This is a genomic window from Brevibacterium sp. S22, from assembly GCF_004745485.1.
Classification (GTDB): Bacteria; Actinomycetota; Actinomycetes; order Actinomycetales; family Brevibacteriaceae; genus Brevibacterium.
Window position 1 is genome coordinate 1 of sequence record NZ_RHFG01000011.1, and the last position, 57671, is coordinate 57671.

Annotated in this window: 40 protein-coding genes (1 of these 40 running past the window's edge); 21 read left to right on the forward strand and 19 right to left on the reverse strand. The window is 61.7% G+C overall.

Annotated features, from left to right (window positions below):
• Nucleotides 1-653 precede the first annotated feature (653 nt).
• The 8 genes from EB835_RS10675 to EB835_RS10710 all read left to right on the forward strand — a co-directional run bounded on the left by EB835_RS10675 (nt 654) and on the right by EB835_RS10710 (nt 10876).
• A complete protein-coding gene (locus EB835_RS10675; protein ID WP_135809456.1) occupies nt 654-2642 on the forward strand; it encodes an oxidoreductase in 1989 nt (662 codons plus the stop codon).
• Nucleotides 2642-3280 carry a TetR/AcrR family transcriptional regulator gene (locus EB835_RS10680; RefSeq protein WP_135809457.1) on the forward strand — a complete coding sequence of 213 codons (639 nt, stop codon included), beginning with the start codon at nt 2642-2644 and terminating at the stop codon, nt 3278-3280. The genes EB835_RS10675 and EB835_RS10680 overlap by 1 nt, the downstream gene beginning before the upstream one ends.
• A 261-nt stretch (nt 3281-3541) precedes the next feature.
• A complete protein-coding gene (locus tag EB835_RS10685) occupies nt 3542-5326 on the forward strand; it encodes a sodium:solute symporter family protein (RefSeq protein ID WP_168216705.1) in 1785 nt (594 codons plus the stop codon).
• 165 nt (nt 5327-5491) lie between these two features.
• Nucleotides 5492-6748 (forward strand): YceI family protein, encoded by a 1257-nt coding sequence (locus EB835_RS20845; RefSeq protein ID WP_135809459.1) that lies wholly within the window; start codon nt 5492-5494, stop codon nt 6746-6748.
• A 263-nt stretch (nt 6749-7011) separates the two neighbouring features.
• Nucleotides 7012-7947: an ABC transporter ATP-binding protein gene (locus EB835_RS10695; protein ID WP_205749920.1), complete on the forward strand. Its 936-nt coding sequence runs from the start codon at nt 7012-7014 to the stop codon at nt 7945-7947.
• Nucleotides 7944-8834: an ABC transporter permease gene (locus tag EB835_RS10700; RefSeq protein ID WP_135809460.1), complete on the forward strand. Its 891-nt coding sequence runs from the start codon at nt 7944-7946 to the stop codon at nt 8832-8834. Before EB835_RS10695 ends, EB835_RS10700 begins: the two co-directional genes overlap by 4 nt.
• A gap of 6 nt (nt 8835-8840) precedes the next feature.
• The gene (locus tag EB835_RS10705) at nt 8841-9062 is read left to right on the forward strand and encodes a helix-turn-helix transcriptional regulator (RefSeq protein ID WP_135809461.1); all 222 of its coding nucleotides are present in this window, start codon (nt 8841-8843) and stop codon (nt 9060-9062) included.
• Nucleotides 9063-9169: 107 nt separating this feature from the next.
• The gene (locus tag EB835_RS10710; protein WP_135809462.1) at nt 9170-10876 is read left to right on the forward strand and encodes a DUF885 domain-containing protein; all 1707 of its coding nucleotides are present in this window, start codon (nt 9170-9172) and stop codon (nt 10874-10876) included.
• Between the two features lie 71 nt (nt 10877-10947).
• Here EB835_RS10710 and EB835_RS10715 read toward each other — a convergent pair whose 3' ends face one another.
• The 6 genes from EB835_RS10715 to EB835_RS10740 form a co-directional block, all read right to left on the reverse strand.
• Nucleotides 10948-12753: an ABC transporter family substrate-binding protein gene (locus EB835_RS10715; RefSeq protein ID WP_135809463.1), complete on the reverse strand. Its 1806-nt coding sequence runs from the start codon at nt 12751-12753 to the stop codon at nt 10948-10950.
• Between the two features lie 72 nt (nt 12754-12825).
• Nucleotides 12826-13491, reverse strand: coding sequence for an ABC transporter permease (locus tag EB835_RS10720; RefSeq protein WP_135809464.1), 666 nt, complete (start codon nt 13489-13491; stop codon nt 12826-12828).
• Nucleotides 13491-14210 (reverse strand): ABC transporter permease, encoded by a 720-nt coding sequence (locus EB835_RS10725; protein ID WP_135809465.1) that lies wholly within the window; start codon nt 14208-14210, stop codon nt 13491-13493. The genes EB835_RS10720 and EB835_RS10725 overlap by 1 nt, the downstream gene beginning before the upstream one ends.
• Nucleotides 14207-15244, reverse strand: a complete 1038-nt coding sequence (locus EB835_RS10730) for an ABC transporter ATP-binding protein (protein WP_135809466.1) — start codon at nt 15242-15244, stop codon at nt 14207-14209. The genes EB835_RS10725 and EB835_RS10730 overlap by 4 nt, the downstream gene beginning before the upstream one ends.
• 1 nt (nt 15245) lies before the next feature.
• Nucleotides 15246-16214, reverse strand: coding sequence for an ABC transporter substrate-binding protein (locus tag EB835_RS10735; RefSeq protein ID WP_135809467.1), 969 nt, complete (start codon nt 16212-16214; stop codon nt 15246-15248).
• 6 nt (nt 16215-16220) lie between these two features.
• Nucleotides 16221-18377 (reverse strand): CocE/NonD family hydrolase, encoded by a 2157-nt coding sequence (locus EB835_RS10740; protein WP_135809468.1) that lies wholly within the window; start codon nt 18375-18377, stop codon nt 16221-16223.
• Between the two features lie 172 nt (nt 18378-18549).
• Here EB835_RS10740 and EB835_RS10745 point away from each other — a divergent pair, with 172 nt between their 5' ends.
• From EB835_RS10745 to EB835_RS10760, 4 genes are all read left to right on the forward strand, one after another.
• Entirely contained in the window at nt 18550-19473 is a 924-nt protein-coding gene (locus EB835_RS10745; protein WP_135809469.1) for an LCP family protein, read from the forward strand.
• Between the two features lie 1084 nt (nt 19474-20557).
• Nucleotides 20558-21346, forward strand: coding sequence for a polysaccharide pyruvyl transferase family protein (locus tag EB835_RS10750; RefSeq protein ID WP_168216706.1), 789 nt, complete (start codon nt 20558-20560; stop codon nt 21344-21346).
• A 436-nt stretch (nt 21347-21782) separates the two neighbouring features.
• On the forward strand, nt 21783-25508 hold the full coding sequence (locus tag EB835_RS10755; protein ID WP_168216707.1) for a CDP-glycerol glycerophosphotransferase family protein: 3726 nt from the start codon (nt 21783-21785) through the stop codon (nt 25506-25508).
• A 96-nt stretch (nt 25509-25604) separates the two neighbouring features.
• A complete protein-coding gene (locus EB835_RS10760; protein ID WP_135809472.1) occupies nt 25605-27236 on the forward strand; it encodes a CDP-glycerol glycerophosphotransferase family protein in 1632 nt (543 codons plus the stop codon).
• Between the two features lie 15 nt (nt 27237-27251).
• Here EB835_RS10760 and EB835_RS10765 read toward each other — a convergent pair whose 3' ends face one another.
• The 9 genes from EB835_RS10765 to EB835_RS10805 form a co-directional block, all read right to left on the reverse strand.
• Nucleotides 27252-28286 (reverse strand): XcbB/CpsF family capsular polysaccharide biosynthesis protein, encoded by a 1035-nt coding sequence (locus EB835_RS10765; protein ID WP_168216708.1) that lies wholly within the window; start codon nt 28284-28286, stop codon nt 27252-27254.
• Between the two features lie 137 nt (nt 28287-28423).
• Nucleotides 28424-31942, reverse strand: a complete 3519-nt coding sequence (locus tag EB835_RS10770; RefSeq protein WP_135809473.1) for a bifunctional glycosyltransferase/CDP-glycerol:glycerophosphate glycerophosphotransferase — start codon at nt 31940-31942, stop codon at nt 28424-28426.
• Nucleotides 31939-32820, reverse strand: coding sequence for a DUF6270 domain-containing protein (locus tag EB835_RS10775; protein ID WP_276605998.1), 882 nt, complete (start codon nt 32818-32820; stop codon nt 31939-31941). The genes EB835_RS10770 and EB835_RS10775 overlap by 4 nt, the downstream gene beginning before the upstream one ends.
• Nucleotides 32817-34124: an ABC transporter ATP-binding protein gene (locus EB835_RS10780; protein ID WP_135809475.1), complete on the reverse strand. Its 1308-nt coding sequence runs from the start codon at nt 34122-34124 to the stop codon at nt 32817-32819. Before EB835_RS10780 ends, EB835_RS10775 begins: the two co-directional genes overlap by 4 nt.
• The gene (locus tag EB835_RS10785; RefSeq protein WP_135809476.1) at nt 34111-34992 is read right to left on the reverse strand and encodes an ABC transporter permease; all 882 of its coding nucleotides are present in this window, start codon (nt 34990-34992) and stop codon (nt 34111-34113) included. Before EB835_RS10785 ends, EB835_RS10780 begins: the two co-directional genes overlap by 14 nt.
• On the reverse strand, nt 34989-36722 hold the full coding sequence (locus EB835_RS10790) for a glycosyltransferase family 4 protein (RefSeq protein WP_135809477.1): 1734 nt from the start codon (nt 36720-36722) through the stop codon (nt 34989-34991). The genes EB835_RS10785 and EB835_RS10790 overlap by 4 nt, the downstream gene beginning before the upstream one ends.
• Nucleotides 36719-38080: a glycosyltransferase family 4 protein gene (locus EB835_RS10795; RefSeq protein WP_135809478.1), complete on the reverse strand. Its 1362-nt coding sequence runs from the start codon at nt 38078-38080 to the stop codon at nt 36719-36721. The genes EB835_RS10790 and EB835_RS10795 overlap by 4 nt, the downstream gene beginning before the upstream one ends.
• Nucleotides 38077-39114 carry an MraY family glycosyltransferase gene (locus EB835_RS10800; RefSeq protein ID WP_135809479.1) on the reverse strand — a complete coding sequence of 346 codons (1038 nt, stop codon included), beginning with the start codon at nt 39112-39114 and terminating at the stop codon, nt 38077-38079. Before EB835_RS10800 ends, EB835_RS10795 begins: the two co-directional genes overlap by 4 nt.
• A complete protein-coding gene (locus EB835_RS10805) occupies nt 39114-40949 on the reverse strand; it encodes a nucleoside-diphosphate sugar epimerase/dehydratase (protein WP_168216709.1) in 1836 nt (611 codons plus the stop codon). Before EB835_RS10805 ends, EB835_RS10800 begins: the two co-directional genes overlap by 1 nt.
• 340 nt (nt 40950-41289) lie before the next feature.
• Between EB835_RS10805 and EB835_RS10810 the strand changes: the two genes are divergently transcribed.
• The 7 genes from EB835_RS10810 to EB835_RS10835 all read left to right on the forward strand — a co-directional run bounded on the left by EB835_RS10810 (nt 41290) and on the right by EB835_RS10835 (nt 52033).
• Nucleotides 41290-43182 carry a glycosyltransferase family protein gene (locus tag EB835_RS10810; RefSeq protein WP_240688681.1) on the forward strand — a complete coding sequence of 631 codons (1893 nt, stop codon included), beginning with the start codon at nt 41290-41292 and terminating at the stop codon, nt 43180-43182.
• A gap of 218 nt (nt 43183-43400) precedes the next feature.
• The gene (locus EB835_RS10815) at nt 43401-43739 is read left to right on the forward strand and encodes a hypothetical protein (RefSeq protein WP_135809481.1); all 339 of its coding nucleotides are present in this window, start codon (nt 43401-43403) and stop codon (nt 43737-43739) included.
• Nucleotides 43736-46369, forward strand: coding sequence for a glycosyltransferase (locus EB835_RS10820; protein ID WP_135809482.1), 2634 nt, complete (start codon nt 43736-43738; stop codon nt 46367-46369). The genes EB835_RS10815 and EB835_RS10820 overlap by 4 nt, the downstream gene beginning before the upstream one ends.
• Nucleotides 46362-47222, forward strand: coding sequence for a hypothetical protein (locus EB835_RS20295; protein ID WP_168216710.1), 861 nt, complete (start codon nt 46362-46364; stop codon nt 47220-47222). The genes EB835_RS10820 and EB835_RS20295 overlap by 8 nt, the downstream gene beginning before the upstream one ends.
• Nucleotides 47215-49815 carry a glycosyltransferase family 4 protein gene (locus EB835_RS10825; RefSeq protein ID WP_168216711.1) on the forward strand — a complete coding sequence of 867 codons (2601 nt, stop codon included), beginning with the start codon at nt 47215-47217 and terminating at the stop codon, nt 49813-49815. Before EB835_RS20295 ends, EB835_RS10825 begins: the two co-directional genes overlap by 8 nt.
• Nucleotides 49812-51221: a polysaccharide pyruvyl transferase family protein gene (locus tag EB835_RS10830; protein WP_135809484.1), complete on the forward strand. Its 1410-nt coding sequence runs from the start codon at nt 49812-49814 to the stop codon at nt 51219-51221. Before EB835_RS10825 ends, EB835_RS10830 begins: the two co-directional genes overlap by 4 nt.
• Nucleotides 51222-51244: 23 nt before the next feature.
• On the forward strand, nt 51245-52033 hold the full coding sequence (locus tag EB835_RS10835; protein ID WP_135809485.1) for a hypothetical protein: 789 nt from the start codon (nt 51245-51247) through the stop codon (nt 52031-52033).
• 6 nt (nt 52034-52039) lie between these two features.
• On the opposite strand, the gene EB835_RS10840 is transcribed toward EB835_RS10835, so the two are convergent.
• Nucleotides 52040-53215, reverse strand: coding sequence for a glycosyltransferase (locus EB835_RS10840; RefSeq protein ID WP_135809486.1), 1176 nt, complete (start codon nt 53213-53215; stop codon nt 52040-52042).
• An 11-nt stretch (nt 53216-53226) separates the two neighbouring features.
• The gene (gene wecB / locus EB835_RS10845) at nt 53227-54390 is read right to left on the reverse strand and encodes a non-hydrolyzing UDP-N-acetylglucosamine 2-epimerase (RefSeq protein WP_135809487.1); all 1164 of its coding nucleotides are present in this window, start codon (nt 54388-54390) and stop codon (nt 53227-53229) included.
• A 302-nt stretch (nt 54391-54692) separates the two neighbouring features.
• Here wecB and wecC point away from each other — a divergent pair, with 302 nt between their 5' ends.
• Complete coding sequence (gene wecC, locus EB835_RS10850; protein ID WP_062239335.1) at nt 54693-55952, forward strand: UDP-N-acetyl-D-mannosamine dehydrogenase; 1260 nt, start codon at nt 54693-54695, stop codon at nt 55950-55952.
• A gap of 98 nt (nt 55953-56050) precedes the next feature.
• On the opposite strand, the gene EB835_RS10855 is transcribed toward wecC, so the two are convergent.
• Both EB835_RS10855 and EB835_RS10860 read right to left on the reverse strand, forming a co-directional pair.
• On the reverse strand, nt 56051-56635 hold the full coding sequence (locus EB835_RS10855; protein ID WP_135809488.1) for a PIN domain-containing protein: 585 nt from the start codon (nt 56633-56635) through the stop codon (nt 56051-56053).
• Between the two features lie 12 nt (nt 56636-56647).
• On the reverse strand, nt 56648-57166 hold the full coding sequence (locus EB835_RS10860) for an excisionase family DNA-binding protein (RefSeq protein WP_135809489.1): 519 nt from the start codon (nt 57164-57166) through the stop codon (nt 56648-56650).
• Nucleotides 57167-57408: 242 nt separating this feature from the next.
• Between EB835_RS10860 and EB835_RS10865 the strand changes: the two genes are divergently transcribed.
• Nucleotides 57409-57671: the 5' portion of an acetoacetate--CoA ligase gene (locus EB835_RS10865; protein ID WP_135809490.1), read on the forward strand. The gene runs 1720 nt beyond the window's last position; 263 of the gene's 1983 nt are visible here — the first part of the coding sequence; the start codon lies at nt 57409-57411; the stop codon falls past the right edge of the window.

Genomic DNA, 57671 nt, shown 5'->3' on the forward strand with positions numbered 1-57671 from the left:
ACATATCACCGACGTCGTCGACAAGCCCGGTTGGGTCGATTGACACCAGTGGAGTACGAAGCAATCATAGAGCCAGCTGCTCTCGCAGCATGACACTCACGCTGTCACCCTTCTTTGCATCAGTCCCTCGGTCGGTACCACGAGCTTTCCGACCGGTACCGGATGGTCAGGCTAATCGTTTTTAAACTTCGTGTCAGCTATTGTCGAGCCCTGGGTTTGGTGGAGAGGTACGCTGAGAAGTTCATCCAAACGGTTTACTCAACGGCTCACGCCGTCACGGGAATTGACGCGATGCCGCGCACTGCTTACATGGTTCGGCGGGAAGAGCAGGAGCGCGGAGCCGTGGTCCATTCGGTGATGTTCGATCGTTGGGGGCGCCCCTAAGAGATACACGCGCTACTAACGACTTCGCCCGAGCGGATGCTCATCGGGAAGAAATTTGATTCATATTTCCGACATCAGGACTACCCAAACTTGAGATAATCAGGCGAGCATACAGACCTGCACTCTCCATTGCGAAGGGCCAGACAACCCCGCCTCAACCAGCCCGCACCCACCCCAGAACACCCATTGCAATCGCGCTCACCCAATATTATTATCGTCGTAATATTAATCTGCCGAGTGATGAGCCGGCTCAATGAGGAGTGGTGTTGATGTCTTCGCTGTTTCCAAACCTATTCAGCCCGATCGACCTGGGCCCGCTGCGGCTGCGCAACCGCATCGTCTCCTCCGGTCACGACACGATGCTCGCCGATGACGGCTTCATCGGATCCGAACTCGTCGCCTATCACGAACGCCGGGCCGCCGGTGGGGCAGGACTGATCGTTCTGCAGGTCTCCGGGGTACATGAAACCGCCCGCTACACCAGTCACGTGCTCATGGCGACAGACCCGGAGTCCGCGAAAGGGTACAAGGCAGTAGCGGACGCGGTACACGGCCACGGGTGCGGAATCGTCGCCCAGCTGTTCCACCCCGGCCGTGAGGTCATGGATGGGGAACAGGGGATGGCGCCCCAGGCGGTGGCGCCCGGCGACCGACCCCAGGAACGCTTCCACGTGGTCCCCCAGACGCTGTCGACACAGGTCATCGAAGAGATCGTCGACGGCTACGGGCATTCCGCTGAACTCATCTGCGAAGCCGGCATCGACGGGGTCGAGGTCGTCGCCAGTCACGGCTACCTGCCGATCCAATTCATCAACCCGTCGGTGAATACGAGAACCGATAAGTACGGAGGTTCCCCGGAGAACCGAATGCGGTTCCTCCTCGAGTCGATCACCAGCGCCCGCCGAGGCGCGGGAGACGGCAAGGTCGTCGGTCTCCGTATCTCGGGTGACGAACTCACCAGCAACGGCATGAACGACACCGAAGTCCTCGAGGTCATCAAGGCCGTCGAAGACCAGGGCATGGTGGACTACATCTCGGTCACCGGCGGGGACTCGTCGACGCTGCAGGGAGCCCAGCACATCGTCCCCTCGATGCAGTACGAACCTGCCTACCTCGGACGACTGTCCGGGCAGGTGAAGAAGTTCACGGACCGCCCTGTGATGGTGGCGGGCCGGATCAATCAGCCGCATGAGGCGGAGAAGGCGATCGCCGAGGGTCAGACAGACCTGTGCATCATGACCCGAGCCATGATCTGCGACCCGGAGATCGCGAGCAAGGCCCAACGCGATGCGGTGGACGAGATCCGTGCCTGCATCGGCTGCAACCAAGCCTGCATCGGCCATTTCCAGCAGGGAGTGGGCATCAGTTGCATCCAGTACCCGGAATCCGGCAGAGAACTGACCTTCCTCCCCCGCCCGACCGTCAGAGAAGCGTCACGCCTGCTCGTCGTCGGCGGTGGACCGGCAGGGTTGAAAGCCGCGGCAGTGGCGGCGGAAGCTGGCGCAGCCGTCACGCTCCTCGAGCGCGAGAAGTCCCTCGGCGGCCAGGTTCTCCTTGCGGAGAAGCTGCCGCATCGGTCGGAGTTCGGCGGCGCCGCGACGAACCTGACCGCAGAGGCGGTGCGGGCCGGCGTCGACATCCGCACCGGAACGGAATTCTCGTCAACGCATCTTGACGAGCTGCGCCCCGACCACGTGGTTTTCGCGACGGGCTCGACAGACCGCGACCCGGACTATGAGATCGTCGACTCTCCCCTGGTCCTGACCGCAAGGCAGTATCTGGTCGACGTACCGGAACTGCCTCAGGGCGGAGTCCTCATCGCCGATTGGAGAGGTGACTGGGCAGGGCTGGGTGTGGCGATCATGCTTGCTCGCAAACGTCCGGTCACACTGGCCACCTCGGCGAACTTCCCCGGAGCCGGCATCCAGCAGTACACGCGGACTGCGCTCATGCCCGAACTCATTCGGTCGAAAGTCAGCTTCATCAATGATGTCCGCCTCGCGGGAGTCGATGAGGACACGGTCTACCTGCAGTCGACGCTGTGTGATGAAGTCATTCAGGTTGAAGACATCGCCACGACGATCGTCAACCACGCGCCGCGTGCGGTGGCCCCGCAGGTCGACCTGGGTGGGACTCCCTCTGTGCGCATCGGCGACTGCAAAGCCCCACGCACTGTCGAAGAGGCCGTCTATGAGGGCCTGACCGCTGCGAATGACTTCATCCTCGGCACTGGCCACCGTGCCCGGGTGAGCGCCTGATGGGGGCACGAACAGGGCGTCCCTCCCTGTCGCAAGAGGAGATCGCCGATCGTAAGGGCATGGTGATCACTGCGACTCTGGAGCTGATCAGCGAACGCGGCACCTCGGGGATCCGCCTCAAGGACGTCGCGCGAGCCGCAGGCATCTCGGTCGGGACCATTCAGTACTATTTCGACTCCCGCGAAGACCTCATCCTCAGCGCCTATCAGCAGCATTCGCAGAACGTCATTGCTTTGGTCAGAGCCTCGTCCCATGAAGGCACAGACCCGTGGACCAGCCTTGCTCAGACCTTCCACGACTTCTTCCACGTCGCCGATTTCTCTACCCGGACGCGACTGTGGATCGAATTCGTGGCAGCGGCAACCAGAGACGAAGAGCTGCGGCACCTGCTCGATGAAGTCTTCCTCGCCTGGAAACAGGTCATCCGACGCATCGTCGAAGCCGGGATCGCCGATGGCAGCTTCGTCCCCCAACTGGATGCCGAGATCGCCATCGATGCCCTGTTGGCACAGCTCGACGGTTTCGAAATCGCCCACGCCACTGGAGCGACCGGCACGAACGTCGAACGCATCGAATCGGTGCTCCAGCACACGGCACGCGTCCTCCTGGGCGCGCCGAAGGAATCACCTGACCACTGACCATTGGTCACTGCCCACACGCACCACCAACTACGCACCACCTCAACCATCGATTGATTGATCCAAGGGAGGAACATCTGATGTGGGGATCCATTGCAGTTTCCGTCGTGTACGCCGTCGTACCGACCTGCTGCGTCCTGATCGGGTTCGGTCTCATCCGTCGAGACTACAAACCCTCTGAACACGCTCCGACGAACAGCCAACCGAGTGACCAGCCGAATGATCTGCTGTCTCGGCCAAGCGAGAAGGGTGGAATCTGACATGTTTGCAGCTGCCATCTTCGGAAGCTTTCTGCTCTACCTCGTCATCGGGGCCGTCGTCGGTCGAAGAGTGAAGGACAAGTCTGACTACTACGTAGCGGGCCGAGCAGCCCCGACCTTCCTCGTCGCCGGCACACTCGTCGCGTCATTCCTGTCCACCGTCTCGTTCATGGGCGAGCTCGGCTTCTCCTACGACGGGTATCCCGTGGTCATGCTGCTGCTGACAGCATTCAACATCTCCGGATATGTCTTGGGAGTCATGCTGTTCGGCCGCTACCTGCGGCGGTCCTCTGCTCTGACCGTGCCGGAGTATTTCGGAAAGCGGTTCAACTCACCGGGCCTCCAGGCATTGGCCGGTGTCATGGTCGTCGTCGGCATCGGACTGTACCTCGTCGCTGTTACTCAAGGCCTGGTTCTTGTCATCGGGCAGCTCATCGACATTCCGCAATGGGTGCTCCTGGTGATCGTGTGGGCCTCGTACACGATCTTCACGTTCTTGTCGGGATCCCAAGGTGTCCTCGTCAACGACACGATCATGTTCGTCGTCTTCACAGTTGCGGCGATCTTGGGCATGGGATGGATCATCGGCGCTTCCGGAGGACCGGTGACCGCGATGCAGAAGATGGCAGCGCTGACAAGCAAACCCGATGGCATCTCATGGCACGGGCTGACCGGAGCGGACAACTATATCGGCACTCCAGCGCAGGCGATCATCTACGCGGTGACCTTCGGCATCGTGTGGTGCACCGTGGTCGCAGTGAGCCCGTGGCAGTCGAGTCGTTTCCTCATGGCGAAGAATGAACATGTGGCCATCCGGTCTGCGCTCTTCGCGACCGCCGCGCTGGCAGTGACCTATCTGTTCCTCACCTTCGGTGGGTTCTCCATCAACCTGTTCAACGACGGAATCACTCCCAGCGAGATCGCTTTCATCTGGGCCGGGCAGAATGTCCTGCCGTCATTGTTGGGCGTCATCGCCATCACCGGAATCGTGGCAGCAGGACTGTCATCAGCGGCGTCCTTCCTGTCTCTCATCGGATTCTCTGCGGCCAATGACGTCATGCCCTATCTGACGGGCAAGCGCGTCAGGGAGCCCGAACTCGCAACGGCCGCGGCCACCTCGACGACCGCAGCCGCTCCAGCGGCCCAGCAGTTCGCCTCAACGGGACCAAGCCCCACCTCAGCCGGTACGTCCACTCCGGGAACAGACGTCACGACCGCGACGGGTGGGCCATCCAACGATTCAACCGACGCGTCGGGAGACGATGACATCCGTGGCCTCCAGGTGGCTCGGTGGACGATGGTCGTGGCCGGCCTCGTCGTGCTCGTGATCACGTGGGTGGCGCCACCGGCGGTCCTGACGATCGGCTATTTCGCAGCGACTCTGTTCGCCGCGTCCTGGGGTCCGATCGCCTTCTGGAGCGTGCGGTCGACGAAGCTGTCTGCGCGTGGTGCCGCCGTGGGTATGATCGCCGGGTTCGTCGTCGTTGCGATCTTCGAGTCGCTTTCAGAGTTTGCTGGGATCGAGCTTCCGGACCTGCTCAACCCTACGATTCTCGGATTCGTGGCGTCCATCGGCGGCACCTTGCTGGGCAATATCGGCACGCGGCCGTCGAGTCTGGGCAATGCGTTCCGGGAGAGACTCATGGTGGTTCCGGAGGAAGACCGAGATCCCGTCAAGTATCGACGGACCCGCACGTGGGTCATCGGAACGGTTGTCATCCTGATCCTCTGCGGACTCGCCATGCTGTTGCTCTATGCAGTCCCATACGCAATGGCAGTCGGCTGACCAGAGGTGATTTCGACCGCTGACCTGCGTCGAGGTGGCACACACCCGACCTTGCGTGTAAGACTACGAAGGCATTTGTTATTTCACCGACCGCTCGAACTCCGAGCGCTCACACGATGACGACGTTCTCCCAATGGAGCGCGACGGAACCGAAGGAGCGACCCCATGACAGAGACGCCAGGGCTCACGGGCCATTGGGACATCGACCCCTCCCACTCTCGACTGGGATTCTCCACACGCCACGCGATGGTCTCGCGTGTGCGCGGAGCGTTCAATGAGGTGTCCGGCTGGGCCGACATCGCCGAAGACCTGGCCGATTCGACCGCGACGGTCATTATCCAGACCGCCAGCGTCGACACCCGCACCGAGGGCCGCGACAACCACCTGCGTTCGGCGGACTTCTTCGACGTCGAGACCTACCCGGAGATCCGCTTCGTCTCCTCGGCCATCGACGAGGTCGACGAAGGCTCCTACATCGTCACCGGTGAGCTGACGATCCGTGACTTGACGAAGACCGTGTCGGTTCCGCTCGAGCTCATCGGCGTCGAGACCGATCCCTTCGGCAACCTGCGTGCCGGTCTCGAGGGTTCGCGCCGCATCGACCGCAAGGACTGGGGCGTGACCTGGAATACGAAGCTCGATTCCGGCGGCGTGCTCGTCAGCGACAAGATCACGCTCGAGTTCGAGCTCTCCCTCATCAAGAACCTCGCCGAGGCGGCCCCCGCCGATTCATCCGAGACCGCCGCCCAGGACGAGGCCACCGGTGCGTCCGAGACCGCCGCCCAGGACGAGGCCACCGGTGCGTCCAAGACCGCCGCCCAGGACGAGGCCACCGGTGCGTCCAAGACCGCCGCCCAGGACGAGGCCACCGGTGCGTCCAAGACCGCCGTTGAGGACGAGAACGCGGCCCAGGACGAGACCGCCACCGAGGCGCCGGAGCCCGTCACCGAGGCAACCCCTGCTCCCGAGACAGAGTCCGCGTCCCCGCAGGCAGCACCGCCGGTGACCGATGCCCCCGAGACCTCCGCTGATGCTCCGGCGCCAGAAGCTCCCGAGGCACCGGAAGCCCCGGAGGCCCCGAAGGCGGAATCCGCCGAGCCGGTTCCCGAGGCTCCGGAGACCCCTGAGCCAGCACCGGAACCGACCCAGCCGGCCCCCGAAGCTCCCGCACCGGAACCAGCCCCCGAAGCTCCGGAGTCGGTGACCCCGACCCCGGCGGCTGACGAGACTGTACCTCCTGCGCTGAAGACTCCGGAGACCGCAGCATCGGTGGCCCCGAAGGCTGAGCCCGCCAACAAGGAGTTCCCTCCCCCGCCGCCGGTCAAGCCCGCTGACGACCCGGATGAAAAAGCGCCGGAGACCAAACAGTCGGGCACTCAGTCATCCGGCAGCGCCTTCGGCAAACTCTTCGGCCTCCGCTGAGTCCAGTGCACTTCTACTGAGTCCAGTGCACTTCCGCTGAGCTCAACAACCCAATACAGCAGTACTCACCCGCGGGTGGGATCGGCACACCAGCCGATCCCACCCGCGGTTCGTTTCTGACCGCACACCTACTGACGAACAGCGGAATCAGGGTCATTTCGGCAATGAGTAGCGAGCGCGCTGCAGCACACCCATTGCCAACGACCACGATGAAATATAGTATCTCTACTACATTTCATCTATGGACTGCTGAGAGGTAGACGATGGAGACTGCACATCCCGGCAGCACCCCGAACTCGACGCCGATCATTTCGGTCTCAGATCTGCGGATGGTCTACGGGAGCAAGACAGTCCTCGACGGCCTCAATCTCGACATCAATGCTGATGAGATCGTCGCCATGCTCGGCCCCAACGGTGCGGGCAAATCGACGACCATCGAGATCCTCGAAGGCTTCCGATCCGCCTCGAGCGGATCCGTGTCCGTCCTCGGCGCCGACCCCATCACCGGTGACTCGGGATGGCGATCACAGATCGGCATCGTCCTGCAGGCCTCGAGCGATCACGGCAAATGGCGGCCGCGCCAACTGCTGTCTCATCTCTCGGATTTCTATCGGCCGTATGTCGACCCATGGCCCGTCGACGAGCTGCTGGGACTGGTCGGTCTGGACGAGCAGGCCGACCAGAAGCTGAAGACACTCTCCGGGGGTCAGCGGCGACGACTCGATGTGGCTATGGCCATCATCGGACGACCCTCTCTTCTCTTCCTCGACGAACCGACCACAGGGTTCGACCCCCGTGCCCGGCGCGACTTCCATGACCTCATCCACCGCCTCAGCGATCTCGAGGGAGTGACGATCATGCTCACGACACATGACCTCGCCGAGGCGGAGGCCCTGTCCTCCCGCATCGTCATCCTCGCCGGTGGTCGGATCATCGCCGATGGATCCGCCCTGGAACTCACACACGCGATCGGTCGCACCGCCGAGATCACGTGGATCCAAGAGGGCCAGCGCCACATGCATGTGACGGAGGATTCGACGAGCTTCGTGCGTGAGCTGCTGGCCAGCGATCAGGACTCACCGATCACAGACCTGGAGATCCGCCGAGCGACTCTCGAAGATGCCTACCTCTCGATTGTCGAGCAGTTCGAATCGGGCAGCGACCTGGATACGCAGACTTTCGAAGGGGCACAGCTATGACATCGAATGACATTCAACGCAGAATCCCACACACGAATCCCGTGCTCAACCTCATCCGTACGGGACTGCGGCGCGGCCTGATCTCGGCCCGGATCCAATTGACGACCCCCAGCGAGATCTTCGGAACCGTGGTGATGCTGGCGATCTTCATCGGGACCCTGTTCTTCATGCGGGGGTCCACCTTCGCCGGTGCCACCGTCGACCTCGGATCGACCGGTTTCCCCGGAATCATCGCCATGGGCACCATCTTCGGCGGGGTGATGGGCATCGTCAGCGTGCTGTCCATGGACAAGACCAACGGCACCCTGCTGCGGTCGAAGTCGGTCCCGGGCGGCACTGCCGGCTATCTCATCGGTGAGATCACGGCGAACGTCATCAACACCCTCGTCACCTCCGTGACGCTGCTCATCGTCGGGCTGTTCCTCTTCGATGGGCTCGACTTCGCGTCGCCGGCGCGTTGGCTGCTCTTCATCACAGTCCTCGTCCTCGGCTTGGTCTCGACTCTGTCGATCGGCGCCGTGTTGGGTGCCCTGATGAGCAACCCGAAGTTCATGGGACTGGTCATGATGCCGGTGCTCGGCCTCATCGCGATCTCCGGCATCTTCTACCCGATCGTGGCGCTGCCGCTGTGGCTGCAGGGCCTCGCGCAGGCATTCCCGCTGTATTGGCTGGGCCTGGGGCTGCGGTCCTCTCTGCTGCCCGACAGCATGGCAGCGATCGAGATCGCCGGTTCCTGGCGGCTCGAATGGGTGTTCATCGTGTTGGGGCTATGGGCCGTCCTCGGTCTCATCTTGGCGCCGAAGCTGCTGTCGCGAATGGCCAGACGCGAGTCGGGATCGGCTGTGGCGGCTCGCCGCAAGGGCGTGGCCGAGCAGTGGGGAGTCTGAGCGGAAGTGTCAGAGACCGTTCACAACCGCATCGCGATGCTCCGGGCCGAACGCAAGGTCTCGCGTCGCGAGCTCGCCGAGGCGCTCGGAGTCCACTATCAGACGATCGGGTACTTGGAGCGGGGCGAGTACAGCCCCAGCCTCTACCTGGCTCTGCGCATCGCCGAATATTTCGAGGTCCCCACCGAGGTGGTCTTCTCCACCCGGGAGTTCCCGCGCATCGGGTAAGGAGCTCACTGCTGTCGTTCTGGGCGACAGCGAGGACGACCGGAACACTTCGTTCCGGTCTGTGGTCGATGAGTCACTGAGCTCATTGCCTCGGATACAGTTCCGTCATGGCTTCCCACACAGAACCGACGTCCCGGAGAAACCCGTCACCGATCGACGCCATCGCCGATGCCTACTTCGACGAGCTGTGCGTTCTCTCCCCGTCGATCTCGTTGTTCCTCGGAACCGAGAACCCTCACGGCTTCGACGACTACTCCCCCGAGGGGCTGAAAGCTGCAAACGAACTGCGTGCTCGCACCCTGGCCCTGTTAGATGACGCAGAAGCCGACGGGCTCACGATGGAAAGCCTCGACGAGACCGATCTCGTCACTATCGACGCAATGCGCGAACGACTGGATACCGCCACGGATCTCTTTGAAGCGGGTTTGCAGCACACCGTTCTCAACGTCATCGAATCGCCGGTTCAGCAGATGCGCGACATATTCGATCTTCTCCCCACTGACACTGAAGATGAATGGGAGACGGTTTCACGTACTATGGCCGCATTGCCGCGGTCGATCGACGGTTACCGGGAGTCACTCCGCTATGCTCGCGACGAACTCGGCCGAGTGCCTGCTCGCCTGCAGATCGAACGAGTCGCCGCCCAGGCCGAAGTGCTCAGTCAGGCGGACAGCCGTTTCACCACGATCGCCGCAGACGCCACCAGCTCCGCCGCCGAAACCCTCGCACGCGAACTGACCGTCCACGCCGAATCCGCGAGAGAGGCATTCGGCGGCTTCGCCCGATTCCTCCGCACCGAACTGACCGAACACGCTCCAGAGAACGAAGCCTGCGGCCGAGAAGACTACGCACTGTTCTCACGCGAGTTCCTCGGCGCTGAGGTCGACCTGGAAGAAACCTACGAATGGGCCCTCGACGAACTCGACTCCATCGATGCGGAGCAGAGACGAGTCGCGAACATCATTCACCCCGGCGTCGAACTCTTCGACGTCATGCGGATGCTCGACAGCGATCCCCAGCGCGCTCTCCATGGCACGAAGGCTCTGCAGGAGTGGATGCAGACGGTCGCCGACGAAGCGATCACCGAACTCGGCAAGACCCATTTCGACATCCCGGAACCGCTGCGGACCATCGAGTGCATGATCGCGCCCTCGGCCACCGGCGCAGTCTACTATTCTCAGCCCAGCGAAGACTTCAGCCGTCCGGGCCGGATGTGGTGGTCGGTGCCCGACGGAGTCACCGAATTTGCAACGTGGCAGGAGAAGACCACGGTCTACCACGAGGGCGTGCCGGGCCATCACCTGCAGATGGGGCAGGCGTCCTATCTCGCCGACTCGCTGAATCAATGGCGCCGCCACGTCTGCTGGGTCTCCGGCCACGGTGAGGGCTGGGCTCTCTACGCCGAAAGGCTCATGGCCGAACTCGGTTTCCTCGACGAACCCGGCGATTATCTGGGTATGCTCGACTCCCAACGGCTACGCACATCACGGGTGATCGTCGACATCGGCTTCCACCTCGGCCTCAAAGCCCCGGACCACCTCGGCGGGGGAACTTGGGACCGTGCCACAGCATGGGAGTTCCTCACCCGGAACGTCGCCATGGACCGGACCTTCCTCGCGTTCGAACTCGACCGTTACCTCGGGTGGCCCGGACAGGCTCCGAGCTACAAGATCGGTCAGCGTCTGTGGGAGGACATCAGAGACGGATCCCGCGCCGTGGCGGGCGCGGGATTCGATCTCAAGGAATTCCACAGTCGTGCGCTGGGCCTCGGGTCCATCGGTCTCGATCCCCTGCGCAGGGCGCTGCTGCGCTGAGTATGGTCCGCCTCCGGGAGGGTGTGCGCCTCACCTGCGGCAGCGCCCCCGCCAGGCGGCCCGATATGAACTCAGTTGGTCTCCCACTCCCAGAAGTTCCAGAACATCGACGGGTCGAGCGTCGTTGTCGACACGTTCGAGACCTTGTCCCTGTGGATTGTCAGCGACGGGTGTTGGAAGAGCGGCATGCCGAAAGCGTCATCGACGAGGTGCTTCTCGACGTCTTCAGCCAGGGAAGCCTGCTTGTCCGGGTCGATGGTCACCAGCATCTCATCGAGCGTCTTCGTCAAATCCTTGTTGTAGTACCCGCTGTAGTTGTTCAGCGCTCCCTTGCGGTAATACGAGTCTGACTCTGTCACCGCCGTCGTGGTCAGCGCCCAACCGAACAGCGAGGCGTCATAGGTTCCATCGCCGAGGCGAGTCCCCCAGTTGACGTCACCGGCATCTTCGACCTTAAAGCCGGCCTTCTCCGCTGATTCCTTGATCAGCGCGAACAGCTGGGATCGCCTGGCGTTCGTATTGTCGTAGAGGAAGCGCACGCTCGGTGCCTCGGCGCCGGCGTCGTCCAACAGCTTCTTCGCTCCGTCGATATCGACTTCGTCATAGTCCGTAATTCCCGACTCAGCGACAATGTCGTCGTACAGCGGCGAGTCAGGAGCCTGGTTGAACGAATCGCGAACCTCGGCCTCTTTGTTAAGTGGTTTGATGAGGCGATCGACGATCTCCTGGCGCGGCAGTGTTTTGAGGAATGCCTGCCGTACTTTGAGCGCAGCGTCCTCGTCTCCGCCATAGCTGGCTGGGTCGAAGGGGCCGTTGTTGTCGAAGGTGAGGTCGACGTGCTCGAACGTGGCATCCTCGCCGGGCAGAATCGACACACCCTCGAGCTCTTCCGCCGCGGTCAGAACATCGGCCGTCGACTGCGGCTGGGTCAGGTCGACCTCGCCGTTCTCGATCGCCTGCACCATGGCCATCGGGTCGCCGTTGTAGCGGATCGTCACGGAGTCGATCTTGGGTTCGACCGGCCCGGTGTAATCCTGATCGCGAGACAGCGTCAGGTACTGCCCCTCTTCGAAGTCGGTGATCTCATAGGGTCCGTTATGGACGAGAAGATCCTCGTTCTCCGGCATCGAGGTGAAGTCGAAGCCGGTGTTCCAGAAGTTCGAGATCTTCGACAGGGCAGCGTTGTCGCCGGATTCGATCGCGTCGAGGATCGCCTCCTTGCCCTCCTGCGGGTCGGTGGTGCCCAGAGCATTCTTGGCCACGATGTGCGCAGGCACTCCCGAACCGTAGGCTCCGAGTCCGAATTCTGTCTCCCAGTCGGCAAAGGGCTTCGAGTACGTGAACGTCAGGGACTTGCTGTCCTCGCTGATCTCGGGGAAGTCTTCGATCAGCGGAGCGCCCACCGCAGAGGAGTCGAAGAAGACCGTGCCATCGGGATTGTCCTGCAGCGTTCCTTCATCGTCTCGGTTGTCATCGACGGTGTTGAAGTGCTGAGACCGTGCCGCCCAGGTCAGAGCGAGGTCTGCGGCGTCGACCGGAGTGCCGTCCGACCAGTTCGCGCCTTCGCCGAACGTGTATTTGACCTTCAGCGGGTCGTCGGAGACCTTCTCCACTTCACCGAGGGCACCATCGTGCAGTTCGAGCTCATCGTCGTAGTACTTGAAATTGTCATTGCTCATATAGGCGACGATGGTGTTGGCGACGGCGTTGCCGTCCATCGTCATATCGTTCATCGACCGGAAGGCTTCGTTCCATCCGATGTTGAGCACCGATCCGCCACTGCCTGATTTGTCATCAGAGCCTCCCGGAGGAGTGCATCCGGTCATGACGATCGCCGTCGTAGCGGCGAGACTTCCAGCGATGAAATGCTTCTTCACATTGTCCTCAGTTTCATTGTGATCTTCTGTGGGTGGAGCAGATCTGATGCGCCGCAGTGATGGCGGCTGTCCTCATACGGCGTTTGCGACCTGCAGGCGTTTCACTCCGGCTGGGGCGGCCACGCGCAGAAGGAGCGCGAATGCCTGGTCCACGAGGATGGCGAGCACGGCCACCCAGATGGCACCGGCGACGACTCCTTCCATCCCGTAGGCGACCTGGTTGAGGATGACATCGCCCAGGCCTCCGCTGCCGGCGATCGTGGCGATGGTCGCGGAGCTCACGGTCAGCACCGCGGAGGTGCGGATGCCGGCGATGATCATCGGCAACCCCAAGGGCAGTTCGACCTTGAGCAGCACTTGGACGGGAGACATGCCCATGCCGCGTGCGGCCCGAGTAAGGTCACGGTCGATCGAGTCGACGGATTGAAAGGCATAGCTGAGGATGGGCGGGAAGGCGAGCAGGAACAGCGCGATCATGGCATTGAGCATGCCGATGCCCACGAAGCCGATGAGGATCGCGATGAGCGCGAGGCTGGGAAGCGCTCGGCCGATGTTCGTCACGCTCACCGCGAGGAATTCTCCGCGGTGGATATGGCCGAGCCAGACTCCGACCGGCACACCGATGACAATGGCCGCGAGCAGCGGAATGAGACTGATGATGAGGTGGTCACCGGTCTTCGCCAGCAGCAACCCGACGTTCTCGATCATGAAGGGGAAAGCCCCGAAGATGACGTCCATCAGCTCCTCGCTTTCGTCCAGGGGGTGAGCACTCGGCCCAGCAGCACCAGCAGGCCGTCGAGCGCGAATGCCAGCAGTACGGCAAGAGCTCCGGCTCCGACGAACTGCGTATTGAATGGTGAGGACACCGCTTTGATGATCGGCGACCCCAGACCGTCGTCGACGACGAAAGCGGCGATCGTGGCGATGCTCACCGTGAGCACCGTGGCGATGCGCACCCCGGAGATGATCGACGGCAGCGCCAGAGGCAGTTCGACTTTGACCAGAAGCTGGTTGCGGTCGAGCCCCATACCGGTCGCGGCCCTGCGCACGTCATCGGGGACTCCGGAGAGTCCGACCAGGACGGCCTGGAAGATGATGACGAGGGTGAAGCACACCAGTGCGATCTCGACTGTCAGCAGGCTCAGTCCGGTGAACGGCACCAGCAGCTGGAACAGGGCCAACGGCGGCAGTGTGTAGAGGAAGGTCGCGGCCATGCCGATCGGTCCGGCCAGCCACTTCTTCCGGTAGGCCAACAGCCCGGCGAAGAAGGCGATGACGAAGCCGATCGATACGGCGATGGCCACCATGACGATATGGCTGAGCAGCGGCGGCCAGAAGACCGTCGCCCATTGGCTGATGAACCAGTCACCGCAGAATACGCCGTTGTTGATCACACAGTCCGAGACCTGTCCGTAATCAGGAATGACAGGATCGCCAAGAGGGGCGAAATCGCTCATGCTCTCACGCCTTCGCGGTCCTCTCCGGCAGCCGGCGGTGCGATGAGATCTCGCAGGCTCACCTCGCCGAGGCGGCTGTCACCGGCATGGACAATGGCCCCTTCCGCCCGAGCAGCGGAGACGACGGACAACGCTTCGCGCAGGGTCATCGTGGCTTCGACGTCGGGCCAGCCTGCCGTGGTGGTTCGGGCATCCGCCGTCTCAGCCTCAGCCCCGGCTCGGTCGTGGCTGTCGGAGACGACTTCGCCGACCGTCGTCAACGCCAGGCGTTTGAGTCCACGCTCGGCTCCGAGGAACTCGCCGACGAAGTCATCGGCGGGGTTCGACAGCACCTCGGCGGGCGTGCCGAACTGCGCAAGCTTGCCGCCGGGCTTGAGGATGGCGATTCTGTCGGCCATCTTGATCGCCTCATCGATGTCATGGGTGACGAACAGCGTCGTCTTGCCCACCGCGCGGTGGATGGCGAGGAATTCATCCTGGACCGCGACCCTGGTGATCGGGTCGAGGGCGCCGAAGGGTTCGTCCATGAGCATCACCGGCGGGTCGGCGGCGAGCGCCCGGGCGATGCCCACACGCTGCTGCTGTCCGCCGGAGAGCTGAGCCGGGTAGCGTGGGAGCCAGGTGTCGACAGGACTGAGCCCGACCAGTTCGAGAAGTTCGGCCGTACGGGCGCGGATCCTCTTCTTCTCCCAGCCGAGGATGGCGGGGACGGTGGCGATGTTGTCGGCGACCGTGTAGTGCGGAAAGAGACCTGACTGTTGGATCGCGTAGCCGATGGTCCGCCGCAGTTCGATGGCCGACTGGTCGGTGATCGAGCGATCGCCGATGCGGATGTCGCCGCTGGTGAGGTCGACGAGCCGGTTGACCAGCTGCAGGGCTGTGGTCTTTCCTCCGCCGGAGGGGCCGACGAGGCAGACGAGTTCACCGGCCTCGACCTCGAGGTCGAGGGCGTCGAGGGCTGGTGCGGCGGCGCCGAGGTAGGTCTTCGTAGCTTGGTCGAAGGTGATCGAGGTGCCTGTGGAGTGCTGGGTCATTTCACATCAATCCGTTCTCGTCGAGGAACATCTTCGCCACATGCGCCGGGTCGAGCCGGTTGATGGCGGATGCCTCGTTCATCGCCTGGATCGCTTCCAGGGTGAGCAGTGACTGCAGTTCGTCGAGAAGCTCCGACGCATCGTCATCGAGTTCAGCGTATGCATCGTCCCGGATGAGGGGGACGACGTTCTGGAAGCCGAAGAGCTTCTTATCGTCGTCGAGGACGACGAGATCGCTGCGCAGAAGCTGCGGGTCAGTTGTGAAGACGTCTGCGGCGTCGATCTCGCCACGCTCGATGGCTTGGTAGTTCAGCCCGATGCTCAGGGTCTTGAGTTTCATGTTGTCCAGACCGTAGGTGTCGACGATTCCCTCGTACCCCTGTGCGCCGGTGACGTTGTCGGGGTAGGTCGAGTAGGTGAAGTTGCCTATTCCTTGGAGGTCGGACACGGTCTTCAGGTCGTTCTCTTCGGCGAATTCCTTACGCACGGCGACTGCGTTCTTGTTCTCGAACGGCGTCGCTCGCAACATCGTCACCTGGTTGTCCTCTGCCCATCTCTGAGCGAGGTCGTAGGTCTCCTGTGCGGAGTCCATGAGCTTCTCCTCGCCCATGAAGGTCACTAACATGACGCCGGTGTATTCCGGGTAGAGGTCGATCTGGCCCGACAGCAGGGCTGTGTTGATGATGTCGCTGGAGCCGACGTTCGTCTTCAGGTCGACGGTGTAGCCGAGGTTCCGCAGCCCCTGGGCGTAGAGCTCGCCGGTGATCCAGCTTTCGGCGAAGCCTTTGGAGCCTACGGTGATCGACCGCGTGCCCTTCTTCGCAGCGGACTGGTCACCCTCCCGGCTGCTGGTGCACCCGCTCAGCGACGCTCCGGCTGCGCCGAGCGCTCCCAGGCACAGGAGACCTCTGCCGAGTCCGGAGAGCGCCTGTCGTCTGTTGAGATGTCCTTGTTGTCCGACTACGGGCATCCTTCCTCAGTTCAGGTGGCGAGGGATGCTCGCCGAGGTAGCTCGAGAGTGGAATCGCTTTCCGTCGAGGTAGGCGACGAGTTCGTTGGTGACGAGGAAGCTGTCCTCGTCCCCGCGCATCGTCGACCGGGTGCGCAGTTCGACGTCCCATCCCGCATCGGCCGATGCGGTCGCGGCGGCCTGCGCGTGATTGGCACCGACCTCGAGTGCCGGACGTCGGTAGATGATCGTCCTTTCACACGTCGCCACGGGAGACCGCGGGTCGGCCTCATTTCGTGAGTAGGAGTCCCGCTCGTTGGTGTAGTAGAAGAGCCCGTCGCTGAGGTCGGTCTGCCAATCCTCGGTCACCGTCGTCACCGTGGCGCTGCGACCGACGAGGTCACACTCGAGCTCACGCGTCATCGGTGCACCGTCGGAATCGATGACCGACACCGGTGGGGTCGGCGGAGTGCCCAGCTGTGCGGTCACCTCCGCCGAGGTACGGCCATCGTCGTCGACGGAGGCGACCGTGCGGATCGGCAACGTCAGTTCCGGCGTCGAGTCGACGGTGATGAGTGTGGTCTCCGGCGAGGGCCAGAGGTTGGGCCAGAAGCTCGCAGAGATGCTCAGGCGGAGCCGATGCCCGGGAGCGAATCGATGCGCTGTGGCCAACAGCGGGAAGTCGATGGTGACCGGCGTTCCCGGGGTCAGTGACTCAGGGTTTTCATGGCTCGAATGGTGGGTGAGATTGAACAGTCCGATCGTGACGAGCCGTGAGCTGCCGTCAGGAGCGACATCGCACAGGCGTACTGCGATGACTCCGCGGTCGCGGTCGGAGGTCAGCGTTGCGCGCACATTGGGAGTCCCGACGATCTCCAGACCGTTCTCGACGTCCCAGTCACAGGTGTATGACCGGGCGTCATCGGCGGCCTGGTCTCCGGCCATTCCTGCGGCCTCGCCGAACTGGAGCCAGCTGCCTCCCTGGTAGCCCAGCAGCGCGGTGGAAGTGAGCGGGGCGCGGTCGGCGATCTGCGCCTCGGCGGCGGGCATCACGGTGTCCGCGATCTGCGGGCTCGGCCAGGTCGCCTCGGCGATCCACCGTCCCGGACGGTGCACACGGTCGGAGAGGATGGGGGTGCTGTCGGGAACATAGGCGCGCAGCTGCGGCTGTTCGTCAACACCGTTGTCGATGCCGCTCATCCACTTGTCCCACCACCGGACGGCTTCGGAGATGAAGTCGATGCCAGGACCGGGAGCGGCCTGGTGAGGATAGTTGTGGGCCCAGGGGCCCAGCAGCGCATGAACCGCTGGGGATTCGGGATCGGTGCTCCGGCGACGATTCGCGTTGTCCATGAGTCGGAAGAGAGTGGTCCGGTATTCGTCGAGCAGTCCACCGACGGCCAGCACGGGAACCTCGATGGCGTCCGGCGTTTCGCACACCGAAGCGTGTTTCCAGTAGTCGTCACGGCGCTGATGGCCGAGCCAATCTTCGATGTTGACAGGGGCTTCGTCGATGCGCCGCTTCCAGTCTTCCTGCCAGCCGTCGCCCATGATCGCAGGATCCTGTGGGCGGGCGTTGTAGGCCCACATCGTCGATGCCCAGGAGAGGATCTGGTCGCCGACGATGGTTCCGCCGTTGTAATGGACGTCGTCGGCGTAGCGGTCATCGGTGGAGCAGATGGTGATGACGGCGGCGAGTTCTGGTGGCTGCAGCGCGGCAAGCTGCAGGCCGTTGAATCCGCCCCACGATTTGCCGATGACACCGACCTTTCCGTTGCACCAGTCCTGTGCGGCGATCCATTTGAGCACCTGCAGTCCGTCGTCGAGCTCCGTCGCCGAGTACTCGTCGGTCATGACCCCAGTCGAGTCACCGCAGCCGCGCAGATCGACGCGAACGCTGGCGTAGCCGGCACGGGCGAACTCCGGGTGGATCGTGTCATCACGACCGGCGGTCATATCATTCTTGCGGTATGGAATGTACTCAAGAACAGCGGGAACAGCTTCGTCACCGAGATCTTCGGGCAACCAGATTCGAGCAGCGAGTTCGACTCCATCGCTCAGGGCGATGCGTGTATGTTTGATGATTCGAACCGGTCGAGGATCTTCGCGGTACCGGTCGGCCGGGGCGAGCGATTCGGTTTGTGTGTCGTCGGGAAGTGCGGAGTTCTCAGTATTCGATGACATAGCATTCCAGTCTAGGGACGCTCCTGCACCGCCGTTCAGTTCGTTCAAAGGCTGAGATGCTGATCACAAAACTCCCGCGGATCCGCAAGCTGAATCGGCGCACCAGCCGATCCGTCCCGCGGCTATTATTGGGACCATCACCGTGTGACCTGACAGAGGAAGTGGGACTGCCATGGCCAAGCTGACAAAGATGGTCTCAGCCATCGGGTCCCTCAAGGACCTCAATTCTGCCCGTGCCGAGTTCGATGATGCCTCGAAGACCATCCCCGCCGAGGCTGCCTTCCCACCCGCAGACATCCGTCCAACTGCGGACGATTCCCGCACCCTGATGCTTCGGGTGACGAATCCGGGAAACTTCGCCGAGGAGGCCCCGCGGGCATCGAGACAAGGTGACACGTTCGCGGTCATCCACGTTCCTGCATCAAACGATTTCGCCGCGGTACTCGTGTTCAATCCCGCGACGCAGATCGAGTCGGGACAGACGTTCGGTTCCATCGCCGACGAGGGCGGGTGGCCGGTCATCGTCGCCATGGCCGAGGAGTACCTCGGCATCCGCATCGATCACGTCGCACAGCTGGAATCAGACGCACTCGGTCGAGTCATCGACGAACTCGGCGGCCTCCAGGTCTATAGCCGTACTGCATTCAGCGCGGCCGGAACCGACTTCGTCGAAGGCACGAACAACCTCGACGGCTCGGCGGCCCAGGTCTTCACCGCGGCGGACCCGGTCGATGATTCGGGCCAGACCCGCACCCGTAACCAGCGCGCGGTGCTCCGGGCGCTCATTCAGGCGCTCAAGTCAGGCGGGTTGGTCAAGGACCCGAACAAGGGCGCCGCCGTCCTCGGTCACTTTGCCTCTGGCATTCAGCACAACGCCGAGCTGACCACGGTCGAACTCGGCAAGATCGCCAACAGCCTCCGCACCCTGCAGTCGGATGACATCGCGGTGGTCACCGTGCCCACGAACTCGCGCCGAGAGGACGACGGCGCGGTCAGCATCGACTTCGATCCCGAGGCGGTACCGGCGCTAAAGAACTCTCTGGCCAGCAACGACCTTCCGGAGTTCTCCCGCTACCTCGTCTCTCTGGGCTACTGACTTCTACCTAGCTCTTCATCCTCCTGCCTAGTTCTTCATCATCACCAGCATCAGGGCTCAGCTTGCCGCACGGCCCCTAGACCGTGGACTTCGTGAACGTTCGGTCAATGCGGGGACGAGCAACTTAGCGGCCCACAGTCTAGTCGGCCGTAGCTCGAAGCCCCCCGAGGGGTATCGGAGTTCTATCGAGTAACAGATGAAGGACATCGGCATCCCCTCGCAAAGCACCATCGGGAACGTCTTTGACCGTTAACTCGTTCGCTGACGGCCCTACGAGTGAGTCGCCGAGGATGTCGACCGCAGGCGTTGCCATATCGGCTCAGCGATTCCAGCCACACGTTCCGAACGAGATGCTGAGGGTGCCAGTGAAGCCTGTGGCAACGACGAACTTCTTCAGACGCTTGAGGTCGTCTGGGGTGACGACGGTAACCTTCTCGCCACGTCTGGGCTTCGCTCATGATGTTTTCCAATATGCTCGCCAGTCGAGACCATCGCCGCCGAACCGCAGTGCGGGGGACCAGGCCAGCGAGCTGTACATCTAGCCTATACGTCTCCGGGTCGAGACGCGGATCTGGCAGTTCCGTCACCTCGAATGTGATCCCCTGATTCTCGGACCAAATTAGCTCGCGGGGCCTTTTTGATTTTGCTGGAGTCACCGCTGACTGCCGACCTGAGCTGCTGCTCAGACATAGTCGTAGTCGGGCTCGAGAGCAGATACTGTGCGGATGGCCAAATCGCCGATGCGGCATAAGCCGTATTCCGCCTCTGCTCAGCGTCAACAGCTGCAATCTGCTTGCGCAGATACTTGCTTCAGCCAAAACCAGTGACTCCAACCCTGGTGCCGCATATTGTTTCACTCGTACCGCCATCACCACCGTCAGATGCTCGACCCTGATCTGGTCACTGCGTCGGCGCGTAGCCCTCAAACTGTTAGGATGCCGGTAACCGTTTCTGGTGCGAATGACAGACTCTCAATAGATCAGAGGGCCGAAGTGTGATTTTAAGCGACGATGCGATACCCATGCGCTGGTGGGACTACACGAGGAACTTCGGCGACCTGCTTGGTCCGTGGCTCGTTCAACGAATGTCCGGCAGAGACATCAAGTGGGTTCCCCGCCATGAGCCGCACTACATCACCGTAGGCTCCATTCTGGGCCACGTCCGGCCGTCCAGCGTCGTGTGGGGCGTCGGCTCCTTCGGCAGTGAAGGCGAGAAGAAGGTGACGACCGGAAACAGGTATTTGGCCACCAGAGGGCCCCTGACAAGGGCTCGGCTGGAGATGTACAAGCAATCGTCCCCTCGCAACTATGGAGATCCGGCCCTGCTGGTCCCGGACCATCACCCGGCCTCTACTCAGCAGGACAGCAAGGTCGGTCTGATACTTCGGTGGTCGGAACGCGTGCGCAAACGGAATTTCGACGTCGACGGCGTACGCGTCATCGACCTGGAGACGGACAGCATCGAGGACACCCTGGATGCCATCACCTCATGCGAAGTGATCATATCGACGTCACTGCACGGACTCATTCTCGCCGATGCTTACGGCATCCCCAACGCTTGGTTGATCGCAGACACCGGGTACGGCAAAGAGCACAAATTCTGGGACTACCTGCTTTCGGTCCGGAAGGAACGAGAACCGGTCGAAGCGGACATCACCGAAAAGGGAATGACCGTCAGCTCGTTCATGAATAGATTCTCCTTTGACGATCGCCCGATGAAGATCGACCTCGAGGCATTGAAAGCTTCCAATCCGTTCACCGGGAACTCGCCTCGGATCGCCGAAGCTGAGAAGGTCGCACTGACAGGAGCGGAAGAGATGGCCGCTCAAGGCCGCGTGGACCGGAAGAGCCTCCAGCCGCGCTACCTCAAGTAGCGCTTGAGCTTCCCACTCGATCTGGTCACACGGACTGCCGGAGATGCCCAGCCTCATGGCCCTTCTGGTGCCGGTGGCCTTCGGTCCCAACTCAGCCCTGCTGCCACTCGGCCCCATCACAGCCCTGCTGCGTGAACGCGATGTCGGAGCACCTGACTGACCTAGGCATGGACCGCATTCAGCGCCGAATCTCTGGTCGGAAGCTGACGAACGGCTTTGTTCTCCGAGCAGTGCGCTGATCGGAGTTGGCCTCGTCCCACTCGGCATCCTCGCCGATCCGCACGAAACATGTCATCGCCGGAATGAAGAAAGAGACGAAACGTTAGAATCGCATGGAACCCGATTCCAAACGGCCGCAACCGGACGGCAACCGTGATCACCCCAGCCGAAAGCACCAGCTATGACAAATGAGGACTCGCCCGTCACGATGTGGACGATGACTGGAACCCGCTTGGGAAGCTTTCTTGAGCACCGCGGCCAACTCGAAGCGGCCCTCTCGATCTATCGACGCACATGTTCCTCTCCGCCCACGCCTGGGGAGACGTTCGCCATCGGAAACTGCCTCTATCGGCTTGAACGATACAACGACGCCCTGCCTCTTCTCAGGACCTCCGCCCACGCAAGCGGGGCCACCGCTCAGCACATCAATCGATATCTCAATGCCGTCGACTATGTAGGGGACTACGTGGGCGAACTCGACGAAGTGGGTGACGATTCCTCGCTCCGACCGCAACTGTTAAAACGATACGCCAGGCATCTGGAGAGGTCAGGCAACACCGAAACTGCGCTGGCCATATATCTGGCCTCCGACCAGTCCGACGATATCGACGTCCTCGACAAAATCTATGAGCTGACCCCTTCCTCAGCGCCTGTCTGGCAACGCTTGGAACGGCACAACGCAACCGCTGTCCACCACCAACGGGACCCTGAGTGGCTGCGAAGGCGCGGAGAGTTGCTGTTCGAAGCTCACAAATTCTCTCAAGCAGGAGAGGTGTATGCCCAGCTGCTGGCGATAGACGATTCATCTTCATGGGACTCCTATAACGCGGGAATCAGCTTTGAGCTGGCGGGAGCACCCGCCTTTCAGAATCATTACGAACTCGCACGGAAACGCGATTCCTCGCTTGACGCCCAGACATATGGCATAGGTGTCTTCCACGAGAAGGCGCATCGTTACGAACGAGCCGGTCACGCATATCGGGCCCAAGCCGAGAAGACAATCTCTCCGTCGACCCGCACAGAGGTGCTGCGTCGAGCTGCGCTGGCATTCCAAGGCGCCTTCAATCTGAAAGAAGCGGAATCGGACGTCCTGCGGGCCATCGCACTGCGGCCTCGGAAGGCCGAGTTGCACGCTTTGCTTGCACTCAATTCCTATCTGCTCAATGAGTTCTCGGACGCAGCAGCCTCTGCTGCTCGGGCCCGGCAACTCGGTGACGCCAGCGCAGAGGTCAAGAATCTACACTTCCTCAGCTGTGTCGGTACTGGGGACTTCGAAGGTGCGGTATTGTCCTTCCTCGACACGAGTATCGAAGCCCTTCTTGCCACGTTCGACAGGGTCCCTGACGATGGAGAATCAACTCTGGAAGCGATCAACACGCCAGAGGATCTCCCGGACATCGAGGCACATCGCCAATGGTCCCAGGTTCTGCTCGACGCAGGACACACAGCTGCCTCCGCCGATGTCCTGACGAGCGGCATGGAACGCTATCAGGCGCACTTCGAACGTGCGGACGCGCTTAAGGCCGCCCGGGCGTTGCTAGCAACGGGCCGAGCCGAAAACGCGGCCCGCGTCATCCTCCAGTCGCTTCGCCACACCGATCCCGTCCCGAAGATCTATGACAATCCGAAAGTCCCAGGTCTGGGTACGATCTTTATGTATCGGGCGTGGCTGGACACCGAACCCGTTCGACCGAAGGACATCCTATTCGAGTCCAATCTCGGCCTGTCAATCGACTGCAACCCGCTGGCTATCTACCGCCATATCCGTGACAACGAACCCAATGAATACACGTTCTACTGGGCTGTCGACAAGCAGGCAGCCGTCCCGACCGATGTCTGGCAGGACCCAAACACCATAATCGTCCGGAAAAACTCATCGCGCTACGTCAAGCTGCTTGCAACTGCCGGTTACCTGGTGAACAATTCAACTTTTCCTACCTACTATGTCCGCCGGAACGACCAGCAGTATCTGATGACCTGGCATGGCACGCCATTCAAGACGCTCGGGAAAGATCAACCCGAGATTCTCGGCCATGCGAATATGTCCAGAAATCTCCTCCAGGCCTCTATCGTGCTGCATCCCAACAGTCACACGCAGCGTGTCCTCATGGAGAGCTGCGACGTCGCTGCGATCGCAACGGCACAGTCCGTGATCACGGGCTATCCCCGCAACGACGCTCTCACCTCCCGTACTGTAGGGACCAGACGGGACAGCGAGAAGCCGTTCGCCCTCTATGCTCCGACGTGGAAGCCCGACACGGAATTGGCTGACCAAGCAGCTTCTGTCACCGAGGTGGTCAAGACTTTCAAAGCTCATGGATACGATGTCGCAGTTCGAGCCCATCACTACGTGGAAACGAAGCTCGCAGAACTCGCCCCGGACGTCAGCACCGTACCGAGGGACGTTCCGACGAATGACATCTTGCCCCAAGTCGACGTGTTGGTCACTGACTATTCGAGCATCTACTTCGATTTCGCCGTTCTGCGTAGGCCGATCATCTTCTACGTACCCGATTGGTGTGGCTACACGTCTGCTCGCGGAGCCTACTTCGCGGAGGACCACCTTCCGGGACTCGTCTGCCGGACTTATGCGGAGCTGCAGCGGGCACCGGTGCGGCTGGAGACGCGCCCTGACGAGGCCAGACCATCAGAAGCGTTTATCAAGGAGTTCGCCCCGTCGGACGACGGACAGGCAAGTGCCCGCGCAGCTGACCTGCTGCTCAGAGGGGACCATTGGGACATCGCCTCCGCCTCCGGCGCGACACCGAAGAAGGTATTATTTCGACAAAGCTTCATCCCTAATGGGATGACCTCGTCTTTCGTCAATCTGGCACGTTCTCTGCCCCGCGAGAAGTATCGTCCGTTCGCACTCACCGACGCAGTGGCAGCGCACTCAGACAAGGCGCGGGGCGAGATGGTCAGGTCGCTGCCACCCGATATCGGTGTCATCGGTCGAATCGGACGGCATGCCGTCTCGCGCAAGGAGCACCTCGCGCTCCACGCCATCTCCGGCGACTCTTCAGCGATCAGTGACGAAGCAAGGCGCATCCGCAGGGAGGCGTTCGAGTTCGAGGCTTCACGAGTGACAGGAGACGCCCAATTCGACGAAGTCATCGAATACGACGGCTATTCCTCGTTCATGGCCAATGTGGTTTTGGGACATGCCAAACGCACGCGGGTCACTGGCCTCCTTCTCCATTCGGACCTCAAACGCGAAGCGGCTCTGCGGTTTCCCGAAATCTACCGAATCGTCGACCAGATTTCCGACTTCGATCGCGTCGCCGCAGTCTCACCATCGCTGGCCGCGATCAACGAGGACGGGCTGCAGTCCCTCGGTGCGGGACAGTCAGTAATCGGTCATGTCCGGAACATCATCGACACCAATTCGATGACCAAGCAGGCTGCGGAACCAATTGCTCCTGACCTGCAAGGATTCGTGGAAGATTCCGACGATCTGATCGTCTCCCTTGGCCGGCTCTCCCCGGAGAAGAATCTCGCAGACACGATTCGCGCCTTCGCGAAGGTGCAGAGGGACCGCTCCGACGCTCGCCTCCTCATCGTCGGGGACGGTCCGGAACGGGCGAAGCTGAGTGTCTTGGCGAACTCGCTGCTGCCCGAAGGGTCTTTCAGGTTCGCCGGTCACCGTAGCAACCCCTTCCCCTACCTGGCAGCCGCAGACGCACTCGTCATGTCGTCATTCCACGAGGGACAGCCGATGGTCATCCTGGAAGCACTGGCGCTGGACACCCCCACCGTAGCGATGCACATTCCGTCGCTCTCCGAGTTCGAAGACCTGTCCGGAGTCGTCGTCTCCGACTTCAACGTCGATTCGCTCGCAGCGAAGATCGGCTCGGTACTCTCAAATCCGCCTGCCGTCGATTTCGACCCAGCGGCATATGTCGAGGCAGCCCTCAGCGAATTCGACCTCACCTACGGACAGTGATGCCACTGTTTGCCAAAGGTCTTCGCCCGCGCACGAGCGCAGAACTCGTACGCAGCCGATCGGCGAATCCGACTGCTCTCGAATAAGGTGGAATCTGTGAAGGACACGCAAGAGCAGAAGCACAGGGAACGATGGGGCAAGCGATGGCTCCGGACGGTCGCGGACAAGGAAGAGCGCAAACAGCTCTTCCACGAGTTCCAACAGTCTGTCGCCGTTCACCCTGACCTCATCTTCTACGAGAGCATGTCCGGAGCGAAGATGATGGACAGTCCCTTCTCCATATTCGAGGACCTGTTCACCAGCACCCCGACCCACAGCGGCTATATTCACGTCTGGTCCGCGAGGTCTCAGGATGTCATACCACCACGGTACCGGGACCTCGATTCCGTCGTCACGGTGCGACGGCACACGCCGGCCTACTTCTACTATCTTGCGAGGGCCAAATACATCATCAGCAACTCGGCTCTGCCCGAATACTTCGTTCGTCGGTCCGAGCAGCGCTACCTCAATACATGGCACGGGATCGGCTACAAGACGCTAGGACGTACCGAGCGCAATCCCCTGGGGGCCGCTCTCGCGGTATCGAACATGTTGCAGGCAACACATGTGATCAGCCCCTGCGAGTTCATGACACGGATCCACCTGACCGGATTCTCTATGGCTCATATGTTCACCGGGAAGCTCGCCGAAACAGGTTACCCTCGGATCGATACCACGTTGAATGCCACCGAGTCCGATAGAAACAACTTGCATTCGGTCTTGGGCTGCACCGCGGGGGAGCCTGTCGTCACTTATGCTCCGACGTGGAGAGGCGATGCTTTCGACGTCGACCGTCTGCGATCCGACTTGCACAATCTGGCGGAGCTCGACTGCACAGTCGTCTTCTTGGGACATCATCTGATGCTAAAGTACGTCAGCCCCGACGTCCTCGACGAAGTCGTTGTTCCTCCTGACTTCGTCAATACCAACCAGCTGCTGTCGATCACCGATGTTCTCATCACGGATTATTCGAGCATCTTCTTTGATTTCCTGGTTACCGGCCGCCCCATCGTCCACTATGTCTACGATTACGACGAGTACGCGACTAAACGTGGACTCAACCTCACGAAGGCCGAGCTACCTGGTCTCGTGACTTCCACCTCGGACGAACTCATCACCGCGGTGTCCTCGTTCCTGTCCGCACGGCCTGATCTTACCGACGACTATCGTGACCACTTGGTTCGGTTCAACCCGCATGACACCGGCGACTGCACTCGACGAGTCGTCGAATGGTTCCTCCGCGATCGCACTACTCATGTCCGTCAGCTCGAGGGGATCGATGAACGCCCCCGAGTCATCTTCTGGGGCGGGCGTCTCGGCTCCGGCGAGGAGCTCGACACCTATTTCAAAGAGGTGAAAGCACTCGCGGGCAATGACGACATCGATGTGTCGCTGTTCGTCTCTCGATCGGTGCGCAAAAACCAAGCCGCCATTGAGTGGATCCGCAACCTGGGATCATCGATCTCCATCATCGTTCGCGACGAGTACTCATTCGGAATGACCACAGACGAACGAGCAGCGCGCGAAGTGCCGGCGGCGCAACGGTCCAGTCTGGAAGAGTCTGCTTACGACAGAATCTATCAGAGGGAATACCGACGGATGTTCGGCGATACACGCTTCGACGAGGTCCGTCTCTTCCCTGGCCTCTCACATTTCTGGAAGCGTCTATCCCAGGATGCATTCAAGTGAACGTCCGCACAGATTCTATGGAATTGACCGTATGCCTGCCGGAATCTCCACACCAAGAAGCAGCGAATTGATGGCCATGACCTGAGCATAGATCGTTTTCGGAGCCACATCGGGATGTTTCACGATACCGCTGTTCTGCGAATCGAAGATGGTCATTCTTTTCAGCAGAGGCTCGATCAGCTCGGAGGTGTAGGCGAATTGCGGCGAACGAGACGAGGTGATGAGCACTGAGCCAGGTTCGGAGACGCCCCGATCACGTGTGATTTCGGTGAACAGTTCAGAGAACACCTCTTGCTTCGGTCGCGGAAACGTGCCGCCAGCTGTGAAGTGATAATCGTTCTTGTAGTCTTCGTACCACACGTCCGACAGAATCGGGTCGACCGCGACATATCGCCACCCGCCGGCTAGCCCGTGGTAAACGGCCCCGGTTCCGCCCTTCGACGCCCCGTAGATCACGACACTATCGCGAGGAACCGCGAAACGAGCAGCCACATCGCTGATCAACCGGTGGACATTGAGACCATTCTCGGGCAGCGCAGTCGTATCCAGGTAGAACGCTCCTTTGACTCCTCCGATGTCCGCCACTCGAAGCACAGCGGTATTCGGTGCCAGGAACTTCCGAAGCGTCGCGAAGGACGGGCGAAAATAGCGCACCAGTCGCGCCCGCGAGCTGACCGGCGAGAAGACCACAACAAGCCTGTCGACCTGGCGGCTGGAAGGTTCTTCTAAAGTGTAGAAGATGCCGCTGTCCGAGACACTCACCGCTCCGCTCTTGACAGCCGGCCAATGATGTCGCAAACGATCATGTCGGATGAATCGGCTCTCTCCATCGGCATGATAGTAGAGTGAGTAGCCGAGGTTCGTCAGTCTCTGAAGCAGCAGTTTGGCCCGCTCATCCGACAGAGCGATCTTCATGAGATCTCGCTTCGGGTTCAGATTCGGATCGGTGCGAACCCTAAAATATCGAGGCAATCCCTCGTTGTCGAAGACAGCGAGGTCGATGTCGTCGGGACCGGCTTGGGCGTCAGTCCAAAGGATACGGTTCTTCACGGCTTCACGTTACCCCATTCGAATCCGTGAGCATCCACCACCTGGACCGGCCGGTCTTCGGTCCGGATCAGAGTCCCGATTTCATCACAGATGACGTAGGCATAGTGTTTCCAGCTTCCGCGTGGATGCACGAGATCCTAGTGCGCGGTCGGCGGTTCGATGACGTCGTCGGGCTTCAACACGCGTGCCCGTAGCATGCGAGCGAGCTGATTCACCGCTGGCCATGATGGAACGGCTGCCGGGGCTCTCCCCTCACTGGCTAACTCGTCGATGACGAACTGCAATAGGTCGGAGAAGTTCTCGGCGACGTTGCGGCCCTCGGCCCAACCGGGATACAGGCCGCGTTCCTTTTCGTAGCTGATTCGGTCTGGTACGAAGTGCACTGCCGTACCGCCTGTCAGCTCGAAGTCATAGACGATCGACGAATAGTCGGTGATGAGGACATCAGCGACCGCCATGAGGTCCTCAACGTGTGGATAGTCCGAAACATCTAGCGTGAACGGCAGCTCCTCATGCTTGGAGTTCGCCACGTGGTGCGCACGCACGAGAACTCGAGCCTCTGTCGCTTCCGCCAGCCGCAGAGGGTCGAGAAGAAACTCTCGCCAGCGCAGCGGGCGACCGTTCCGGTCAGCGTCTCTCCACGTCGGCACATACAGAATCACCCGTTCACCGGCACTCAGGCCGAGCAGCTTTCGAAGCTGGCCCTGTCGGTTGAGAGATTCGAGCAATCGAGCGTTTCGTGGCTGTTCGCCAACGGCGACCGCGCCTTCGTATCCCAGGCTCGCACAAAGCCTGTGCGCTGCCGTTTCCGACTGTGCCAGCAGCAGATCCCACTGAGGCACTTCGGTCCTCATGATACGGCGGTAGGTCAGAGGAACCTTGCGCCGGGACATGTCTAATAGCAGCTTCTTGTTCGGCGTCCCGTGCCACGTCTGCAGATAGAACTGGCCGGGAAGTTTTTGGACGTAGTAGGGGAAATTGTTGTTGTTGACCCACACCCGGCTCGTCGCCATCGCCCTGTGCCATGCGGCAGTTCCTTCGACGATGGGGACACCACCATCTGGCACATCGACGCGACGGTCGCGAACAGACCAATAGAGCGGTATGTCGCTTCGTGTGTCTCTGATAGCGTCAAAGATTGCCCTTGGGTTGTCGTTGGCACTCTTTCCGTTATATGACTCGAAGACGATGCCGTCGGCCAACTGCCCCCAGTCCTTATCGCGGAGTTGGAAACGCCCGTACTTGGACCGCTCGCCTGATGACCACGGGGGAGAAGCCATGACGGAGACAGCGCCGGAGTTCTTGCCTTCGACCCGGAGCGTGTTCCACTCGGTGAAGCAGTCCACAGGTCGGATTGCCAGTTTGCCTGCAGCCCTAGCCCAACTGTCGGTTTGATTCGGTGTTTCTCCGTACTTCAGGTGATAACCGCCTGCGAGCGCCGCGACCTTGCCTCCTTCGGCCCCGGTTGTCGTCAGGTCATACACAGCGGTAAAGCTGCCATCGGCATGGAACGCAGATTCTGAAGGTTCAATCGTCTGCTCGGAGGACTTGAGCACGACCTTGAGTCTTTCCGGAGGATCGATCCGACCGATGATCAGCAATCGGTCCCGGTCATTTGTTGCACCAGTGACAGTCACTCGCCTGAACCGCTGCACCAGTCTCACCTTTCCGGCAGAGTTTGCTGCAAGACGCACGCTTGAAGTGCCGGGCAAGAGGTAATCCACCGCGGAATGGTAGACATCGACGTCATGGTCATCTTTTGTCGTCGCTGTTAGTCTCCACTGCCGTTCGCCCTGAGATCGGAAACGCTCAGGGAGCTCAGGCAGAGTGGCTGTAAAGATCGAAGGGCCTTGTGCTTTCAGTTCGACGTCATTTTCCGCAGCGCGCAATGTCAAGCTATAGACATCTGCGGAACCGTCGACAGTCACCGTCACATCCCGTCCGCGGAAGTCGACGTTCTTCACCACGACTGGATCAGTCGGAATGTGTACAGGACGAATCGACAATTCGCTTCGGGCGTCAGCTATGACTGTCAGACGTCCCGAATCGAGAATCGGGCTTGGCGCAATCATTCCCACTACCGCTGTCGACACAGCAGGCGTGTGTACATGCATCGCGCCCATTTCGAAGGAACCGATCAGGTCGATACCTCTGGGCGATATGTCACTCAGACTGGAAACATCAACGCCAACCGTGAATCCGCCGGCTTCGTACGTCCGCCAAGGATCTCCGACGTCCAAGTCCACTCGATTGTCGTTACGAGACTCTGCCGAAACGTCCAGAACTGTCGCCCCATCCATGATTCCCTGCATACGGAATGTGGTCCGCCCCGGATCGACCCCAGGAATGTATGCGCACCCCTGGAACTCGATCTGCTGTTCACCGATCCAGCGTGCGTTTCTCACGATCACGACGGGTTTGAAGTCGACAGGCTGTGCTTTCAGCAACCGCTGCGGAATATCCGACTTAAGCCGCGACAGATACGTCGGTGCGACTATCCACGTACCGTCGACGAGTTCCAGGGGCACAGCTCGAGTCTCTTCCATCCTCGTCCCGAGGATTTCTTCGATATCGTCCATGTCCCCGAACGCCACAACCCACATGCAGAGACGTTCCTGCGCCGGCATGAGTTTCCAGGCGTCTTTCGGCATTGTCTTTCGAAGGGTTCTGGCCGCATCACAGAGGGTCTTTCGGAACCGTTTGTTAGCCGTATCGAGGTATTCGGCGTGCATCGCGAGGTCAGTGCCCATCCAGATCGCATACGCCTGCTCAACAACGTGGTCGGGCGCGTGGTTCAAGGTGTCTCTGAGCGCATCGATGACATCAAGCTTTGACTGCAGATCACTCAGTTCGGCTTTGCGTTTGGAACGAGTGTCTCGGCCGTCGGCCAGTCTCCACGCATACACGTCGTTCGTAAGCACGTCGATCGCCGCAGCACCGACCAGTGCCCTATACACAGGCTCTTGGTCCTCGTAGTTGGAGAACCCCCACATCTCCCCCACATGACGATTCCAGAAATCGTGCCTATAGACTTTGTTCCACAGCACAGGCTCTTCCAGCAGTTCCGGCATATCTTCCAACCGAACCGCCAACCGCTGGCGAATATGTACTCGCGCGGTCAGCTTCGGCCTGGACCAGCCGGCCGAGCCAATACGAACATACGACCCAGTGGCGATGTCAGAACCCGTCCGTTCAAGTGAGTCAACCAGAGTCGAGTAGGCTTCGGTCAACACCTCGTCATCCGCATCGGCAAAGGCGATGTACTTGCCACGAGCAACCTCGACTCCGCGATTGCGTGCACGCGCTGGCCCTTCGTTGGGTCCTGTGAGCACAGAAACGCGCGTAGAACCGTGATGCTGGTTGGCTTTCTCAACGGTGTCGTCAAAAGAGCCGTCGTCGACGACGATGACTTCCAACGACACACCGCTCTGGTTGAGGATGCTCTTCAAGCATCGGTCAATGAAGTCACTCGCGTTGAATGCAGGAACAATAACGCTCAGAGTTGGAGTGTCCGTGTCTTCCTGGTTGGGAGATCCCACGGTCGATGTTCTGGTCGAAGTGAGTTCAGATTCCCGCTTTCGCCGGAATTCTTTGAATCCTTCGACGCCGCCATGCCGCAGATGCCACAGTGCTTTACGCCACTGCTGTCCACTCACATGGCCTCACCACCGCTCTTCTTCACCTGCCGACGGATGCTTTCGACGATCGACTCATAGTCAGGATGTCGGAAGTGGAAAGGCTGCGGACCCCATTTGTGATTCCTGTCGATCCGAAGCTCACGACTCTCTCTCACCACTGACGACGTTGTCAGCGATCGCGCTTCTCTACGATACGGGATGTAGTCGGTATTCGCGGACAGCGCCCGATCGGCATACTCTTCCGCCTCAGTAGGTTTCACCGTCAGGAGGCTCTGCCATGCTTCGCCGACTCCCCGACCACTTGAGAGGCCGCGACCAGCCTGTCGCGCCCCGCGTTGGAGGCGTCGCCATTCGCGCCCGAGCTTAGCGAGTCTGTCATTCTGAGGGTGAGGTGCCCCGTCGACGGCGCCGGCCCATTCGATATCGAGGAAGATGGTCTTCTCCTCTAGCTTGGCCTCGTTGAGACCGTCAATGAGCTTTGCGAAGCCCGCTCTCCAAAGCGAAAAATGCTCAGCGGTGCCGAATTCGATCAGTCGAGCCCCTTCACGACGTGCCACACGAGCGGCTCCACAGGACTCGATTTCAAGTGAGTTCGTCATGGTGGAGCCATCGGGGAACTTCCAGAATCCCCGGCGTTCATCGACCAAGTCGAGTAGGACGACGTCGAGGTCGTCTGCATTCTTGACGATCCGTTCGAGGCCGGTGCCCTTGAGGTCACTGTTAACCATTCGCTTCTGGAACGCCGAGGTCAGGTCGCTGAGATCGATGCCGGCCGTCCCGTGCGGAGATTCCAGGCTCGTCACCGAGTGCCTGGCCACGTAGGTCGCTACCTCAGCCTCAGGCATAAACTCCGCCGTATCACGGCTCACGCAGGAACCGAAGATTGCGATCTTCATCGGCCCGAATCCTGATGGACTGCAGGAGCATCGTCTTCCTGTCGCAAACGCTGCCGCTCCTCATATCGTTCATCGGCGATCTTGCGTGCGCGCGAAGCCAGTCGCCGGCCGGTGAAGTCATCAGCAGCGGCAACTGAGGAAGCACGGTCATTCGGATTCGCCGCTCGCAGAACCACCCGCTTCTTACTAGGGTTGAGCCGCAGCGGCGGGGCATCAGTGATTCGTGGGGCACTCACTACCTGAGAAGCAGGTTTGGGCAGCGACGGGAACTTGGCCTTCGGGATCTCGGCGTCGAAGGATTTCGGCCAGACCTGCTCTTCGGCGGCGGCCAGCATCGGCGTCGGAGTCTCTTCGACTTCTTCGACCGCGTGCTGTCTCTTTACATGGCGTGCCGAGTCGGCCTTCTTCTTGGCCGGGCGTGCTGCATGGCGCGGGATGGGATTCTTGATGAGTTCGGGTTCGAGGATATTGATCTCCTCTTTGACCGCGTTGCTCACCACATCGGCGAGGAGTTTGTCAGCGATATCCTCTTTGCCCTTGGCGACGTTCCACGCCCACCAACGATATTTTTCGGCGACAGCCTCGGCGGGGCCGTTCATGAGGATCTCTCCTCGGTGCATCCAGACTGCACGGGTGCACAGCTCCTGAATCACTTTGGCGGCGTGGTTGACCAGAAGCACCGTACCTGCTTCGGCGAGGAGTTCGTCCATCGCTCGTTCGCTTCGCTCAGCGAACGTAGCGTCACCTGTCGACAGCGCCTCATCAATGAGCAATATCTTCGGCCGGGCAGCCAGCGCGATGGCAAATCGAAGTCTGGCGCCCATTCCTGAGGAGTAGGTGCCCATCGGCCGGTGGATAGCCGACCCCAGCGCGGAGAGTTCGACGACATAGTCAAAGGCCTCAGCCGCCTCCTCGGGAGACAAGCCCATCGCCAGACAACCGAGGCGGACGTTCTCACTTCCCGACAGCGCAGGCTGCAGGGCAGCGCTGACTCCGAGCAGAAGTGGCTGGTAACGGACAAGGATGCGGCCTCGATCCGGTTGTTCGACTCCAGCGACATTGCGCAGGAACGTCGACTTGCCGGAACCGTTGGCACCGACGATGCCGACCATCTCTCCTTCGCGGGCTACGAAGTTGACTCCACGCAGGGCTCGCACTGTGGTCTGACCTTGCCGCCCGACGACTTTGTTCGTCAGTCGCCGAATTCCCGTGGCCTGGTTACTCGGATCGTTGGTGTTGACGGTGTAACGAACCTGAACGTTCTCAGCGATGATGTTCGGATCCTGCGGCTCAGAGTCGGCCATAGTTCTCCTCCCCTCTCCAGAAGAAGAGGAATCCGACGATGAGAAGTCCGAAGGCCCAGACCGTACCGACGATCCACATCTTCGGATCTGAATCGACTCCGTAGAGCAGCGAGTTGCGCACCAGCGTCAGATAAGCGTGCATCGGGTTGTACTGCATTGCTTCCAAGAGTGCCGGATGCTTGTCCAGTCGATCCTCGATGGAGAAGAACACTCCCGAGCCGTAGAGCCAGAATCGGCTGACAATCGACATGAAGTTCGTGAGGTCGGGGATCTTGTGGCCAAGACGGGCAAGGAAACACGCGAGCCCGACGTTGAAGATCGTCTGCAGGATGACCACGGGGATCACAAGAAGGACTCGCCACGTGATCTCTTCCAGCGGTGGGGCAATCGCGAGGACGATGACCATGACCAGCAGGGTCGGCATGAAGTCAAGGAAATTGCGGACCACAGTGGAGATCGGAAGTGCGGCACGCGGGAATTGGAATCCCTTGATCATCGACGCGCCAGAACGGATCGCCCCGGTTCCGCCGGTCATGCACTTGCCTGTGTAGCCGAAGAAGAACACTCCCACGACGAGGAAGCCGAGGAAGTTGTGGATACCTCGTGAGGTCCCCAGAATGTATCCGAAGATGAACCAGAAGGCGAGCACTGAAAGCAATGGGTTGAGGAACAGCCAGCCGTAGCCGAGTATGTTCTTCCTCGTCGAGCTCGACATCTTGGCCCGGGATTCGGCGATGATGAAGTGCCGACGGTTCCACAGCGCTGCGAGGTAGCTGCGCAGACTCGTCCGTCGTCCGACGGGCACGAGTCCCTCACTCGAGACGGACGGGATCGAGCTCAGCCCGAGGGGATTCTTCGTCTCACTCATCGCACAAAACTCCCCACGAGTTGAGAATAGACCTGCCCATACCGTCGTCCGATTTCCTTCCACCTGCGCGTTGTAAGAACGTGTTCACGTCCATTGTCTCCGAATCTTGCCCTGGCCGAGCCATTGAAGGCGAGTTCGGACAGCAGTTCCGCGAGTTTCTGCGGGTTCTCTGGCGGCGACCACATGCCTGCACTGTCCGGAACCAGTTCGCGCAGTGCCGGCAGGTCGGAGATGACAACAGGTCTCGCAAGTCCCATCGCCTCGATCGGTTTGATCGGAGTGACCAGGCGGCAGACCGGTTCGTCCTTGCGCGGCACGACGATGGCGTCGAGAGCGAGCTGATAGTCGATTGCCTGTGCTTGGGAGACTCGACCGGTGAAGACCGCGTTCTCTCCCAGGCCCGCAGCGCGTTCCCGCAATTCCGGCAGAGCAACACCGTCACCGGCGATCAACAGCCGGAGGTCCGTTCCTTGGCGGCGGGCGAGGATGACGGCCTCAACGAGATCGTCGAGGCCCTCGTAACCGACGATGGACGCCGCTGTTCCGACCCAAATGCCGTCTTCGGGCAGGCCGAGACTCTTTCTCACTGCGGCCGGAGTACGGGTGACATCGGCGTCGACGACGGCCTCAGAAACCGAGTTCGGAATGAGGGTGATGGATTCTGCCGGCACTCCTCCGGCGATCAGGTGCTCGCGCATCGTCTCGCCCAGGGTGATGACAGCGTCAGCCGCCGAGGCGACTTCGATCTCCTTCGACCGCATCATGGCGAATCGTCGGCTCTCCCGACGCGCGGTCCGATCTGCGGGAGTGCTGCCTGCAGCGGCCCAAGTCTCCTCGAGAACTCCGCGGACCTCATAAACCCACGGCAGTCCGATGGCTCTGGCTGCAGCTCCGGTGGCCAGACCGTTGACATAGTGCGTAGTGGTGTGAAGGAGGTCGACTTGGCGTTCGAGAGCACTGTCGGCGATCCATGCAGCCTGGTCCTCGAGACGCGAAGTGGGTGTGGCGGCCGGGCGGAGTGGCACGTCTCGCAGGTATTCGATCCCGTCGACGGATTCGACAGTGTCTTGGCTGAGACGTCCGATCGTCACCGGGTAGGAGGGGCGAGTAACTGCTGCAACCTGATGCCCGGCGTCCTTGAGAGTGGAGAGGACGAGGTGGCTGCGGTAGGCGTAGCCCGATCGGGTATGGGGCAATGAGTTCGTCAGCACATGCAGGGACGCAGCAGCACCAGAACCTGATCGGACGGCGGGACGAGCAATGAGGTAAGAGTCGGTGTCGGGCCACCATCCAGGCGACATGGACTTTCGCTCAGCGGAGAGACGCTGCCTGCGTCTGCCGTCCGGCAGCACGCGGATCGCCTCGTCGATATTGCCTTGGGTCCACAGGATGCGCGAGCGCAGAGGCGCAGCGTTGTCGAGCGAGCGGGCGATGCGATCCGCGGCGTCGAGCATGCCGAGGTTGAGTGCGATTTCGCCGAGAAGGCGTGAGGGCGCAGGGGAGCCGGCGACCAGCGACTTCGCAGTCGTCTCTTCTCCCAGCAGCCATGCAGAAGCCGCCCGTCCCGCGACGCCCGGCAGGCAGCCGATTGCGCGCCCCACGAAACGTGAAGCTGGTCCGGGCAGGCGGCGTGCCAGCTGCATGCCGAAGAACACGCGGTCATCGTTGATATGACCGGCCGTGGTCACGACCACGTTCGTCAGCTGTCGGGCGAGGAAGCGCAGGTTCACGAGACCACCTGCTCGAGGACACGTTCGTAGGTGTACCCCATTGCGGCTGCCGAAGCGTGCCGAATCACCCAGTCGCGCGGGTTCTGACCAGCGGGCGGATTCGCTCCGAATTCCTCACCGGCTTCGACCCGTACTCGCATCCGCTCCATCGCTGCTGCCACCGAATCGGTGTCGCCTGGAATCGCAACTTCTCCTGCCGCGGTGTGCGTGATGATGTCGGCAGCTTCGCCGGCGACGACGCCGAGGACTGGAATTCGACGGGCCATCAGAGAGTAGAGCTTCGAGGGCACTGTCCATTCATAGGATTCAAGTGAGCTGAGGCTGACCAGTCCGGCGTCCGCCCACTCCCAATGAGCCGCGAGTTCGGCACCAGAGATCTGGGGATGGAATTCGACCGGCACCCCATGGGCGGCCGCTGCCGCCTTGAGCTCGGCGGTGTCAACGCCACCGCCGACAATGCGCAGCCGCACACCTTCGGTACGAGCCAAGGCGCGGATCGAGGTACTGAGATTCTGCGACCGCCCGACAGTGCCCACATACAGCAGGTTGAGCCCGCTGCGTTTGGCAGCCGTTCTGCGGTTGACGTCATCGCCGGCAGCGCCGGCCTCTTCGGCTGGAGCAATGAGTGGAATCGCACCCGTCGCAGTCAGCCCGGACGCACCTTCCAGCTCCGCGGGTGAGACTCCGCTGCGGACGACCTCGGCGGTCACTCCACGCTGTTCCAGACGACGTTTGAACCCCTCCGTGGTGACGACGACGACCGCTGCACGCCGTTGAGCACGAGTGAGCAGGTCGGGCAGAAGCCGATGTTCGAGACTCCGTGTCAGCTTCCCCGGAAGATACTTCCCAACGGCGCCCGTGACCAGGTTCATCTCCGAAATGAGGTCCGGCCACGCATCGCGCACCTCAGCGATATGAGGCACGCGCAACAGTCGCGACAAAGTGTCACCTGCCAGCAGAAACGGCAGTGCCGGTGTCGTGGACACGATGACGTCGGGGCGCATTCTGCCCCGCAGCCGGTCGATGACAGCCGACATCGCACCTGTCGCCGACACCGTCTGGTCGAGCAGCTGACGAGCCATTGACGATCCGCTGTGCAGGTACGGCACGCGGAGGATCCGCTCTCCGTCCACGCCTGTGTCCCAGGTGCCGCCGAGGCGCACGTCAACTCGCCGGCGCCCCTGTCCCACATTGGAGCCGAAGAATCCGTTCCGGTCGGAATACGGATAGTGAGGGTGTGGTGCCACCGTGATGACGTCGTGTCCGACGGCACGCAGGTGGTCGACGAGGATCCGCCATCGTCGCTGCGGTGCACCGACCTCGGGATAGTAGTAATGGCTGAGCAGAACGATTCTCATGCGGTGACCGCCTCCGTGCGGGCGCGGCGATTCAACCACATGGGCAGCAGTGCGTAGAGGGCGAGCAATCCGACCCAGAACACGTGGGCAGGGTAAGTTGTCGCCGTATTCCCACTGATGAGAGTCGGAACAGCCATCATGCAGGCGAGGACACTCAATGCGGCGTGGAAGAGCGAAACGGAGCCGTGCGACCAGCCCGCCTGCTGGATCCGCTGATAGATATGTTCACGATGAGGCAAGAGGATATTCTCTCCTCGGAACAGACGCAGGACCAAGGTGAGTCCGACGTCGAAGAAGACGAAGATCATCGGTGCGATGATGACGACGATCGGTACGCCTTGCACGAACAGCCAGACCGCGAGAGCGAAGACGGCCGCTCCGATGCCGTAGCTTCCCGTGTCCCCGAGGAACGCTTTGGCCCGACCGAGGTTGAACGGAAGGAACCCGACGGCAGCGCCGGCCAGCGCCAGAGCAAGCAGCGCAATGTCGTTCTCACCCACCCAGGAACTGACGAAGGCGAACCATCCTGCGGTCACGATGGTCCACTCGGTGACATAGCCGTTGAGTCCGTCGACGAAGTTCACGGCGTTGACAGTAGTCACTCCGATGACTGCGAAGGCGATGACGTGAGCGAGTCCCTGCGTCGAGAACATCGCGATGATCGCGCTGAACAGCAGAGCCAGGATGACCTGGCCGATCAGGCGCCCGGCGGGACGCAGCGAGTCGAGATCATCGCTCATCCCGATCGCCGAATAGCACCAGGTCAATACCAGGAAACCGATCGGCAGGAGGGTTCCGCCGAGGCCGAACATCCCGTCTTCGCTGACGCTCCAGACCATGGCGAGGACTGTGGCCACGGTGATCCCGCACCCGATGGCGACTCCTCCGCCGCGCACGGTCGAGAGAGTATGCGAAGAACGATGAGACGGAACATCGACGACCCCTGCTCGGCGCAGCAGCGGAAAGGCGATGAGGGCGCTGAGTGTCGTGACCACAGCGGCCACGACGAGGATCACCAGCGACTGCAGACCCATCAGATGCCAGCTCCGGTGTCCAACGGTTCGGGGTCGAGCAGATTCGTCAGCCGCGCTTCGAGCAGGTGGCGTTGAGTGAAGACCTGCGGGTCACGAGATTCCGCCACGAGGGCACCGAGCTTCTCCAGGTCGATCGGAGCTATAGGCACCTGAGTGATCAGCGGATGATTGGGTCGGCTGTCGACCTCATCCGGCGACAGAAGTGCCTCAGTGAGCTTCTCCCCAGGTCGCAGTCCCGTGTAGACGATATGCGCATCACTGCGTCCCGACAGCGCGATCACACGTTTGGCGAGGTCATCGATGCGGATCGGTTCGCCCATATCGAGGACCAGAGTCTCTCCGGGGCCGCCGATCGCCGCGGCCTGCAGAACGAGTTCACACGCTTCGTCGGCAGTCATGAAGTACCGAGTGACCTCGGGATCGGTGACGGTGACGGGGTCGCCCGACGCCACCTGAGCCACGAAGGTCTCGAGCACAGACCCCCGAGAACCGAGCACATTGCCGAAGCGCACCGACATATAGCGTCGGCCGGTCGCCGCCGCCACGGATGCGATCGCCCGTTCGATGGAGAACTTGGTTCGCCCCAGCACCGAGGTGGCGCCAGCGGCTTTGTCGGTGGAGATGTGGACGAAGGCATCGACGTCGTGGGCAACGGCAGCAGTGAGCAGATCGAGGCTGGCACCGACATTCGTGCGCACTGCCTGCTCCGGGAAGCGTTCGAGGAAAGTCAGGTGTTTGAGCGCTGCGGCATGGAAGATGATGTCCGGCTTCGCCTCGGCGACGAGGGCATCGATGAAGGCGGGATCCCGCAGGTCACCGAGGACGAGATCGTCGCTGGTCAGCAGCGCTGAACCTTCGAGACCGAGCTCAGTGGCGTGCAGACCGGATTCGTCCCGGTCGGTCATGATGAGCCGAGCAGGATCGAAGCGGGAGACCTGACGGCACAGCTGTGACCCGATGGAGCCGCCTGCCCCCGTGACGAGGACGACCTTGCCGGTGATCGCCGAGGCGATGTCGTCGATATTGGTCGAGATCGGTTTGCGTCCGATGAGGTCTTCGATGCTGACGTCTCGGAAGCTGCGATGCCGCAGGTCGGCGACGTCATGGGCGTCCGGCTCGGGACGCGCCAATGCGGTATCGGACAGCTTCGGCATGATCTTGATCTCGACCGGACGGGATTCGAGATTCGATGCGATCCGGGAGAGATCTTCGGGCGGCAGGTCGGCGATGGCGATGATGACGACTCCGGCACCGGTGCGGTCGACCTGAGTGGCGATGTCCGCAATCGGTCCGAGCACTCTGGTGCCGTTGTAGCGCAGGTGGCGTTTGGCCGGATCATCGTCGAGGATCCCGACGGCGACGTATTCGCTCATCGAATCCTGAGCGATCATGTCCAGAGCGAGCATGCCTTGGTTTCCGGCACCGACGACGAGCGTCCGACGCGAGGCGCCGGAGGCTGTGAGGCTGCGCTGCCGCAGATTCCGCCGCGCCCAGTTCTCAAGGCTCTTGGCGACGATCATGAGCGCACCCGCAGCGATGGGCACACTGGTGGGGATGAGCAGGCTGCTTGCGAAGGCGAATTCGACGACCCACATGATCCCGACGCCCAGGCCGACGGTGCCGACGATGGCAGCGAACTGGTCGGTCGAACCGCGACGGTAGCGTCCGCGGTAGATCGCCAGCGGTCCTCCAACGAGGAAGACGACCAGGGCAATCGCCGAACAGACGAACATGCCCAGTGCATTGACGAGATGAGTGTGGAAGTCGTATCGCACAAGCGTCATCGCCACGACGAGGAACGCGAAGACGAGACCATCGATGAGTGACAGCGCCATTGCTCTGCCGTTCCGCCTCATTGGGGTCCGTGAGGGTATGGGCCCTGAATTGCTTCCCACTGTCCTCTTTTCTTCCGAAGTTCCTGGCGGTCACGGCGAGTTCCGAAGCGAGGTTTCATCTCTCGCCGAGCCTCATTCGACTTCCCGATTGTACTATTGGCCCTAACAGGTTTCATACAGAACGAACGCCGCGAACACTAAGAATTGGTTGCATTCAACACGTCCTGCAGCCAGGTTCCATTCCGTTCGTACTGGTGCCCCACAAGGCCACTTGGCCAAGCGTTTCGGCTGTTCGCACCGCTGCTTTCCACCGTCTGCCCCCTTCGAGAGGACTCGATCCGTGCCACGAACACCACTTCGCACTTTGAGGACCGCTGTGTGGCATCTGCGCAACGGCGGGGTCAGACAAGTCGCGAAGTGGCGGCGTCGCCGCTCGGTGGTCCAAGGTGCTGCAGAAGCATCCGCCGAAGTCGCCACCGGGAGCCTCTCGGCGGAGGTCCTTGCGGAGCTGTTCCCACCCCTGCCGTTGCCGCACCGCACGCCGGTATTCGACCAGCTCTTGGTCGGAGTCGTCCTCGACGAGTTCTCGACTGAGAGCTTCGGCTATGAGTGGCCGATCAGACGACTGTCGCCGTCGAGCTGGGCGACCGAACTCGACGGGCTCGACTTCGTCTTCGTCGAATCGGCCTGGAGTGGAAACGACGGGCAGTGGAAGTTCAAGCTCACCAGTCCGTCCGGCCCCGGCTCAGAGATCACCGAGCTGCTCAGTGAGTGCCGTCGCCGAGGCATTCCGACTGTCTTCTGGAACAAGGAGGATCCACCGCACTTCGAAGATTTTCTGCCGCTGGCGCGGATGTTCGACGTCGTCTTCACCAGCGATGTCAGGCTGATCCCCGAGTATCGATCCAGGCTGGGACATGACAGAGTCGCTGCCCTGCCGTTTGCCGCACAGCCCGCGATCCACAATCCTTCACAACCTGCACGGAATGCCGCGGCCAGGGACATCGCCTTTGCCGGCATGTACTTCGCCCACAAATACCCAGAGCGCAGAGAACAGATGGACCTGCTGCTCGGAGCGGCTGACGCCGTATCGCCGAGGATGCAGTACGGCTTGGAGATCTTCTCCCGTTTCCTCGGCAATGATGAGCGTTATCAGTTCCCCGGCAGCTTGGCCGGGCGAGTGGTCGGGTCGCTGCCCTATCGGAACCTGCTCACGGCGTACAAGCACTTCAAGGTCTTCCTCAACGTCAACTCCGTCACCGACTCCCCCAGCATGTGCGCCCGCAGGATCTTCGAGATCAGCGCCGCGGGCACTCCCGTCGTCACCACTGCCAGCGCGGCGACCCGCGAGTTCTTCCCCACGTCCGAGGTCCCTCAGCCCGAGACTCAGGAGGAAGCGGAATGGACTCTGCGCGCTTATGTCCGCAGCCCTGAGCTGAGAGACCGCACCGTTCACCTTGCCCAACGACGCATCTGGGCCGAACACACGTACACGCATCGGGCCATGACGGTGATGGATACGCTCGGTCTGGACTATGCGCGCCCGTTCCCGACGTCGGTGTCAGCGGTCGTCTCCACGAATCGGCCGGACCACCTCGGCGAGGTTCTGCGGACCCATGCCGAACAGCTGCACACGGATAGGGAACTCGTGTTGGTGACCCACGGGTTCGCGGCACCTGCCGATCTGCGAGCACGCGCCGCAGAAGCAGGGATCGACCATCTGCAGATCGTCGAGGTCGACGCTGCGCAGCCGTTGGGAGTCTGCCTCAATCGCGGAGTTCAGGCGGCTTCCGGCGAAGTCATCGCGAAGATGGACGACGATGATGTGTACGGAGCGCACTATCTGGGCGACCAACTTGCAGCCCTGCGCTATTCGAATGCCGATCTCGTCGGCAAGCAGGCACACTACCTGCACATTCGGGGCCGCGACATCGTCATCTGCCGCTTCCCCGAACGCGAGCATCGGTTCACCGATCTCGTCATGGGACCGACTCTGATGACCCATCGGTCAACACTTCTGGACAACCCGTTTGCGGAGCGCACCCTCGGCGAAGACACGGAGCTCCAGCAGAGACTCGTCGGCTCCGGAGCCCGGATCTACTCGGCAGACAGGTTCAACTTCGTCCAGGTCCGCGGCGACCATGCCCACACGTGGAGCGTCGACGACAGTCACCTGCTGGCCAACGGAGACGTCCACGCATTCGGATACGCTCCGGACCACTACTGCTTCTGAGGATCCGCTCTTCAACGCTCGCTCGAAAGCCCCCATGACCCGCACCAACCGGCCCGCGGAATTCTTCGTATGCCCCAGGTGAACTGTTGGTGAAATGGGCGGTTTCGGTCTGCTCCGGTCAGTAGCGTGGCGGTCATGCTGTGAAGATTTCGCAGTGGAACGCCATGCCTTCCGGTGGCCAGAAGTTCCATTGCGGACGTTGGACAACTGGAGCCCATTTGAAGACCACCACGACCGGAACCGAGGACCTCGGAGCCGTCCGCGAGAACATCTCTCGTGTCATTGATGAGACTTCGTCCCTCAATGCCGAACTCGCCAAGGAACTCATCAGCGCCTACGACCGCGAGTCGAAGCTGCTCGGCGGAATCAACAAGCGCGAGAACGAAATTGCGCGGCTGAAGAACGAAGTCGCGAAGCGGGATGCGAAACTCGCCTCGGTCAACGAACGCCTCGAACGGCTGCTGGGCTCCAAGGCCATGCAGGTCCAGCGCGCGTACTGGCGCCTGCGCCGTCCTCAGGGCGGGACCCCCCGGCAGACGAAGGGCGGTCAGCGATGAAGGAAGCCGATATCAAGAAGCGGCAGGCCTCTCTTGACGCCCGCATCAAAGAACTGAAAGCAACCCGCACTCGCCAGAAGTCGCTCGGTGTGCACACGCAGTCGGACTACTTCATCGACGGTCTGCTCGGACGGCACCCCTACATCGATCTGGCCGAGTCGCGTGAGGAATACCTCGATCGCCACCGCTCCTTCGCCGCTCCCGTCGAAGCCAAGATCTCAGCCCTCGTCGAAAAGGCTCAGCAGCTGCCCACGACTTCGGGGCAGCATTGGGATCCTCGACGGAAGCTGCGCATCGGAATAATCGCCGACCGGTTCCTCTTCGACTCGCTCAAGGACGCGGCTCATGTGGTGCCGATCAGTCCCGTAACCTATGAGCAGGACATGGCGGACATCGACCTGCTGCTCATCACCTCAGCCTGGCGCGGCCTCGCTGACGAATGGTTCAATGTCGCCCTGTCCGGTTCCCCGGCACGTCAGATCCTCGAGTCGCAGGTCGTTCCCTTCGCCCGTGCGAACGAGATCCCGATCGCCTTCTATTCGAAGGAGGATCCACCGAACTACGAACAGTTCGCCCCCCTGGCGAAATTCGCCGACCACGTGTTCACCAGCGCCGTCGAATGCGTTCCCCGATACCGCGAGTACCTCCACAATCGAGTGCCGGTGACTGTGCTGCCTTTCGCAGTGAACTTCGTCCACCACCATCCGCTCGGAAGCATGCGCCACTCCGGCCGCGAGTTCGTCTTCGCCGGATCCTGGTTCGAGCACAAGTACCCGGAGAGGAAGTCATCCGCCCAGCGGATCTTCGACGGTCTGCTGTCGGCCGGAGCCGATCTCACGATCGTCGACCGCAACCTCGAGCTCGACACGGAGAAGTTCGCGAAGGCTGAACGCTATCTCTTCCCTGAGCGGTACCTGCCGCATCTGCACGGGCCGATCGATCACGAGACCCTGCTCGACCTGCAGCGTCTCCTTCCTGTGGGCATCAACCTCAACTCCGTCGTGAACTCCCAGTCGATGTATGCCAACCGGATCATCGAACTGCAGGCCATGGGCACGTTCATCGTCTCGAACTACAACGCGGGAGTGAACTCCCTCTATCCGCAGGTGTGTATGCCCGACTCCGCTCTCGACATGGAGCAGACGTACCGTGCACTGACACAGCGAAGCATCCGGCAGGCACAGGTGGCTGGAATCCGCGCCGCTTTCACCGCCAACACCGCATTCGACCGCATCGACACGATCGCCGAGGAGATGGGGCTGGATTCCGGTTCCCCCGATCACACGGTCTACGTCACCGGACTGGCCGAATCGGACTTCGAAGTCTTCCGCCGGACACAGTCTTATGCGGGTCCGATGGCAGCTCTTCCAAACGGCTCAGACCGTGTCGCCGGAGCCGACGGCGACGTCGTCATCGATCTGACCGGGCATTCCGATTTCGGTCCTCACCTCGTGCAGGACGCGGTGAATGCATTCCGCTTCACCGACGTCGACGAGGTCCGGATTCTGCCTATCGATACGACCGAGTCTCTCTACGAATTCGTCGATCCGGTCGACTCCGACCAGCACATCACCGCCACGTGGCGCCCGGCCGGAAGCCGCCTCAGTGACGGTGTCGGGCCTGAGCGAACAACGCTGACGATCGCCTCGGACCTCGTCCTCGAGCGGGTCGAGACGATCGACTTCGCGGCCGAGCCCGAGATCAGTGTGGTCGTTCCCGTGTACAACAACGGTCCGCACCTGAAGTTCAAGTGCTTCGAATCCCTCCGCCGGTCGTCGATCTTCGATCGCTGCGAAATCCTCCTCGTCGACGATGGGTCCACCGACATCGAAACGCCTGCGATCCTCGACGAACTTGACCGTGCCTACCCGAACGTTCGAGTCCACCGGTTCCCGGCCGGTGGTTCGGGCAGCGCCTCACGTCCACGCAACAAGGGGCTCGAACTCACCCGCACCCCGTACGTGACCTACCTTGATCCGGACAACGAGCAGACGAACGACGGTTATGCGCTGCTGCTCGAGATGGTCGAAGAGCACGGATACGACTTCGCCATCGGCAATATGATGCGGTTCAAGCACAACCGGATCATGATCAAGAACGCGGGCATCCTGCGACCGGTCGTCGGCGACGACGGCGTGCTCGAAGACAATGCGCTCTCTCGAGTGAAGTTCCAGCCGATGAGCATCCAGGCGCTCGTGGCAGACACGCAGTGGCTGAAGAGCCTCGGCATCTATCAGCCGATCGGCGCCGTGGGACAGGATTCCTACTTCTTCCAGCAGATGCTCTTCCACGCCCGCCGGATCGGGCTGACGTCGACACCGATCCACACCTACTATGCGGCGGTGACGAACTCGACGGTCAATGCCATCGGCCCGCGCTTCTACGAGAAGTACCTGCCCCTGGAAGAGGACAGGTCTGCGTGGCTGCGCGAGGTCGGTCTGCTCGAGGACTACAACGCCAAACGGCTCGAACCCTTCGTCAAAGGATGGTTCGTCCAGAAGCTCGCGTTCGCCGCCGAAGAGGATATCGATGAGTGCAAGAGCCTCATCCGTCGACTCACGCGGTTCTACGGCAAGACGTCGTGGAAGGACGCCGAGCTCGCCGAACTCCATGCCGTCACACATGTCTGATGCCGCACTCAGCGAAGAGCCCCCATTCGAGCGACTGGGCACATTGCTGCCCGGAGACCGCATCGAGCGACGCCCCGGTCTCTTCCAACGCTTCGATTTCCACGCCGGAACGGTGACGGTTCCCGCGCTCCTGTGGTCACGGGTCGAGCCGACCGGCCGTCTCGTCATCGCCTTCAACGGAGCAGTCCGGAGGACACCGGGGAAGGATCCGCAGGAGATCTTCCAACGGCGGACCTGGGTCGACGACTTCGACGCCGATGTCCTCTTCATCTCCGATCCGACGCTGCGCACGGACAATCAGATCAGCATCGGGTGGGGGCAAGGTGCTCCCGGCCGCTTTGCGCTGCCCGCGATGGCCCAGACGGCCCGTTTCGTCGCGGAGTGTCTCGAGGTTCCGTCGGCTGCTCGCCTGTATTTCGGGACCAGCGCGGGAGGCTTCCAGGCTCTCCAAGCAGCCGCCCGCGACGAGGGCAGCCGTGCCTTGGTGAACAACCCGCAGATCGACTGGACGAAGTACATCCCGGTGTACGTCACAACGATCGCCCGCCAGATCTATGAGGGTGCGACTCCAGAAGAGACGGCGGAGAACTTCCCGGACAGGACGTCGACCGCTCACGCCTTCGCCGAGTTCGGGCATATCCCCCGAACTCGCTGCCTGCTCAATGCCGCCAGCGAGAACGATGCCCTCGCGCAGCTGCCCGCGCTTGTCGACGCTCTGCCCGCTCAGTCCGGTGAACGATCCTGTTTTGATGTATCGCTGTATTCCGACGTCCGCGGCGGTCACAATCCACTGTCCAAAGCCGCCACCGCCGCGGCCGTCAACGCTATCGTCAGCGAGGCCGCGGATGAGTGAACGGATCGAAGTCGACACCCGTGAACCAGCACCTGAACCTGTGTTGGAGTCCGTTCCTGCCGTCGAATCCTTGAGTGAGAGCAGCCGAACCGACCGCGTCCCCGCTGAGAATCCGATTGTCGACGGCATCGCAGCTGCCGCTCGACTGCTGTCCGAGCATTCCGATGACCTGGAGACGGCCGCGCGGAAGATCAGCTCAGTACTCAACGGTCTGACGTCTTCGGCAACGGTCTGCCGGATTCTCTTCCACACTGCGGTGGCCGAAGGTTCATCGCTGCGATCGCGGTTCGTCGCTGACCTGTTGGCCAGCAACGGCCGTGCCCAGCTGGCACGTCTGCTGGCTGATCAGGCGATCGCAACTGGGGCGAAGCCATGGCAGAGGAGACGGCTGGAGTCCCTCATGCAGGATGCTCCGAACAGCGACTTCGGTGAGGGCGCCCGCCGATCCTTCGACCTGACCATCTCAGCTGACGGAACGACCACGCTCGAGTCAACAGGGTCGGATGCGGAGCCGGCGGCTGAGCACGAGCTGCGTTCCGTCACCCGCTCTCTCGGTGCGGATACAGACTGGCTCGCCGAACTTGTCTGCGCCCTCGATGACACCCCCGTCGGCATTCAGCACGATGTCGTCTGCATCCGCATTGCCTCGACTGAGTTCGCACGCCAAGCGCTGACACCGGTGCTTGAGACCCTCGCGATCCTGCCCGTCGTACCGATCCTCGTCGCCGAGTCTGTCGCGGCAGCACTGTCGACCTCTGACTCGGTGGGTCGGCCCCTCCTCGACCGAGCTCGAGCCGTTCTGCTCACACCGAACCGATCAGGACAGCAGACGATCATCTCGATCCGCGGCTCCGAACTGCTCGACGCCGGACCGAGCTCGGACCTCGTCCTACCGACGGATGTCGATATCCAAGCGCTGGGAGCCGCCCTCGGGCTGACGACCATCGTCGAGTCACCTGTGCTGGCCAAACACGTACGCACGGTCGTCGACTCTCTTCGGATCGAATCATCCCGACTGCTGCCCCTGTCCTCTGCGACCAGAGCGTTCGCCCGGCTGCTACGGTTCCGGGGAACGCGACGGCAGAACGCTCCGGTTCGCAATATTCTGACCGGACACCTTCTGGCCGCCGGCTTCTTTGCTGAGGCCATGGCTCTCGTCGATACCGTGCCGCCCTCCGACCGCGGGAAGGTCTACCGCGCGCGACGCATCCGTGCTCTCTTCGGAACGGGACGCTTCGACGAGGTCGCCGACACTGCCGATTCCGCGACCGCATCCGCCGCGGACCGACCTCTCATCAGCGAGTCGGCAGCCGCCTCGGCGATGCTGCGCGAGCTAGAATCCGTGTCCGAGAACACCTCGGTGCCGTTCGAGCCCGTGCCCGGGAGGATCCTCACCATCCTCCACGCGAGCGCACCGGACCAGAGCGGCGGCTACGCGGTTCGCGCACACAGCGTCCTCAAGACCATCGCCGCAGGCGGCTTCGAGGTCATCGCTCTCACCCGCCCGGGCTTTCCCGAGGCAGCGAACTCGTTGGAACCGGGGGCCACCGCCGAGGTGGTTCACGACGGGATCCGCTACCTTCGCCTGGGCAGCGATTCCGCCCGCGCCGATGGTGAGTTCGCGTACATGTGTGAGGCCATCGACCATTTCGCCGAGGTGATCCGCGGGGAACGACCGTCGGCCGTCCATCTGCGTTCGACCTATGTTTCGGCTCTGCCGGGGCTCATCGCAGCCAAACGCTTCGGCCTGCCCGTCGTCTACGAGGTCTCGGGCATGTGGGAACTCGTCTACGAGGCCGCGAACACCGCCCGGATGGAGGGCCGTCGTGCACGCACCGTGGTGCTGGAGAACGCAGTGTTGGAGCATTGCGACGAAGTCCTCACCATCACCGAGGCGATGCGCGACATCATCAGCGACAGAGTGCACACTCGACGCCCGATCGGCATCATGCCCAATGCCGTCGATACGGCCGAGTTCGCGTCTGCAGAGAAGAACCCGCAGGTGATCTCGCGATTCGATTGGAGCGCCCACGACCCGATCATCGGATACATCGGCACGTTCGTCGGCTACGAGGGTCTCGACATCCTCGTTCGCGCCATCGCTCTCGTCCGCAGCCGCGGAGTCCTGGTGCGCGCACTGCTCGTCGGAGACGGCGCAGAGTCGTCCCGGATCCGGTCGCTGGCAGCCGATCTCGGCCTCGACGAATCGACCATCGTCTTCACCGGGCGCGTCTCCCATGACGAGGTCGCCGAGCTCTATTCGGTCATCGATGTCTGCGCCTATCCGCGCCTGCTCACCCCGGCGACCCGCGCGGTCTCACCGCTCAAACCTTTCGAGGCGATGGCAGCGAAGAAGTCCGTCATCGTCTCCGACGTCCCGGCCCTGGCGGAGATCGCCGGATACGGCGAGCGCGGTCTCGTTGTGCCCAGCGGTGACGTCGAGGCTCTCGCCGAGGCGATCAGCGCAGCCATCGAGGATCCTTCCGCGACGCTGTCACGGGTGGAGGCCGCGGCCGCATGGACGGAATCGGAGCGCAGTTGGTCGGCGGTCGGTGCGGTCATGGGATCGGCGCTCGCTAGGCTGACGTCATGACACGGACGATGCTGTTCTACGGGCATGTCGCCTCGAACTGGGGCGACCTAGCCATCAATGCCGGTGCCCTCGAACTGATGCGCCGGGCCGAGGTCGACATCGAAGGCTCGACGGCTGTTCTCCTCGCTCCTTCGGACCAGTTCCGCAGGCAGGCGGGCTTCACCCTCAAGGGCATGAAGCAGCTGATCGTTCCCTCTGACGGCCGTGCACGCGGTGGCCGTGACGAGGTCGAACTGCTCATCGACTATGTCGCTCATCCGCACCGGTTCGCCGAAGATGTCGGTATGGCCGATGTCGACCTCGTCGTCCTCAACGCCGGCGAGCATCTCTTCGAGTCGGCGACCGGAGAGAACCTCATCGACCTCGTGTGGAGGATCCTCCCCGCACTGGCCGCGCAGTCGCTGAAGAAACCAGTCCTCCTGCTGCCGTCGACCGTCGGCCCGTTCCGCACATCGTTCGGGACCGCGCTCGAGGAGTTCCTCCACCAGGGCGTCGACGCAGCAGCTTACCGTGATCTCGAGTCCCGGAGACTCGAGTCGCCCGACCTCGGTCAGGAGCTTCCGGTTCTCCTGGATCCCGGCTTCTTCGTGCCGGGACTTCGGGCTCAAGAGGAAGAGAACCGCGACGAGGATGCCCTTGGCATCGTCTTGCGGCCCGAGGACATGGGGATCCGACCAGGGTCACGCCGTTCGGCATTCGTGCAGAACAAACTCCGAGACTCGCAGTTCCGCAGCTCTCAGGCGTTCCAACTCTTCACCTCGGTGGCCGAAGCCCATCTGGCCGATGGAGGAAAGGTGAAGGTCATCGTCCAGACCCGAGCCGACCGGGGAATCTCCACGGCGGTCGCCGATCATCTCACCGAGGTCGCCGGTTCGGACTGGGTCGAACTCATCGATCCGACTGGGTTCCGGTCGTTCGTCGACGAGCTCGGCCGCCTTGGTGCTTTGGTGACGTCACGCTTCCATTCGGTCATCCTCGCCTCGTCTCAGGCGGTGCCGACCGTGGGCGTGTATTCGGAGACGCACGGACACAAGATGCCCGGGCTGTTCGAGCTGCTCAAATTTCCCGACTGCGCCGTGCGTCTGGATGACCGCAGCATCTCGGCAGTGCGCGACGAAGTCGACGCGGCGCTGTCCACGGTCCGCGGCTCCATCGACGAGATCCACAATCGGATCCGGGCGAACAGAACCCTGGTCCGTCGCTGGTTCGCCGAGGCGATCGCCTCGCAGGAGACGACGATATTCGACACGTCTGCACTGAGGATCGAGGCGTTGGCGCTGCTCTATCGGGCAGGGCTCGAACGCGCGCAGAAGGAATCACTGTCCCAAGTGCTGCAGGCAGTTCACGAACTGCGTGACGCCGACAGCCGCTCAGATGACAATGCACCCGGCGCAGAGTCGCGCTGAGAACGACCCGAGGAGCTGAAGAGATGATCGAACGCACCATCCCCGAGGAGGGGCACCACCACGCCGAATCGGTGGCGGCGTTCACCGGGCCCCAGCCGGGCGCCTCGACGACGTACACGATCATGCTCGATGACGTCCCCATCGATCTGCGTTACGACGATCGCGGATTCGACACCACCGTCGTCTTCTTCCATGCCGCGATCACGAAGGCGGTGCGTCGATACCCGGTGTTCTCCGGGGCCACGTTCTCCGAAGACGTCGCTGCGAATCGTCTGTTCATCAGCGACCCTTCTCTCTACGTCGATTCCCGAATCAAGCTCGGCTGGTACGCCGGCAGCAGTCGGCAGCCGAAGCTGCAGGACGCATTGACTGAGATCATCTCCAGATTCGACAGTCCGGATCGTCGGCTCGTCTTCTTCGGTGCTTCCGGTGGAGGATTCGCCTCTCTCTATTACTCCACGCACTTTCCCGGGTCGATCGCTGTTCCGGTCAACCCGCAGACGACGATCCGCAACTATGTGCCGGTCATCGTCAACCGGTACCTCAACTATGCGTGGGACGGACTGCCCGTCGACGAGCTGCCGGTGTGCACCGATGTCATCAAGCTCTACCGTCGTCCCGTGTCCAATTCGGTTCTCTATGTGCAGAACTCCGGCGACAGCGATCATTTGGAGCACCACTATGCGCCGTTCTTCGATGCGCTGCCGGACGATCACCAGGTGGAGTCCCACCTCGTCGATGCCGGTGAAGGCCATGTTCCGCCGAAGCGTGCCCTGTTGGGCACGATCCTCAAGGACGTCGTCGGCAGCTGAGAACCCTCAGGTGATGGTGAGGCGGAACGGGAGCGTATTGGCCGCGGTGTCGCCGGAAAACTGACGCAGTTCGACCGACCATTTCGACGCTCGGAAGTTCTGACGGATCGACCAGCTGCCGTCCTCGGCGCATTCTGCCGATCCCATGTGCTTGAAGTCGTTTTTGCCCTTCAACCAGAGTTCGATGCGGCTGCCGGGTGTGCCGACTCCGATGAATTCGGTGGCGCCGGCTTTCCGCGCTTTGCCCGGCAGGGGCGAACGCAGGTAGAAGAACGGTTCGCTCTGTCCGAAGATGTCGGAGTTGATGCGGATGCACTTCTGCTTGAGCATACGCGTCCGACGGTGCAGATCGAGCAGAGCGTACTGCTGCGGCTGGGTGCGACGCCACGTCAGACCCATCGTCTCCGGGGTTGCTTCGTGTTCGACGACGCTGGCTTGGAACGCTTCGAGGTCGATGCCGAACGGTTTGAGATCCGTTTGGGTGAGCGGGCGCATGGAGTCGCCGAATTGGGCGATCCGCGAGTCGTAGTCCCCGTCGCCTTGCCGATGGTAGAGGTAGAGCCAGTCATCGGTGTCGGTCTCGACTCGGTGGGCCAGTCCCCCGCGCTGAACCGCGGTGGTCAGCCATTTCCGGTGGGAGGAGAGCATGAGGTCGCCGACGTCGGTCGCTGAACCGAAGAAGGTCGAGTTCGGGACGTGGCTGGGGTAGATCAGCTCGCCTCGGTTGCCGCGCGGTGCGTCGATGCCGACGCCTTTCGCGGTCGTGGCTACCTGCGCCCCGGCAACATCCGGTTCGAAGGCCTCGAGGTGGGCGTCGTGCAATCGGGCCGAGATCGCATCGTCGTCATCGAGCAGCTGGGCGTGGAGGGGACGCTTCGGGTGCGTCTCCGCCTTGAGTGCCGCGCGCACGGTGTCGCCGAGGCGGGAGTGATCCGGGACGAAGTGGAAGCGAACCGTGTCGGTGAGTCCGTGGGCGTCGATGACGTCGTGGACATCGCCGAGGATGTCCGGCGGCAGGTCCGAGTCGAGCAGGATGGCCCACACCAGGTCTCGGTTGCCCATCGCGGCCACGCTGGCGGCGGTGATGCTGCTGAAGAGTCCGAGTCGGGTTCGCCACCAGACGGGGTCGAAGATGCCCACACCCATGCGGGTCACCATCACGGTGCGCGTTTGAACTGCCACGATCGTCGCCGTCAGTCGGCGAAGGCGACGTCTGGGGCGAATTCCGCTATGCGGTCGCCGACGCCGAGCAGCGATTCGATGGCTGCGACCGACCGGGCGGCGGCTCGTCCGTCACCGTAGGGGTTGACGGCTTTGGCCATGGCTTCGTAGGCGAGCGCGTCGTCGAAGAGTCGGGAGACTTCGGTGACGATCACGGTGGTGTCGGTGCCGACGAGTTTGACCGAACCGGCGGTGACCGCCTCGGGGCGTTCGGTGTTCTCGCGCATGACGAGGACGGGTTTGCCGAGGCTGGGGGCTTCTTCCTGGATGCCGCCGGAGTCGGTGAGGACGACGTCCGAGGCGGCCATGACCGTGGTGAATTCGCCGTAGGACAGCGGTTCGGTGACGAGCACGTTGTCGAACTTCTCGACTCGGGGCAGAACGGCTTCGCGCACGAGCGGGTTGCGGTGGGCAGGGAGCAGGATGAGCAGTTCTGGTCGGGCAGCGGCGAGCTGGGCCAGCGCGTCTCCGATGTTCTCCATGGACGAGCCGAGGTTCTCCCGACGGTGGGTCGTCACGAGCAGTTTCGGGCGGTCGGAGGCGACATAGTCGGCGACGATCGGGTCGGCCGGGGCCACGTTCATGTCGACGGCGATGTGGAGGGCGTCGATGACGGTGTTTCCGGTGACGACGACGTCGGCCGGATTGATGCTCTCGGCCAGCAGGTTGTCACGTGACCGTGCGGTCGGGGCCAGGTGGAGTGCGGAGATCTGGCTGGTCAGCTTCCGGTTGGCTTCCTCGGGGAAGGGGCTGAGCAGGTTCCCCGAGCGCAGTCCGGCCTCGAGGTGGATGACCGGGATGCCGCGGTTGAAGGCGGCGATGGAGGCGCCCATGACTGTGGTCGTATCGCCTTGGACGAGCACTGCGTCGGGTGCCTCGTCTTCCAGCACGGAGTCGAGTTCACCGATGACACGGGAGGCGATCCCGTTGAGTGTCTGCCCCTGGGACATGATGTTGAGGTCCACGTTCGGGACGATTCCGAACAGATCGTTGACCTGGTCGAGCATCTCACGATGCTGGGCGGTGACGACGGTGCGGGAGTGCAGGGTCGCGCTCGATTCGATCGCCCGGATGAGAGGGGCCACCTTGATGGCTTCCGGCCTGGTGCCGAAAACGGTGAGGACAGTGGGGGTCACGCACGAACTCCTGGTCGGGAGAACCACGGGGGCCGCCTCGGCGAGGCAGGGTTCTCGCATCAAATACCGATGAAGATAATGGTATGAAGTTCTGCTGAACTTGGACATACCGTCTCCATTCATCTCATCATGACGAACCCACCTTCGCTGACCGAATCAGAAGACCTTCACAGCGCATTCACTCAAAGTTGATGATGAAGTCACGTCAGCGGTCATTTCGTGAGTCATTGTGGTCAGGTTGCCTCGAGAAGCTCTCGGGTAACATCAGTAGTCGTTCATCTCGAGTTTGGAGCATCGCACACATGCCGCCCACCGCCACCTCTCAACGCCCTTCCGTCGCTGTCGTCGGCCTCGGTTATATCGGTCTTCCGACCGCAGCTGTTCTGGCCAGTTCGGGCGCAGAGGTCGTCGGTGTCGACATCAACGCCGATGCCGTGGCCACGATCAACGCCGGCAAAGTTCCCTTTGTGGAGCCGGATATGGCGACAACGGTGGCCGGTGTCGTCTCTCAGGGCTACCTGCGAGCCACGACCGAGACTCCGCACGCGGACAATTACATCGTCGCCGTGCCGACGCCGTTCAAGGACGGGCACGAACCGGACCTGTCTTACATCGAGACTGCGGGTAAGCAGATTGCACCCCTGCTCGAGGGCAATGAGCTCATCATTCTCGAATCGACTTCGCCTCCCGGAGCAACGGAGTTCCTGGCCGAGACGATCATCAAGGAACGCCCGGATCTCACGCTCAAACCCGGCAGCGCACAGACCGTCTACTTCGCGCACTGCCCTGAGCGCGTGCTGCCCGGCCGGATCATGATCGAGCTGCGGACCAACGATCGCATCGTCGGCACCCTCAACGGCAATGCCGGCGAACGTGCCCGCGATCTCTATGAGCTGTTCTGCGAGGGCGAGTTCCTCATGACCGATGCTCGTACCGCGGAGATGGCGAAGCTGACCGAGAACGCCTACCGCGACGTGAATATCGCCTTCGCGAACGAACTGTCGGTGATCTCCGACGGGCTCGACATCAACGTGTGGGAGCTCATCAAGCTCGCCAACCACCACCCTCGCGTCAACATCCTGCAGCCTGGCCCCGGAGTGGGCGGCCACTGCATCGCCGTCGACCCGTGGTTCATCGTCTCCACCGCGCCCGAGCAGTCTTCACTGATCCGCACAGCGCGTGAGGTCAACGATTCGAAGCCAGGCTACGTGCTCGACAAGCTCCTCCCTCAGGCACGTCGGATCCAGGATGTGCAGATCGCGGCACTTGGTCTGGCGTTCAAGCCGAACATCGACGACCTGCGCGAGAGCCCGGCCCGGCAGATCGTTGGACAGCTCGCCGATGCGCTCCCCAACGCGAACATCATGGCGGTCGAGCCGAACATCGACAACCTGCCTTCGGAACTCGAAGAGTGCGAGAACGTCACGCTCACTGAGGTGAACGAAGCCATTCGCGCTGCCGATATCGTGCTGCTGCTCGTTGACCACAACGAATTCACCCGCATCGACCGGACCCTGCTCACGCAGAAGATCGTCCACGATACGCGGGGCGTCTGGGGCTGAGACCTGAGACCGAACCCACTTACCTATCGACTGCGCCGCTGAGAATACTCAGCGACGCAGTTGTATTCTGCGGCACGGCTCCAAAACGAGTCCTGCGGCTACTCGGTCAGATCGTCAATCAGAAGGTCATACAGCTCTGCCAATTCCGCAGAACGGCAGAGATGAGCGAGGAACGCGGCAGGACTCTCCACAGGAGGGTTTCGTCTCCGGCGGAACAGAGTGAGTACTGCCATCACCGCTTGGTCACGATGTGCATAGGCCGTGTTTGTCATGAACTCGTCTCCGGTGAGAATCTCAATTGAAGCCTCACGAACGATGTCCGAGTCGAGCAAACCAGCTCGCTGGTCGTCGGTGACTATCGCATCCGCTCCGCTCATCAGTGCTGCGTGTAAGACATGTTCGTCATCAGGGTCCCGCAGCCCGTATCCGTATTCCCGATCACGCGGTGCTAGGATCTCAGCTCCAGGGAACGCCACACTCATCCGGTGCAAGAGGGCCGCATGCCTTTCGCCACTCATAGAACGATTCTTCTTCTCGTCGATTCGGTTGAGCACATCGATCAGCTCGTTGAGGACACCGGAGCTCCAATGGGGCGTATAAGCATTTTCTGCCGCAAGTTGCAGGAGGAAGTCCCTCTGCATACCGGGGACGAGTACGCAGGTGTCCAAGACGGCTTTGTACACGCGGGCGGCCTCTCAGCTCAGATGATTCCTGCGTTCCTGTCGAATCTCGGACAGGGCTTCCGCGCTCTCTCCTTCGTCGACGTTTTGGTATTCATAGGAGCTCTCAGAGATGAAATCCGATCGCTCGATATGAAGCTGGTCCCGGTAAGCCACAACATCAGCCAACCGCAGTTTCCGTCGAACCGAACCAGGAACGTTGGCTTCGAGTTCGCCTGCATCGATGAGTTTGACGATAGTAGGACGACTGAGCCCAAGCAGATCAGCTGCCTGCTGGGTAGTGATCTCTTGATCACGCCGGAGCAGGCTGACCGATTGCCCTTTACGAAGCCCTTCTGCGGCACGCTTCAGCACGTCGAACAGCTCCTCTGTCAGCTCCACCCGGTCAGTCCCGTCAGCTCCGGACAAGTAGTAGCGGCCCGAAACCCCGTCTTCGCGTCGTTGCTTGTGTGCAATGAAATCAACGACAGCAGCCAGTTTGCCGTCCTCGGCGCTGTCTTCTGCCGACACTGCGACAGCATCCGATTCGATCATGATCACTCCTACCCCCAACTACGTAACATTATTCTAGTTACGAAAATTACGAAAAACAATGATCCCGGAGCCGGAAGCCCGTTGCACCCAGCACGCACTCCGCCGGGAGGGCGATTGCATCCATTCGGCAGGACGCTCAAGCGTAAGGTGGACTCAACGTCTCCACTGCAGAACGAGTACGCCTCGTTTCGACTGATGAAGACTGCGCCCGTTGCCGCCCGCCGAAGTGCTGAGGAGAAGAATTGACCGCTGAACCGATCTGGCTTCCTGACCCCGACCAGACCCCGCGTCCGCAGATCCTTGACTTCATCGACTTCGCGAACGAGCGCACCGGTAAGACCATGGCCAGCTACGACGATCTGTGGCGCTGGTCGGTCAACGACCTCGACGGGTTCTGGGGCGCGATCTGGGACTTCTTCGACGTCATCGCCGATGAACCGTACACCGAAGTCCTCGCCGACCGATCGATGCCCGGTGCCACCTGGTTCCCCGGCACTCGCCTCAA

Bases quoted from the DNA above. Each gene is read 5' to 3' on its own strand.
- EB835_RS10675 (WP_135809456.1), top strand. From the start codon at position 654: ATGTCTTCGCTGTTTCCAAACCTATTCAGCCCGATCGACCTGGGCCCG.
- EB835_RS10680 (WP_135809457.1), top strand. From the start codon at position 2,642: ATGGGGGCACGAACAGGGCGTCCCTCCCTGTCGCAAGAGGAGATCGCC.
- EB835_RS10685 (WP_168216705.1), top strand. From the start codon at position 3,542: ATGTTTGCAGCTGCCATCTTCGGAAGCTTTCTGCTCTACCTCGTCATC.
- EB835_RS20845 (WP_135809459.1), top strand. From the start codon at position 5,492: ATGACAGAGACGCCAGGGCTCACGGGCCATTGGGACATCGACCCCTCC.
- EB835_RS10695 (WP_205749920.1), top strand. From the start codon at position 7,012: ATGGAGACTGCACATCCCGGCAGCACCCCGAACTCGACGCCGATCATT.
- EB835_RS10700 (WP_135809460.1), top strand. From the start codon at position 7,944: ATGACATCGAATGACATTCAACGCAGAATCCCACACACGAATCCCGTG.
- EB835_RS10710 (WP_135809462.1), top strand. From the start codon at position 9,170: ATGGCTTCCCACACAGAACCGACGTCCCGGAGAAACCCGTCACCGATC.
- EB835_RS10720 (WP_135809464.1), bottom strand. From the start codon at position 13,491: ATGGACGTCATCTTCGGGGCTTTCCCCTTCATGATCGAGAACGTCGGG.
- EB835_RS10725 (WP_135809465.1), bottom strand. From the start codon at position 14,210: ATGAGCGATTTCGCCCCTCTTGGCGATCCTGTCATTCCTGATTACGGA.
- EB835_RS10730 (WP_135809466.1), bottom strand. From the start codon at position 15,244: ATGACCCAGCACTCCACAGGCACCTCGATCACCTTCGACCAAGCTACG.
- EB835_RS10735 (WP_135809467.1), bottom strand. From the start codon at position 16,214: ATGCCCGTAGTCGGACAACAAGGACATCTCAACAGACGACAGGCGCTC.
- EB835_RS10740 (WP_135809468.1), bottom strand. From the start codon at position 18,377: ATGTCATCGAATACTGAGAACTCCGCACTTCCCGACGACACACAAACC.
- EB835_RS10745 (WP_135809469.1), top strand. From the start codon at position 18,550: ATGGCCAAGCTGACAAAGATGGTCTCAGCCATCGGGTCCCTCAAGGAC.
- EB835_RS10750 (WP_168216706.1), top strand. From the start codon at position 20,558: ATGTCCGGCAGAGACATCAAGTGGGTTCCCCGCCATGAGCCGCACTAC.
- EB835_RS10755 (WP_168216707.1), top strand. From the start codon at position 21,783: ATGACTGGAACCCGCTTGGGAAGCTTTCTTGAGCACCGCGGCCAACTC.
- EB835_RS10775 (WP_276605998.1), bottom strand. From the start codon at position 32,820: ATGAAGATCGCAATCTTCGGTTCCTGCGTGAGCCGTGATACGGCGGAG.
- EB835_RS10780 (WP_135809475.1), bottom strand. From the start codon at position 34,124: ATGGCCGACTCTGAGCCGCAGGATCCGAACATCATCGCTGAGAACGTT.
- EB835_RS10785 (WP_135809476.1), bottom strand. From the start codon at position 34,992: ATGAGTGAGACGAAGAATCCCCTCGGGCTGAGCTCGATCCCGTCCGTC.
- EB835_RS10795 (WP_135809478.1), bottom strand. From the start codon at position 38,080: ATGAGAATCGTTCTGCTCAGCCATTACTACTATCCCGAGGTCGGTGCA.
- EB835_RS10800 (WP_135809479.1), bottom strand. From the start codon at position 39,114: ATGGGTCTGCAGTCGCTGGTGATCCTCGTCGTGGCCGCTGTGGTCACG.
- EB835_RS10805 (WP_168216709.1), bottom strand. From the start codon at position 40,949: ATGGCGCTGTCACTCATCGATGGTCTCGTCTTCGCGTTCCTCGTCGTG.
- EB835_RS10820 (WP_135809482.1), top strand. From the start codon at position 43,736: ATGAAGGAAGCCGATATCAAGAAGCGGCAGGCCTCTCTTGACGCCCGC.
- EB835_RS20295 (WP_168216710.1), top strand. From the start codon at position 46,362: ATGTCTGATGCCGCACTCAGCGAAGAGCCCCCATTCGAGCGACTGGGC.
- EB835_RS10825 (WP_168216711.1), top strand. From the start codon at position 47,215: ATGAGTGAACGGATCGAAGTCGACACCCGTGAACCAGCACCTGAACCT.
- EB835_RS10830 (WP_135809484.1), top strand. From the start codon at position 49,812: ATGACACGGACGATGCTGTTCTACGGGCATGTCGCCTCGAACTGGGGC.
- EB835_RS10835 (WP_135809485.1), top strand. From the start codon at position 51,245: ATGATCGAACGCACCATCCCCGAGGAGGGGCACCACCACGCCGAATCG.
- wecC (WP_062239335.1), top strand. From the start codon at position 54,693: ATGCCGCCCACCGCCACCTCTCAACGCCCTTCCGTCGCTGTCGTCGGC.
- EB835_RS10860 (WP_135809489.1), bottom strand. From the start codon at position 57,166: ATGATCGAATCGGATGCTGTCGCAGTGTCGGCAGAAGACAGCGCCGAG.